The organism is Paraburkholderia sp. (genome assembly GCF_035501035.1).
Lineage (GTDB): Bacteria > Pseudomonadota > Gammaproteobacteria > Burkholderiales > Burkholderiaceae > Paraburkholderia.
This window is the reverse complement of sequence record NZ_DATJWR010000157.1, coordinates 1-45,866: the sequence shown is the minus strand read 5'-3', so window position 1 is coordinate 45,866 and position 45,866 is coordinate 1. Positions and strand designations below refer to the sequence as shown.

Here is a 45,866-nt window from a genome sequence, read left to right as displayed (position 1 = left end):
GATCGCGGCAAGCCGTGCCTTGCGCGTGGCGTCGACGATGCGTGCGGGATTCACGCCCGCGATCGCCGGCTCGCGCACCACATGGTCGGGGCAATAAAAGAGCTCTTCGAGCACGTAGGTGCCCGCGCCGAACGCCGCGGTGAAACGCCGGTGCAGGCCCTCGACCGTGCGCGCAAGCGCGATCGCCACGTTGCGCTCGGTCTGCAGATACGCCTTCACGAGGCCGCCCGGCGTTTCGCGCAGGAAGCCGGTTTTCTGCTCGACGATCATCACGCGGCCGGCCGGGCTGACGATCACGAAGTCGGCCTCGCCGAACACCGAGAAGCCCTCGGAAACGCGGGTCCAGTGCACGCCGTGATAGACGGTATAGCCGTTCGGCAGGCCGCGCGCGAGCGTCGCGAGCGTTTCGCGCTCGCGGGCGGCGGCGCCGGTGGCTTCGAGATGCTGCCAGTCGTCGGGGACAATGCGGGCCATGAGCGAATCTCGGGACGGGTTTGGGGGCGAGTCTTGCGTCGGGTCGCTTCCGCGCCGGCTGGCCGGATGCGGATAGAGGGCGCGATACCGCACGGATCAGGCATGGCTGCGGAACGCCTGGCGCCGCGCAGCGCCTATTCTACGAAAAGCGAGGCTTGCGCATAGTCGGCCGAAGGATACACGCCGGGTACGCCACGCATGTCGGCCCGCATGGAGTCCGCCGGCCGCCGCCGCACCCGGTGGGGCGGGGCGCACAAAGCAGCAGGACGCAGGCAGCGGGGTGCCGCCAGGAAAAGCCGCGTCGAATCGTGTATCGTGGCGGCGCAGCGCTTGAGCTGCGCCCTTTTTCCCCATTGCAAGGAGTACACGCCAGATGATCACGATCTGGGGACGCGCCAATTCGGTAAACGTCCAGAAAGTCCTGTGGTGTTGCGACGAGCTCGTGCTGCCGTTCCAGCGCATCGACGCCGGCGGCCAGTTCGGCCAGCTCAACGAGCCCTCGTTCCTCGCCATGAATCCGAACGGCAAGATCCCGACGCTCGTGGACGGCGACTTCGTGCTATGGGAGTCGAACGCGATCCTGCGCTATCTGGCGATGCAGTACGGTCCGTCGAGCCTGCTCTACCCGAGCGACCCGAAGGTGCGCGCCGCGATCGAGCGCTGGCTCGACTGGTCGATCGGCACGCTCGCGCCCACCGAGCGCCCGGTCTTTCTCACGCTCGTGCGCACGCCACCGGAAAAACGCGACACCGCGCAACTCGCTGCCGACCTCGATCAGGTGAGCAAACTCTGGACGCTGCTCGACCATCATCTGCAAGGCCGCTTCTTCCTCGAAAACGAACGCTTCTCGCTCGCCGACATCGTGCTTGGCTCATTCGCGCGGCGCTGGTTCGGGCTCGAGGGTGTGGAGCGCGAGCCGCTGCCGAATCTCGAACGCTGGTATCAGCGAATCGCGCAGCGCCAGGGCTTTCGCAAATACATCGATCTGCCGCTCACCTGAGCGGCAACTGAGCGGCAATTGAGCGCAAATGAGGCACAACTGCGGGGTAGCGCGCGCGGCCGGGCCGGCGGCGCGCCCCGTATAATCGCAGGCATGAAGACAGCAAAACCGTCCCCGGACGCTGCGGCCATGCACGGCGCGGCGCACGACCACGCGCACGATCACGGCCACGCGCATGCCCATTCGCATGAGGGCGCCGTGGGCGCGTCGCTCGAGTCCGCGCTCGCGATGGCCGACGCCTATTGCCGCGAACGCGGCGAAAAGCTCACGCCGATCCGCCGCAAGGTGCTGGAATTACTGCTCGCCTCCGGCCGCGCGACCAAGGCGTATTCGCTGCTCGACGAAATGCGCCAGATCCATCCGGGCTCCGCGCCGCCCACGGTCTACCGGGCGCTCGATTTCCTGCTTACGGCGGGGCTCGTTCACCGCATCGAATCGATCAACGCCTTTGCCGTTTGCCACGATCTCACGCAGTGCCAGCACGGCATTCTCGTCGTGTGCCAGCAGTGCGGAAACGTCACCGAACTGCACGAGCCCAAGCTGCGCCAGGCGCTCGTCGCGCAGATCGAAGCCGCGGGATATCGGCTCTCCGGTGACGGCATCGAACTCAAGGGCCTGTGCGCGCAATGCCAGGCTAGCCAGGCCAACCTGGCCAACCATCCTGGCGCGGCCGCGGCGCCCGAGGCCGCCGCGCATTCCTGATCGCTGATCGGCCAACTGGCCAACCCAGGGCTAATCAGAGGCCAACCCGGGATCAATCCGACGTTGCCGACCCGCCGCGCTGCGCGCGGCAATACGCTGGCCGCGCCGCATTTCGCGGCGTCTCGCCATCCAGACTGCTCCCGCCTTTCGCGGCGCTACGCCCGCCGCGTCATAGCGAATGGCGCGCGTCGATCGCGTCGCTCAGGAGCGCCACGAGTTCCTCGGGCCGGGCTGGTTTGGTCATGAAATGCTGGAAGCCTTCGCCGATGCTGCGCAAACGCCAGCTTTCGTCGGTGTGGCCGGTCAGCGCGACGGCGACGGTCGGTGCATGATCGCCGCGAATCTCATAGTCGCGCAGGCGCTGGATCAGGTAGAAGCCGTCCATGGCCGGCAGGTCGAGATCGCAAACCACGGCGTCGGGGTGCAGGTTCAGCGCCGCTTCGACGCCCGTTTCGGCGTCTTCGACCGCCACGACGTGCGCGCCCTCCGCTTCCAGCAGCGAAGTCAGTGACGCCCGGCTTTGCGGGTCGTCTTCGACGAGGACGATGGTCGTCCGGTCGAGCTTGTGTACTGCGTTCATTGTCTTTGCTTGAATGCCTTTCTGTCTGTCAGGCCGAGTGCGCGGCCAGGCTTGCTGCGGCGAGGCCTGTCCACGCAGATAACAGGTTCCAGGGTCCCGCCCGGCCGCCGCCACGCAAGGCTGCGAGCCCGGCGCGATGCCGGATGTTCGCCAACGCGGACCGTCCTGATAGAGCAATATTAATGCCCTCGGGTTCCCGTGCGCAGCGCAAGATATCCGCGTCACAAGACAGGCCGATGAATGCCGCGCTCACGCGTTGCCGCCCTGTTTCGAGAGAGCGCGACCGTTCGCCTTGCCGGTCTTCACATAGGCTTCGAGCGCGCGCTGGCGCGCCAGCTCATGCTCGACGATCGGCTGCGGATAATCCTTGCCGGGCCGCACGCCCGCCGCTTCCAGTTGCTGCGCGCTCGCCTTCCACGGCTGGTGCACGAGCGCATCGGGCAGCCCCGCGAGCTCCGGCACCCATTGCCGCACATAGGCGCCGCGCGGGTCGAACTTCTGGCCCTGCAGCACCGGATTGAAGATGCGGAAAAACGGCGCCGCATCCAGGCCCGAGCCCGCCACCCACTGCCAGTTGGCCGGATTGCTGGCCGGATCGGCGTCGACGAGCGTGTCCCAGAACCAGCGTTCGCCCGCGCGCCAGTCGATCAGCAGATGCTTGGTCAGGAACGACGCCGTCACCATGCGCACGCGATTGTGCATCCAGCCCGTGTGCCAGAGTTCGCGCATGCCGGCATCGACGAGCGGATACCCGGTGAGCCCGCGCTGCCACGCGCGCAGGGCCGCCGGGTCCTCGCGCCACGGCATGGCGTCGAAGGCGGGACGCAGGTTGTGCGTGGCCAGGTCGATGTAGTGGTAGCGCTGGTAGTGGCAGAATTCCCGCCAGCCCAGCTCGCTCGCGAACTTCTCCGCGCTGGCCGCGCGCCGCGCCGCGCCGGGTCCGCGCGCATGCTCCGCCGCCTTCAACGCGGCCCAGACCTGGCGCGGCGAAATCGCGCCCACGCTCAGATACGGCGAAAGGCGGCTCGTCGCGGCGTCGCCGGGCTCGTCGCGCTCGCCGGCGTAGGCTTCGAGGTCTGCGGCGAGGAATGCGCGCAGGCGCTCCAACGCCGACTCCTCGCCTGCCGGCCACGTGGCGCGCAGGCCGCCCGACCAGTCGGGCGCGCGCGGCGCGAGACCCAGCTCGTCGAGCTTCAATGCGCGCTGGGTAAGACTTGCTGGCAGCGTTTGAAAAATCATCCGCTCCGGCTCACCCATCGGCGGCGGCGGGTCGCCCAGACGCAGGCAGGCGCGCCACCACGCGCTGAAGACCTGAAACGGCTCACCCGCCTGGTTCAGGACAGTCCACGGCTCGTTGAGGAGCTGCCCGTTGAAGCTCTCCACGCTCACGCCGCGCGCGCGCAGCGCTGTCTTGAGTGCGCCGTCGCTTTCGCGCTGCGCCGCGCCATAGCGGCGGTTCCAGTACACCGCCTGAGCGCCCGTCTGCGTGACTAGCGCATCGAGCGTCGCCGATTCGTCGCCTTGCAGCAGCAGCAACTCGCCGCCACGCGCGGCGAGAGCCGCCTGCAGCGCACGCAGCGACTCATGACGCCACCAGCGAGCCGCACCGCCCTCTGGGCGCTCGCCCGAGGCGCGCGGATCGTGGATCCAGACGCAGATCAGCGGAAGGCCGGTGGCCGCCGCCTGCGCGAGCGCAGGCTGGTCGGCGAGCCGGAGATCGTCGCGAAACCAGACGATCGCGGGCGCGGCGCGGGAGGAAGCAGAAGAAGTAGAAGGACGCAGACCGGGCCTCGACCGGAAACGATTGTGCGGAGAACGGCGCATGGACCGTGCCGCGAAGGCTCGCAGCGTAACACGGCGGGCCCCGCGCACCAGCAAAAAATCCGCACTTGCTACGGGGTGTCGGCGCACGAAACAGCGCTCGCCTGCCGGCGTTTCACCGCAACGGCGCGCTGCGAGGCGACCGCTCATGGCCGCCGCAAGGCGCCGCGATCAACCCGCCGCGCGCACCGGCCCCACGCCCTGCGTGATCAGTGCGACTGCATGGCGCGCGATATCTTCCGCGGCAACGCGATGTTTCTGGGGATCGAAGCGCCACATCGGGCCAGCGGCGAGAGGCAGCAGCGTGAGGCCCATCAGCGACTGGAACAGCAGCGACGGCTCGAGCGCCGCATTGAGCCTTCCCTCGCGCTGCCAGCGCACGATCGCCGCGTGCGCCTTTTCCTGGTTCTCGCGGCCGAAGCGCTCGTACATGCGCTGACGCAGCACGCCCCCCTCGCTGATGACGTCGCGCACCCACAGCGGCGCAAACCACGGATACCGCTGCCCAATCTCGACGAAGCGCCGCGCCACCGCGGTGAGCGCGGCCACGGGATCGTCGCGATGCTGCTCGAAGATATCGCCAAGCGCCTCGCGCAGCGGCATGAAGCGCTCGTCGATCAGGACGTCGATCAGATGATCGCGCGTCTTGAAGTAGTAGTGGACCATGGCGGGCGTGACGCCCGCCTCGCGCGCGATCGCGGCGAGCGACGTGTCGACGATTCCCTGGCGCGCGAACAGCGCGAGCGCCGCCTCGATGAGGCGTGTGCGCTGCTCCGCGCCGCCCACGCCGCCGCTCGGCCGGCCGGGCCGGCGCGCGGGTGCCGTGGCGGCGATGTCCGTGCCCATGGGCGTTTGCTGCACTTTCATAGCGTTACCGTACCGTTGCTTTTCAAACTTTGACCAAATGGAATAATTGCCCTAATATTAATCTCCAAGTTAATTAATTTCAAGATCGATGCACACGATGGATTCCCGCACCGAACACGCTGCGCCCGCCACTGCCGGGGCGCAGCCCACTGCCCCGGCCGCCGCCATTGCGGGCGGTCATCCACCCATCCGGCTGCTGTTTCCGGCGCTTTTGCTGGTCATGCTGCTGGCCGCGCTCGACCAGACCATCGTTTCCACGGCGCTGCCGACCATCGTCGGCGAGCTGGGCGGGCTCGACCGGCTTTCGTGGGTCGTCACCGCCTACCTGCTCACCTCGACGATCGTCGTGCCGCTCTACGGCAAGTTCGGCGACCTCTACGGCCGCAAGATCGTCCTGCAGGCCGCCATCGTGATCTTCCTGGTCGGCTCGGCGCTTTGCGGCGTCGCGCAGAACATGGAGCAGCTCATCGCGCTGCGCGCGTTGCAGGGCATCGGCGGCGGCGGCCTCATGGTCGTGACAATGGCTGCCATCGGCGACGTGATTCCCCCCGCGCAACGCGGCAAGTACCAGGGCATGTTCGGCGGCGTGTTCGGGCTCGCGACCGTGATCGGGCCGCTGCTCGGCGGCTTTCTTGTCGAGCATCTGTCGTGGCGCTGGATCTTCTACATCAACCTTCCGCTGGGCGCGCTCGCGCTCGCCGTGATCGGCGCCGTGTTCAAGCCGCGCACCGCGCACGTCAAGCACGTGATCGACTACATGGGCGCGGGCTGGCTCGCCGCCGCCCTCACCTGCCTCATCCTCTTCACGAGCGAGGGCGGCTCGCTCCTGCCGTGGAATTCGCCGCAGCTGTGGCTCACGCTCGTGCTCGGCATGGTGGCCGTGGCGGGTTTCATCCACGAGGAAAAGCATGCCGTCGAGCCCATCATGCCGCTCGAACTCTTTCGCGATCGCACCTTCGTGCTGTCGAGCCTGATCGGCTTCATTGTGGGCGTATCGCTGTTCGGCTCGGTCACCTTTCTGCCGCTGTATCTGCAGGTCGTGAAGGGCTCCACCCCTTCGCAGGCCGGCATGCAGATGCTGCCGATGATGGGTGGAGTTTTGCTGATGTCGGTCGTCACGGGCCGCATCATCAGCAAGATCGGCAAGTACCGCATGTTCCCGATTGCGGGCACGGCGCTCGTGGCCGTGGCTATGATGCTGCTCGCGCGCCTCGAGATCGGCACGCCGATCCATCGCATGTATCTGTACATGGGCGTGCTCGGCTGCGGCCTCGGTATGGTCATGCAAGTGCTGATTCTCGCCGTGCAAAACGCGGTGGCGTTCCGCCACATGGGCGTGGCCACCTCGGGCGCGACGCTGTTCCGCTCCATAGGCGGCTCGGTGGGTGTCGCCGCGTTCGGCGCGGTGTTCTCGCACGGGCTGCACGCGCGGCTCGAAAAGGTGCTCACAGCGGACGTCGAACTGCCGCAGCCGCTCACGCCCGATGTGATCCACCATCTGCCGCCCAAGCTGCACGCGCAGTATCTCGATGCGTTCGCCGGCGCGCTGCACACGGTCTATCTTTCGGCCGCGTGCGTGGTGGTGCTCTCGTTCGCACTCTCCTGGTTCTTGCGCGATTTGCCGCTGCGCAAGCAGCACTGACCCGCCCCTTTCCTCTTCCCTCCCGCGCCGGTTTCGTGACCAGGGCTTATGCCTGTGGTCACGAACCGCGTCACGTTCGTGCCCCGATTGCGGCCCGGTTTTGTCCGGGTTTTGTCCCGGTTTTGTCCCGGTTTTGTCCGGGTTTTGTCCGGGTTTTGTCCGGGTTTTGTCCGGGTTCTGCCGCGGTTCTGCCCCGGTTCTGCCCCGATACCGCCCCGATACCGCCCCGATACCGGCCCTCATTTGGGCCGCCTCGCCATTCATACATTTTCACTACCGAGCATTACATTTAGCCAAAATCGCGGGGCCGCAGGCCCGCAGGGGTCTCGCGAACCCGTACGCGGCGGAGGTTACGGTCCTGCAGCAGACGCTCTCCACGGAAGAGCTGAAGGCGTGGGGCTGGCGCATTCCGTTCGTGATCGGCGCGGCCGCTGCGGTGATTTCGTTGTACCTGCGCAAGTCGCTCGATGAAACTTCGACGAGCGAATCGCGCCACAAGCGCGATGCGGGCACGATCCGCGGCGTGTGGCAGCACAAGGGCGCGTTCCTCACCGTGGTGGGTTTCACGGCGGGCGGCTCGCTGATCTTCTATACGTTCACGACGTACATGCAGAAGTACCTCGTCAACACGGCCGGCATGCACGCGAAAACCGCCAGCAGCGTGATGACCTGTGCGCTCTTCGTCTACATGCTGATGCAGCCGGTGTTCGGCGCGCTTTCCGGCAAGATCGGCCGCCGCACGTCGATGATCCTGTTCGGCTCGTTCGCCGTCATCGGCACGGTGCCGCTCATGCACGCGCTCAAGGACGTGTCGAGCCCGGTCGCCGCGTTCGCGCTCATCACCATCGCGCTTGCGATCGTCAGCTTCTACACGTCGATCAGCGGTCTCATCAAGGCCGAGATGTTCCCGCCCGAAGTGCGCGCGATGGGCGTGGGCCTCTCGTACGCGGTCGCCAACGCGATCTTCGGGGGCTCCGCCGAGTATGTCGCGCTGTGGTTCAAGTCGATCGACAGCGAAACCACGTTCTACTGGTACGTGACCGTAATCTGCGCGATCTCGCTGATCGTCTCGTACCGCATGCGCGACCCGTCGAAGGAAGGGTATCTGCGCCACGAGCCCTGACGCGCCGGCGCGGCCTGCCCGCCTCTTCGTTTCAAGTTTCACGTTTCAGGCAGGCTGCGCCACGCGCTCCATCGCGCGCTGCAACGTTTCGTAGACCTTCGGCCGGTTGCACTGCGAAACGTTGAAGCGCAAATACGCGCCCGCGTTATGCGACACGCTGAACACGTTGCCCGGCGCGAGCACCACCCCTTGCGCCAGCGCGTCGCGCGCGACCAGCGCGGCGTCGAGCCCGTCCGGCAATTGCGCCCATACGAACAGACCCGCCTGCGGGCGGGTCCAGGCACTCAGGCCGAGCGCCGAAAGCCTGCGCAGGGTCTCGCCCATTGCGTCGGCGAGCTTCGCGCGCAACCCGTCCAGGTGCCGTCGATAGGTACCGTCCACGAGCAGCCGGTGCACGAGCTCGGCCGCCATCTCCCCATTGCCGAACGCAACCGCGAGCTTCAGGTCGACGAGCGGTTCGATCCAGTCCGCGCGCGCCGCGATGAAACCGCAGCGCGCCGCCGCCGACATCGTCTTCGAAAAACTGCCGATCGTGACGACGCGCGCGAGCCCGTCGAAGGCCGCGAGGCGCGGCGCGGGCTCGATCTCGAAGTCCGCGAAGATGTCGTCCTCGACGATCAGCAGATCGTGCTCCTCGGCGAGCTTGAGCAGGCGATGCGCAACGGCAGGCGCGAGCGTGGCGCCGGTGGGGTTGTGTATGGCCGAGTTCGTCACGTAGAGCCGCGGACGCGTTTCGCCAAGCGTGCGCTCGAACGCGGCGAGGTCCGGTCCCGAGGGCGTGTACGGCACGCCGACCACGCGCACGCGGTGCGCGCGCAGCAAGGCCTGGAAGTTGAAGTAGCACGGATCGTCGACTAGCACGGTATCGCCCGGCTCCAGCAGCAGGCGGCATAGCAGGTCGAGCGCCTGCGTGCCGCCGTCGGTGAGCACGATCTGCTCGGGCGCGGCGGCCACGCCATGCTGGCCGAGCCGCCAGGCGAGCTGCTGGCGCAGCGCGGGCAGGCCGAGCGGCGAGGCGTAGTCGGTGAGCTGCGCGCGCGGGTCGCGCGCCATGGCGCGCAGCGCGCGCCGCACGGCGTCCTGCGGCAACCACGAGGCGGGCAGCCAGCCGCAACCGGGCCGAAGCGTGGCGGCCTCGGTCTGCAGCGACTGGCGCGTGAGCCACAGCGGATCGATCTCGCGGTCGAGCTGCGGCCCGAGCGCCGCGAGCGCGAGCGGCGGCGCGTGGCCAGCCACGTAGAAGCCCGCACCGCGCCGCGCGACGAGCACGCCCTCGGCCACGAGGCGCTCGTAGGCGTCCACCACCGTCGACTTCGATACGCCAAGCTGCTCACACATCGTGCGGATGGACGGCACGCGCGCACCCGCAGCCAGCGCCCGCGCCGCGATGCGCTCGCGCAGCGCTTCCATGACCTGCTCGACGCGCGTCATGGGCTGGGCTCCCGTCCTCGTACTGTCTTTCATCTGTACTGCTCCGTGTCCAATACAGTTTGAACAAATTGTACTGATCTGTAGCTTACCGCCAGCGAGCGCGGCGTGCATCATCGGCAACATGTCCGATGTTTCCTTTCCAGATCGCGAACAGCCCATGCGCAAGAAGCTCGATTCCACCACCGACGGCTGGCTCTGCGGCCTCGCCGGCGTGCTCATCTTCAGCGGCTCGCTGCCCGCCACGCGGCTCGCCGTGCTCGGCCTAGACCCCGTGTTCCTGACCGGCGCGCGCGCAACCATCGCCGGCGCAATCGGCGCAGTGCTGCTGCTCTCGCTGCGCGCCGCGCGGCCCACGCGCGCGGAGATCGGGCCGCTCGTCGTCGTCGCGCTCGGCGTGGTGGTGGGCTTTCCGCTTCTCACCGCGCTCGCGCTGCAGCACGTGAGTTCGGCGCATGCCATCGTGTTCATCGGCTTGCTACCGCTCGCCACGGCGGTGTTCGGCGTGCTGCGCGGCGGTGAGCGTCCGCAGCCCGCCTTCTGGCTCTTTTCCGCGGCAGGCAGCGCGGCCGTGGTGGCGTTCGCGCTGCGCCACGGCCTCGACGCCTCGCCGGTGGGCGACGCGCTGATGCTCGGCTCGATCGTCGTCTGCGGGCTCGGCTATGCGGAGGGCGCGCGGCTCTCGCGGCACCTCGGCGGCTGGCAGGTGATCTGCTGGGCGCTCGTGATCTCGCTGCCGGTCATGGCGCCGCTCGCCTGGTGGCTGCGGCCCGTTTCGTTCGCAGCCGTGGGCGCGGCCTCGTGGTGGGGGCTCGCGTATGTCTCGTCCTTCAGCATGCTGATCGGCTTCGTGTTCTGGTATCGCGGACTTGCGCTCGGCGGCATTGCGGGTGTCGGACAACTGCAGTTGCTCCAGCCGTTCTTCGGTTTCGTGCTCGCCGCCCTGCTGTTGCACGAGACCGTGCCGCCCGCGATGATCGCGGTCACCGCCGTCGTGATCGCATGCGTGGCCGGGGCGCGGCGGTTCGGGCGCGCGTCAGGCGCTGCTTCCGCCGGCAGTGGAGCGCGTACGCAGCGCGTCTGAGTCTGGGCGCGGCATTTTTGGCGCGCTTCAAAAGCACGCTCACGCAAGGCATAGTGAGGGATGCGAACCTCCATCACCATGCCCTGGCTGACTCGATGAACCCAGATTCCGCCACGCAAGCGCAGGCGCACGTGCGCGACGCCACTGCCGACGACTTTCCCGCCATCGCCGCGATCTACGCGCACCACGTGCTGCATGGCACGGCGTCGTTCGAGGAGGCGCCGCCGTCGCTCGACGAACTGCTGCGCCGCTACGCCGCCGTGCGCGAGCAGGGCCTGCCGTGGCTCGTCGCACAGGTCGACGGCCGCGTGGCGGGCTACTGCTACGCCACGCCGTACCGGCCGCGCCCGGCGTACCGCTACACCATCGAAGACTCGATCTACATCGACGAGGCCTTTCGCGGCCGCGGGCTCGGCCACGCGCTGCTCGGCGCGCTGATCGAGCGCTGCGAGGCGGGCCCGTGGCGGCAGATGATCGCCGTGGTCGCCGACCCGCGCGGCGGCTCGCTCAAGCTGCACGAGCGGCTCGGCTTCGAGCTGACCGGCACGTTGCGCGGCGTGGGCTTCAAGCACGGCGAGTGGCGCGACACGGCGCTCATGCAGCGCACGCTGGGGCCCGGCGCGCACACGCCGCCCGAGGGCTGACGCACCGCGCCGTGCGGGCGTTGGTGCGCGCACCGCGCGTACCGCAAGCGATACGCCGCTCGTACAATACGTCCTTTCGCAACGGAACCGGCCCGTGACGCCGCGCCGTCACGCCGATAGCGCGACGCCTCGACACCCCGGCGCTCCGAAGACAAGGACTCTTGGCCCATGCAATCCCTCCTCGTCCAGGTACACCCGTCCAACTGGAGCTTCCTGTGGGACGCGCTCACCGTCCTCGCGTCGCGCGCGTGCGCGGCCGCGGCGATCCTCTGGTTCGGCTGGTGGTTCTCGCGGCGCGTCGCCAACTGGATCGCACGGCGCGGCGGCCGCATCGACCCGACGCTGCGCCCGATCGTGCGCGATACGGCCGTGTGGGGCGTGCGGCTCGTCGCCGTGATCGGCGCGCTCTCGCAGCTCGGCATCCAGACCGCGAGCATCGTCGCGGTGCTCGGCGCGGCCGGTCTCGCCATCGGTCTCGCGCTGCAAGGCACGCTCCAGAACATCGCAGCCGGCATCATGCTGTTGCTGCTGCGGCCATTCAAGGTGGGCGACTATATCGACGGCGGCGCAGGCGGCAATGTCGCGGGCACCGTCGAGGCAGTCAATCTCTTCACGACGCGGCTCACCAAGCCCGACGGCATCTGCGAATACGTGCCGAACAGCGCGCTGTGGAGCAACTCGATTCGCAACTACAGCCGCAATCCCACGCGCCGGCTCGATCTCGAAGTCGAGGTGTCGGTGCGCGACGACGTGAACCGCGCCATCGAGGCGCTGCGCACGCTGGCCGCCGCCGATCCGCGCGTGCTAGCCGCACCCGCGCCGCAAGTGATGGTGAGCCGCTTCGATGACAGCACCGCCGTGCTCAACGTGCGCGTCTGGGCCAACATCGACACATACTGGGAGATGCGCTGGGACCTCTCGCGCAAGGTGCGCCAGGCGCTGAACGACGCGCAGTGCTCGCTGCCGCTGCGCGCGCGCGAGCTGCACATCGTGCAGACGCAAGAGGGCGGTCAGGCGCAGCAAACCCATCAAGCACGACAAACGCCGCAATGAAGGCGTTCGCGCGCCGCCTGCGCGGCCATGCTCGCCGGCTCGTGCCGCACGGCTATCTGGCCTTGCTGCTGGTCGTCGACGGCCTGATGCTGGTGCGCCCGGTCGCGCAGAAAGCGCTCCAGCATGCACGCGGCAACTGGTTCGAAGACTCGATCACGCTCATCAACGCGTTCGGCGTGCTGGCCCTTCCCCAGGCGGTGATCGCCACCGGCCTCGCCATGATGTCGATCGGCATTGCACTGCGCGCGCGCATGGCGTGGGTGCTCTCGCTGGTGCTGCTCGCCGGCGCGGCCAGCATCTGTCTGTGGGGGGACTATCGCAGCAACGCGCTCGCCGCCTTCACGCTCGCGCTCGCGTGCGCGCTCGTTTACTACTGGCGCCGCTTCGATCGCGTGAGCCTCGCCGCAGGCTCTTTATTCGCATTCCTGAGCATAGGCTCGTTGATCGTCTATGCAGTGTTCGGCGCGCTCTATCTCGGCACGGATTTTTCGCCGCCGATCACCAATCTCGTCACGGCGTTCTACTTCTCGATCGTCTCGATGTCCACGGTCGGCTACGGCGATATCGTGCCGCGCTCGGACACCGCGCGGCTTTTCACGGCCTCGATCATCGTGCTCGGCATTACCGTGTTCGCCACCTCGATCAGCGCCGTGATCGGCCCGGTGATCGGCGGTCATCTCAAACGCATCGTGAAGGGAGGCATCTCCAACGTGATCCGCAAGAACCACTACCTGATCGTCGGCGCGTCGCCGCTTGCGCATAGCGTGTACGCGGGGCTCGTCAAGCGCGGCTACCCGGTCACCGTGATCGTCGCGTCCAATTCGCCTCACATGTACCCCGCCGACGCCGATCTCGTGATCGGCGACGCGAGCGATACCGCCACGCTGCAAGATGCCGGCGCAAAGACAGCGCTCGCCGCGCTCGCGCTGCGCATGGACGACGCCGAAAACGCCTTCGTGATTCTCGCGCTCAAGGAGGTCGCGCCGAAGGTGCGCACCGTGGCGCTCGTGAATGACAGCCGCAATTTGCAGCGGCTGCGCCTGCTGCAGCCCGACATGGTGTTCTCGCCGCAACTGCTCGCGGGTGAGTTGCTCGCGCGCACGCTCAACAACGAAACCATCGACAACACGCTCATCGAGCAACTGTTGTTCGGCAAGGACGCGGGCGGCGCGGCCTGAGGTACTCGTGCGTTCGCCTGCTTGCGCTCAGTTGGCGCTCAGTCTTGGCGCTCACAGTCTTGGTGCTCAGCCTTGGTCCCCAGGCGGCGGAAGCCGTCGAAAAAGCGTGGGATAGTCGATCACGAGACCGTCCTCGTCCACGCGCAGATTCGCGGTGAAATCGCGGAAGATGCCCTCGTAGCGGTATTCGCGGTCGGGCTCGATGCACACGTAAGCCTGCTCGACGGGCTTCGGTTCGAGTTCGGGCGCGGCGATGTACGCGACGCAAATGGGCCGGCGCTCGCCGCGTTCGAGACGCAGGCGGCGGATCGGCAGCGTGTTCGTGAACGGCGTCGCGGCGATGTCGATGTCGATGCAGCCATCGAGCGCGTCGAGCGCGCGGCCCTCGCCGTCGCGCCAATGGCCCTCGCCGTCGCCGTGGAGCACGAGCGTGCGACCGCCCATCACGCGCAGCGCAGCCCAGGTCACGCGCCAGCGCGCATCGCATTCGATCGCGTAGCACAGGCCGTACGACTTGCCGTAGCGCTCGCCGACCACCACGCTTTCCACGCGGATCACGTCGCCGCTCGCACCCGACTTCGCATCGAACGCCAGATGCTCGATGCCCTCGCCCGTCTCGGATGCCCAACGCACTTCACGCATCGTTCGTCTCCTGTCCCATGCAAAGCTGTGGTCGTCGTGCGCGTATCGTAACGCAGCGTGAAAACCGGGTACGCCTGGACGCGTCATGACGCGCGTGACGTGGCACGGCAGACGCACGCCCATACACGCAAGCAGCGCCCACGCGCGCCAAATAGCGACTATCAACGCACGAGCATGCGCGAAGCCGCCGGCATCGCCTATGCTCGGCACTCCGACCGACCGCTCGTCCGCCGCACGCGCTCCTGCGCGGCGCGCCGGGGCGAGCTCGCCTCTACATGCTCGCCGCGCTTTTGCCATGCCCGCCCGTCCGTCCGCTGACTCCAGCGCCGCCATCACCGCTGATACCGCTGCCGATACCGCCGCATTCGGCGCGCTGTTGCGCAGCCTCGGTCAGATCGTGCTGCAAGCACATGCGGGAACGGGCGCGTGCTTGCTCGCCGCGCTCGCGCTCACCGATCTGCGCCTCGCCTTGGCGGCGTTGATCGGCACCACGTCGGCCAATGTCTGCGCGGTCGTGGCCGGCCATGCGCAGGCGACGGTGCGCGATGGCCTCGCGGGCTACAACGGCGCGCTCGCCGCGCTCGCGGCGTTCACCTTCATCGACGACGCGGCCACGGCGGCCGCCGTCGCGCTCATCGCGGCCGGCGCGAGCGCGTGGCTCGCCGAGCCGTTGAAGCGTCGCCTTTCCCGCGCGCGGCTCAGTCTGTATTCGGCGCCATGCCTCATCGCAACGTGGATCTGGCTGCCGATGCACCCAGGCGGCGCTCCCGCCGCCGTCGACGCCTGGTTCGACGTGGCCGCCCCCGGCCCGCATGGCGCACCGCTCGCGGCCCTCGCGCACTGCGCCGCGGGCGTCCTGAGCGGCCTCGCGCAAACCACGTTCGCCGGCGGCGCAGCCGCGGGCTTGTGCGTGCTCGCGGGCATCGCGTGGTCGTCGCGGCGCGCGGCGGCCTGCGCATTGGGCGGCGCGGCGCTCGCCAGCGCGCTCGAACTCGCGTGCGGCGCGACGCCGGACGCCTTCGGCGCGGGCCTCGCGGGCTTCAACGGCGCACTTGCGGCGCTCGCGGTCTGCACGCTCGGCACACGCGCCGCAATCTGTGCGACCATGCTCGCCACGGCCCTGCATCTCGCCGCCGCGCGCTGCGGGCTGCCGGCCATGAGCGCGCCGTTCGTGCTCGCCAGCTGGAGCACGCATGCGGCGGCGCGGCGCCTCGGTTTGCCATCCGTGCCGACTACACCGCGCGACACACCCAATACGCCCAATACGCCCAATACGCCCAATACGCCCATCATCCGTTGAAGGAATTGCCATGTCTTTCGCCCATCGCCCGACGAGCACCTGCGCCGAAACCGCGCCGCGCTCCGCCGCGGAGCAGCAACTGCGCGTCAACCTGGCCGCCGCCTACCGCCTCATCGCGCTCAACGGCTGGGACGACCTCATCTACACGCATGTCTCCGCCGCCGTGCCCGGCGAACCGGGCCGCTTTCTGATCAATCCATTCGGCCTCGGCTTCGAGGAGGTGCGCGCGTCGAACCTCGTCAAGATCGACACTGAAGGCCGCATCGTTGGCGAGAGCGAGCATCCCGTAAACGCCACCGGATTCGCACTGCATGCGGCCGTGCATCTCGCGCGGCCCGACGCCGTGTGCGTGATGCATCTGCACAACACGGCGGGCATTGCCGTATCGATCCAGCGCGACGGCCTGCTGCCCGCTTCGCAGCATGCGCTGCGCTTTTACGGCCAGCTCGCGTGGCACGACTACGAGGGCCTCGCCTTCACGCCCACAGAAGGCGCGCGCCTCACAACGAGCCTCGGCGCGCATCCGGCCATGCTCTTGCGCAATCACGGCACGCTCACGGCTGGGCGCACGGTCGCCGAGGCCTATGTGCTGATGGCGACGCTCATCAAGGCTTGCGAGATCCAGTTGCAGGCGCAGGCCGGGGGCGTCCCCCTCGTGCTGCCGCCGCCCGAAGTGGCCGCGCGCACGGCGGAGCAACTGCGCGACGGCGGTGCGATCGAAGGCGAGCTCGAATGGCCCGCACTGCTGCGCAAGCTCGACCGCCTTGACGCGTCATACCGCGACTGACTTTCTCCCCCTTCCCCCCACGTTTCGAGTCCGATCCTCGATCTCGACCCTAACCGCCACAAAGGAGACCCGCATGCCGACTTTCCACATCGAAATGTTCGAAGGCCGCACCGTCGAGCAAAAGCGCGCACTCGCCGCCGCGCTGACCGAGACCACCTGCAAGGTGCTCGGCGTCGAACCGCAATCCGTCGACATCCTCTTTCACGACGTGAAGCCCGAAAACTGGGCGACGGCCGGCAAGCTGTGGAGCGACCCGCGCTGACATCGTCATTTCATTCGCTCTCCTCTTTTTCCATGCTTGACCGCGCGTGCACCTGTTCGCACGGTCAAGCGAGCCTCAATTCCCCCACACGATTCTTCGCATCCCGTACCGGGGCAGATTGACGCACCTCATGCGGCTGCGCGGTGTATTGACGCAGTGAACCGCAGTTCGAGCCATCCTCGTGCGCAACGGGCGTCCAATCTAAATTGATTTTTATCAATGCTTTAGCGCACGCTATCGCGAGATATCGATTGACTGCTGCGACATGCTGGCGCACACCGCAGCGCAGCAAAACCGCCGCCGTTCCCCTACGCTTACGTCCGTCGCACCGCAACCTCGGCGCCCCCGCTGCAGCCCAGTGCGACGTTTTCCGGCACGCAAGCAACAGGCACGCACATGCACACGTCAATCTCCGCCTTCGACCTGGCCCGACTGCAGTTCGCCTTCACCGTCTCGTTCCATATCGTCTTCCCCGCGCTCTCCATCGGCCTCGCGAGCTTCATCGCCGTGCTCGAAGCCTGCTGGCTCAAAACCCGCAAGCCGTTCTACAAGGACCTGTGCCTGTTCTGGTCGAAGGTCTTCGCCGTGGCTTTCGGCATGGGCGTCGTTTCCGGCGTCGTCATGAGCTACCAGTTCGGCACGAACTGGTCGGGCTTTTCGTCGTTCGCGGGCCCTGTGACCGGTCCGTTGCTGATGTACGAGGTCATGACCGCGTTCTTTCTCGAAGCGGGCTTCCTCGGCATCATGCTGTTCGGCTGGAACCGCGTGAGCCCGCGCGCCCACTTCGGCGCAACGCTGATGGTCGCCATCGGCACGCTCATCTCCACGTTCTGGATCCTCGCCTCGAATAGCTGGATGCAGACGCCGCAAGGCTTCAAAATCGTGAACGGCCAGGTCGTGCCGACCGACTGGTTCAAGATCATCTTCAACCCGTCGTTCCCGTACCGCCTCGCGCACATGGCGATCGCCGCGTTCATCGTGGCCGCGCTCGTGGTGGCCGCGACCGGTGCGTGGCATCTGCTCAAGGGCCGGCGCGATCCCGCCATCAAGAAGATGTTTTCGATGGCGCTGGTCCTCCTGCTCGTGCTCGCGCCCGTGCAGGCCATGGTGGGCGACCAGCACGGCCTGAACACGCTCAAATATCAGCCCGCCAAGATCGCCGCGATGGAAGGCCTCTGGGACACCGAGCCAGGCGGCACCGCGCTCAATCTCTTCGGCATTCCCGACATGCAGGCCGAAACCACGCGCTACGCGGTGAAGGTACCCCACCTTGGCAGCCTGATCCTCACGCATAGCTGGGACGGCGAGATCAAGGGCCTCAAGTCGTTCCCGCCCGACGAGCGGCCCAACTCGACGCTCGTGTTCTGGAGCTTCCGCATCATGGTTGGCTTAGGTCTGCTGATGATCTTGCTCGGCGTGATGGGCTGGGTGCTGCGCCGCCGCGGCACGCTCTACGAATCGCGCGGTTTCCAGCGCTTCGTGCTCGCGATGGGGCCGACCGGCTTCATCACGCTGCTCGCGGGCTGGGTCACGACCGAAGCCGGCCGCCAGCCCTGGGTGGTCTACGGCGTGATGCGCACCGCGCAGGCCGTGTCGCCGCTCACGGCGCAACAAGTGGGTATTTCGCTGATGGCGTTCGTGGTCGTCTACTTCCTCGTTTTCGGCACGGGCATTTACTACCTGCTCAAGCTCATGCGCAATGGCCCGGCGCTGCCCGGCCAGACGCCGCACGAACCACATGAACCCCGTGAGCCGCACGTCGCGCGCCCGGCGCTCGCCGCGAACCAGACGGCACGGCGCCCCATGTCCGCCGCCGATCAGCTGATCGACGCCTGACGCTTCCCGCATCCAACGTTACGAGGCTAGCAAGCAAATGGACGTTACCGTCATCTGGGCCGCGATCATCGCGCTCGGCGTTCTTCTCTACGTGGTGCTGGATGGCTTCGATCTCGGCATCGGCATCGTGTTTCCGCTCTTCCCCGACGAGGAGGAGCGCAACCTCATGATGAACACGGTCGCCCCTGTCTGGGACGGCAACGAAACCTGGCTCGTGCTTGGCGGCGCGGGACTCTTTGCCGTGTTTCCGGTCGTCTACTCGACCGTGCTCTCGGCGCTCTACCTGCCGCTCGTGTTCATGCTCGCATGCCTGATCTTCCGCGGTGTGTCGTTCGAGATTCGCGCCAAGGCCAACCGCACGAAGCATCTTTGGGATCTCGCGTTCATCGGCGGCTCGACGGGCGCGGCATTCTTCCAGGGCATCGCGCTGGGCGCCTTCCTGCAAGGCATTCCCATGGACGAGGGGCGCTTCGCGGGCGACGCCTTCGGCTGGCTCACGCCGTTCAGCCTGCTCTCGGGCTTCGGGCTCGTCGCGACCTATGCGCTACTCGGCTGCTGCTGGCTCGTGGCGAAGACCGAAGGCGATCTGCAGCGGCGCCTGCACAAGCTCGTGTGGCCGCTCACGGTCATGCTGCTCGGCTTCATCGCGCTCGTGAGCCTGTGGACGCCACTGCAAGACCCCGCCGTCGCCGAGCGCTGGTTCCGCTCGGGCATCTTCTGGCATCTCGCGCCCGTGCCGCTGCTCGTGCTCGCCTGCGCCGCGTGGATGCGCTGGGCCGTACACGCCCGCCATCACAAGACGCCGTTCATCGCGGCGCTCGGACTCGTGCTGCTCGGCTATGCGGGCCTGCTCGTGAGCCTGTGGCCCTATGCGATCCCCCAGGGCCTCACGCTCTGGGAAGCGGCCGCGCCGCGCGAGAGCCAGATGTTCACGCTTGCAGGCGCCGCATTCATTCTGCCCATCATCCTCGCGTACACGGCGCTCGGTTACTGGGTCTTCAGAGGCAAGGTGCGTCATGGCGACTCCCATCACTACCACTGAATCACGCGATGACGGCGCGCGCCGCTTGCGCCTCAAGCTGCCCGGCTGGCTCTGGTTCGTACTCCTCTGGTGTGCGGGCGTGGGCGCGGCGATCTCGCTCGGCTTCGCGTTCAAGGTCTTCATGAACCTCACGCTCTTTGCCGTGAAGTGAGCGGCACCAGCGCACCCGCCCCCCGCTTTAGCCGCGCCGCGTTAGACTGCAGGCTGTCTGTCAACCGTGTGAACAACGACATGCAACAGATGACCTTCATGGAATGCGTCAAGCGCACGTGGTCGAGCGCCTGGCAAGCCGCCACGCAAATGCCCCTGCTCGTGGCCGGCACGTTCGCGCTTTACGCGGCGCTCGGCTGGTTCGGGCTCGCGGGCCGTCCCGTGCCAGTCGAAGGCGTTACGCCTTCCGCGGCCCTCGTGGCGACCGGCAATCTCGCCTCGATCCTGAACGCGCTCATCTACCTCTGGTTCACGCTCAAGGTCTCGCGCTTCGTGCTGCTCGGCGAGCAGGCCACGCCGCTCATGCCAGGCGCGGCGAAGCCGCTCCTGCGCACCTTCATCGTCAGCGTCGTCATGACGGCTTCGCTCGTCGCGCTCGGCCTCGCGCTGTGGTTCGTGCTGCGGCCTCAACACCAAGGCGGCTCAGCGTTCCTGACGCTGGTGGTCATCGCGATCTGGATGTTCGTGGCCACGCGCCTCTCACTGCTCTATCCCGCCGTCGCGATTGGCGGCCGCATCGCCCTCGGCGCTGCATGGCGCGATACGCGCGGTCACTTCTGGAGCATGTTCGGCGTCGTTGTCGTCACGGCACTGCCGATTCCCGTGTGCGGCACCGCCATCATGATCGCATTGGGACGAGCCGGCATCACGCCCGAAATCGCACAGAGGCCCGGCTGGCTCACCGCGCTCGCCGTAGGCCAAAGCGTCGGCACCGTCTTATTCGCGCTCGTCAGCACCACGGCGCTCGCGTGGCTCTATCGCCGCTACGCAAACGCTTTGCCGGCGCCCGAGGCGCGCTAGCCGGCCGCTCTACCAGATGCCCGGCACGAAGCGATAGCGCACGCGCTCGAGATACGCGCGGTAGCCGGGCAGATTCTCCGCGAGCGTCTGCTCCTCGCGCACCGCGCGGTAGCCGAGCGCCACGACCATGAACGGCACGCACGCGAGCCCCCACCATGAGCCGAGCATGAGCGGCGTGCCGATGAGAAACAACAGCGCGAACCCGTACATCGGATGGCGCACGTAGGCATACGGACCGCTGTCGCTCACCGTATGCCCGCGCTCGCGCTGGATCTTCACTACGGGCGCGGCGTAGCGGTTCGCCGCGAAAACGCCGCGCGTCGCATAGATGTCGATAAAGATCGCGATGGCGCCCAGCACGCTGAGCCAGAGCGGCACATTCGACCAGCGCATGCGCACGGCGTCGATGCCCATCAGGCACAGCCATGCGCAAAAGCCCACCGACACGCACAGCATGAACACCCGGTCCCACGGTTGCTGCTCGCGTTGCGCGAACGGCGCGAGGCGCTCGGCGAGCAGGCCCGGATCCTCACGCGCGAGCCATAGGCCGATCCACACGCCGCACGCGGCCCACTCCAGCAACCAGAACCAGCCGGCCGTCCACGCCAGGGTGCCCGCCGAACCGAATAGCAACGCACCCATCAGCGCGAACCAGATCACGACCTGCACGAACAGTTTCGTCATCAGGGGCTTCGTCGTTGGCGGATGAGTCATGGGGGCCTCCTCGCACGCGCCTCGTGCAACGCTTCGCGCCGTGCGCGCCTAGCCTTTCGCGCCACGCGCCATCATGCGCTCGTAAAGCGCGCCGGCGTCGATGCGCTGCGTCGCTTCCGCGCGCGCGAGGTCGATGCCGAAGTGCTCGCGCAGGCACTGCGCGAGTTCCTCTCCATTTGCGATCGTACGCTCCTCCGTAATGCGTCCCTGCGCATCGCGCCCGGTAAAGCGCTCGTTGAACAGGATCGCGCGGCCGCCTTCGCGCGCAATGCACGCGATGAGGCTGGAAGTGAAGAACGAATCGGGGGACGCCGACGTGAACCAGTTCGCCACTTCGTAATCGACCCATTCGGCCGCTGTGGATTCGAAGCGATACACATCGATCCACTTCTCGCCATCGAACAGCTCCAGCTTGCGCTCGTCCGCCGGTAACGTCACGATCCGCGCGGGTTCATGTGGCGTCTGCTGTTGCCCTTCCGTCGAGAGCGACAGCGGCGCACATAGGGTCGCGCCGCCGAAGCCGACATCCGCGAGCCACTGATCGCCCTCTGCCTCCACGCGCAGCAGCATGTGAGTGCGCGCCGTGCGCGCGCCGGGCTCCCGACCATACAGCACGCGAGCGGCGAGCGGCGTGACGGCAAAGCCCAGTTGCATGAGCACGTGCGCGAACAAGGTGTTGTGCTCGAAACAGTAGCCGCCGCGGCGTTGCGTCACGAGCTTGGCGGCAACGTCCGGCAGCTTGATCGAAACGCGCTGGCCGGCGAACGGATCAAGGTTCTCGAAAGGGATCGCAAGAGGATGGAGCCGGTGCAGTTCGCGCAGCACGGCAAGCGTCGCCGCGCGCGGCCCGTCGTAACCGATGCGGGCGAAGTACGGATCGAGATCCAGTTCGTAGCGTGTCGTGATGTCAGTCATGAGGCCACTCTTTTCGGACGGCTTGATCGGTAAGCGTTCGTTCACGAGCACGATGATAAGCGACTCCATTCGTCCGATTGAATCGCCAAAAACTGACGATCTGTAATGTTCAACCCGGTGTTAGACAGTATTCCGTAAGAATACCGATGACGCGGCGTAAATCAGTTGAGAATCATTCTCGTTTTTGTTGACGATAGCATTCTTGATTAGTACGATGACGCCGTCAGTGGACGACGGGTGTTCAGTGGCTTGCGAATCACGAATCCGAACGCGACCAATCTCGCAATCGAACAACCTATAAGTAAGGAATACGATGGAATCGACCCGATCAGTCCGTGTGGCCCCGCTGGCCTGTTCGCGCCGCGCAGCCACCGGTCGTTCGGCACGTAGGCGCGCACCGGCGCTGCATACGTTCGCTGCGCTTGCCGCCAGCGTGACGTTTGCCTGCAGCGCGGCGCATGCGCAGAGCAACGCAAACCCCGACGCCGCCCCCGAAGCCCCGGAAGCCGACCTCGCCATCGCAGCGCAGCCGTCCAACTTCTGGACCGGTTTCTGGACGCGGCAGAACATGCTGGGCGACATGGGCGGCCTGCGGCCGTGGCTCGGCAAGTACGGCGTGACGTTCCAGCTCACGGAAACGAGCGAGTACCTCGCGAACCTGCGCGGCGGCCTCAAGACCGGCGGCGCGTACGACGGCCTGACGACCGCAACGGTCCAGGTCGATACGAGCAAGGCGCTCGGCATTCCCGGCGGCCTGTTCAATGTGAGCGCCCTGCAGATTCACGGCACCAACCTGAGCACGTCGAACCTCGGCACGCTGAACACCGCGAGCGGCATCGAAGCCACGCCTACCACGCGCCTGTGGGAACTCTGGTATCAGCAGTCGTTCCTCGACAAGCGCGTCGATGTGAAGATCGGTCAGCAGAGCCTCGACCAGGAATTCATCGTGAGCCAGTACGGCGCGCTCTTCATCAACACGATGTTCGGCTGGCCCGCGCTGCCTTCGTACGACATGCCCTCGGGCGGCCCCGCCTATCCGCTCGCCGGCCTCGGCGTGCGCGTGCGCGGCCAGATCACGCCGTCGCTCACCGCGCTAGGCGGTGTGTTCGCCGGCGACCCGCTCGGCAACGATCCCACTAACCTTAGTGGTACGAACTTCAATCTGCACAACGGCACGCTGTGGATTGGCGAGCTTCAGTACGCCATCAACCAGCCTTCCGAAGGCGAGCTCGTGAGCGCGGACAATCACGGCCTGCCGGGCACGTACAAGCTCGGCTTCTGGTACAACAACAATCCGTTCGCCGACCAGCGCTTCGACAACACCGGCCTGTCGCTCGCGAATCCGCTGTCGAGCGGCATTCCCGCGCAGCATCAGGGCAACTACAGCATCTACGCAGTCGCCGACCAGATGATCTGGCGCCCCGATCCGGACGAGGCGCGCAGCATCGGCGTATTCGCGCGCGTGATGGGCGCCCCCGGCGACCGCAATCTCGTGAGCCTCGCGGCGAACCTGGGCATCGTGATGAAGGCGCCGTTCAAGGGCCGCGACAACGACAGCGTGGGCCTCGCGGCCACGTACATCAAGGTCGGCAACAACGTGCATGACCTCGACCTCGATTCGCGCATGTTCCTCGGTGGTCCTTACGGTGTTCGCACGCAGGAAACGACGCTCGAAGCGACCTATCAGTATCAGGTCACGCCGTGGTGGCTGCTTCAGGCCGACGCGCAGTACACGTTCAACGCGGGCGCGGGCCAGAACCCGCAGGATCCGGCAGCGCCGCTACGCAATACGTTCGTGATCGGCTTGCGGACGAACATCACGTTCTGAGTCAGTGCGCCTCCCATTGCCAACGTTCCTGTCCCATGTCTAACCTCAAGTCCTCGCGTTTTCTCTCCGGCATGAGCGCCGCGCCGCACGTGCGGCAATCCCGCGAGGCACGGAGATCCAGTATGAAACACGCCACGCGCACGCTCCTGCAGTACACGGTGCACGCTGCCAGGTCCGCGCTCGCGCTTGCCGCCGCGGCTACGCTCGCAAGCGCCCCGCTCGTCGCCCACGCGGACCCGCAGGGCCTGCTCGAGAACGTCAAGCACCACACCACGCTCATCAACACCGTGCCCGACAACGGCGATCAGAACCCGTACGCGATCTTCGTCGCGCCGGTCTCCGCTGGCACCGTGAAAGCAGGCGACGTGCTGGTGGACAACTTCAACAACGCCGCCAACCTGCAGGGCACCGGCAGCACGATCATCGACTATCACCCGGACACGAAGCAGATGACGCTGTTCGCTTCGATCCCGCGTGACCTCAAGGAATGCCCCGGCGGCGTGGGCCTCTCGATCGCGATGACGATGCTCAAGTCGGGCTGGGTGATCGTGGGCAGCACGCCGAGCAACGACGGCACGACGAACACCAAGGGCGCAGGCTGCCTGATCGTGCTCGACAGCAACGGCAAGATCGCGAAGACCATCAGCAGCCCTAACATCAACGACCCGTGGGGCAACATGGCCGTGATCGACAACGGCGACCACGCCACGCTGTTCGTCAGCAACGCGGGCTTCGGCGTGGGCGGCGCGGACGGCGACCCGCCCGTCTTCAAGCAGGCCACCGTGCTGCGCCTCGATCTCGACATCCCGAACGGCCAGACGCCGGTCGTGAAGAGCGAGACGGTGGTGGCGAGCGGCTTCGGCGCGCAGGCCGACAAGGGCGTTTTCCTCGTCGGCCCGACCGGCCTCGCGCTTTCGGCGGACAACAAGCTGCTCTACGTGTCCGACGCGATCGGCAACCGCATCAACGTGATCGAAGACCCGACGACGCGCGACACGAGCGCCGGCGTTGGCCGCCAGCTCACCGCCGACGGCCTGCTGCACCGCCCGCTCGCCATGATCGCGACGCCCCAGGGTCACTTGCTCGTGACGAACGCCTTGAACGGCCAGGTCGTCGAGATCGACCCGGTCGCGGCCAAACAGCTTTACGCGCGCTGGATCGACACGGACCGCGCGCAAACCCCTCCGGGCAACGGCGACCTCTTCGGCATCGCGCTGACCCCGGCTGGCGACGGCTTCTACTACGTAGAAGACGACGTGAACACCCTCGTGCTCGCAAAATAACCATGTCCTCAGACGATACCCGCAATCCTCCCTCACGCCCGGCGCGGCGCGGCTTCCTGAAAGCCGGCGCCGCGCTGGGCGCGAGCCTCGGCGCCGCGGCCGGCGCAGGTCTTGCCGCAAGCGGCCAGGCCCAGGCCGCCGAGGCGAAGCACCATGCCATGGCCGCCGACCCGATGCTCGCCGTCGAGCCGTTCTACGGCGAGCACCAGGGCGGCATCGTGACGCCGCAGCAGGCGCACACGTATGTCGCGGCGTTCGACCTCACGACGACTTCGCGCGCCGACGTCATCAACCTGCTGCGCAAGTGGACCGAGTCCGCGGCGCAGATGACCCAGGGCCGCCCCGCCGCCTCGCTCGACGGCACCGGCGACGACCATCCCGCAGCCGATTCCGGCGACGTGCTCGGCCTCGGGCCGGCCGGTCTCACGGTGACGTTCGGCTTCGGCCCCGGCCTCTTCACCTCGCAGGACAAGGATCGCTATGGTCTCGCGAGCAAGCGTCCCGCCGCGCTCGTCGATCTGCCGCGCTTCAACGGCGACCAGTTGATCGCCCAGAAGACGGGCGGCGACCTCTTCGTCCAGGCTTGTGCCAACGACGCCCAGGTGGCCTTCCACGCGGTGCGCCAGCTCGCGCGACAAGGTTACGGAATCCTCACGATGCGCTGGGGCCAGGCGGGCTTTCTTTCCGGCCCGCGCGGCAAGACGGCGCGTAACCTGATGGGCTTCAAGGACGGCACCAACAACCCGCCCACCACGGACCCGAAGGCGATGAACGAGTTCGTCTGGGCCACGGCCGCGGACGCGCCATGGATGCAGGGCGGCACCTATACGGTGGTACGCCGCATTCGCATCACGCTCCAGCACTGGGACCAGATGGAGCTCGGCTTCCAGGAGCAGGTGTTCGGGCGTCACAAGTACAGCGGCGCCCCCATCGGGCAGAAGAACGAGTTCGATCCAGTCGATCTCGACGCGCAGGACAAGGACGGCAACCCGCTGATTCCCGAGAACTCGCACGTGCGCCTCTCGAACCGCGCGTCGAACAACGGCGCGCAGATCCTGCGCCGCTCGTACTCGTACAACGACAGCACAGACTTCTACATCGAGCGCTGGCCGCCGTGGCGCCAGGAGACCGAATATGACGCGGGCCTCATTTTCGTCGCACACCAGGGCGACCCGCGCACGGGATTCATTCCGATCAACGAGCGCCTCGCGAAGTTCGACATGATGAACCAGTTCACGACGCACATCGGCAGCGCGATCTTCGCGTGCCCGCCGGGTGCGAAGCCGGGCTCGTTCATCGGCGCGGAGCTGTTCAACGCCTGAAATCAATCGATAACTACGGATAACGAACGATCATGAAGCTTTTCCCGATGCGTGCCCCGCTGCGGGCCGCCGCCCTCTCGCTGGCGCTCGCGGGCGCGCTGCCGTTCGGCGCGCACGCCGCCTCGATCACGCTCTACAACGCGCAGCACGAGCAGGTCGTGAACCAGCTCGCGAAGGACTTCGAACAGCAGACCGGCATCGACGTGAAGATCCGCAGCGGCGAAGGCCCCGCGCTCGCGGCGCAGCTCGTCGCCGAAGGCGAGAAGACGCCCGCCGACGTCTACTTCACGGAGAACTCGCCCGAGCTGATGCTGCTCGAGGAAAAAGGCCTGCTCGCCCCGGTGCAACAGGCCACGCTCGCCACCGTGCCCGCGCGCTACAACTCGCCGCAGGGACAATGGGTGGGCGTGACCGCGCGCGAGAACGTGCTTGCCTATAACACGACCAAGGTGCAGCCCGCGCAACTGCCGAAGTCGATTTTCGACCTGGCCAAACCCGAGTGGAAGGGCAAGGTCGGCATCGCGCCGAGCGACGCCGACTTCCTGCCGCTCGTCGATGCCGTGCTCGCCATGAAGGGCGAAGCCGCGACGCTCGAATGGCTCAAGGGCCTGAAAACCAACTCGCAGATCTTCGACGACGACGAAGGCGTGGTGGCCGCCGTGAATCGCGGCGCGGTCGCCGCAGGCATCATCAACAACTACTACTGGGACCGCCTGCACGCCGAGATCGGCGACAAGCAAACGCGCAGTGCCGTCGCGCATTTCGCCGATGGTGACGTGGGCGCGCTCGTGAACGTCTCGGGCGCGGCGGTGATGAAGTCGGCGCACAATGTGGACGGCGCGCAGAAGTTCCTCGCGTACCTCGTGAGCGAGCGCGCACAGAAGCTGATGGCGCAGGACCACATCAGCTTCGAGTACCCGCTTCGCCCCGGCGTGGCGAGTGACCCCATCAACAAGCCGTTCGACCAGCTGAAGCCGCCCGCGCTGACCATCCAGCAGCTCGGCGACGACAGCCAGGCGGGCCGTCTGTTGCGTCAGGCGGGCCTGTTGTAAAAACCATGGAGTCCGAAGCAAGATCGTGAGCGAAGCAGTCACCACGGCGCAAGCCATGCCGGAGTCAGGCCCCATGGACGCCCCGGCCGCCCTGTCCCCGCCCACGCGGCGGCGTACGCCGCGCGCGTTGTTCGCGGCCGCCGCGCTCGGCCCGCTGCTGGTGCTGCTGCCGCTCGCGCTCACGTTCTGGCGCGCGCTGTCGTTCGGGCTCGCCGACGCCGCCGAGCTGATCTTCCGTCCGCTTGCCGGCGAGCTGCTCGTCAACACGCTCTCGATCACGGTCTCGGCCACGCTCGCTTGCGCCGTGCTCGGCACTGCCGTGGCGTGGCTCGTCGAGCGCACCGACGTGCCGGGGCGCCGCGCCTGGGCACTGCTCGCCGCGGCGCCGCTCGCCATGCCGGCCTTCGTCACGAGTTACGCATGGGTCTCGCTGAGCCTCGATCTGCAGGACTTTCTCGGCGCGTTCATCGTCATCACGACCGCCTACTTCCCGCTCGTCTATCTGCCGGTGGCCGCCGCGCTGCGCGGCCTCGACCCGGCGCTCGAAGAATCGGCACGCGCGCTCGGCTGCAACCGCTGGGCCGTGTTCCTGCGCGTCGTGCTGCCGCAATTGCGGCCCGCCTTGCTCGGCTCGATGCTGCTCGTCGCGCTCGGCGTGCTGTCCGAATTCGGCGCGTTCACGCTGCTGCGTTTTCGCACCTTCACCACCGAAATCTACGCGGAGTACCGCACGAGCTTCGATGGCGGCGGCGCCTCGCTGCTCGCCTGCGTGCTGATCCTGCTGTGCCTCGTGTGCCTCGTACTCGAGTTTCGCGTACGCGGCCGCGCGCGCTATGAGCGCGTGGATCGCGGCACCCGGCGCGCGAGCGTGCGCCACGCGCTCGGGCGCTGGCGCTGGCCCGTCGCGGCGGGCTTCGTCGCGCTCAACGTCGCCACGCTCGGCGTGCCGCTCGCGATGATCGGCTACTGGCTTACGCAGCCCGGCGCGGCCGCGATCACGCCCGCCGACGTTTCGCCCGAGTTGCTCGTCTCGACCACGTTCGCCTCGCTGCGGCTCGGCCTCACCGCCGCGTTCTTCACCACGCTGCTCGCGCTACCGCTCGCGTATCTGCTCGCTCGCTATCCAAGCCGCGCCGCCACGTTCCTCGAACGCACGACGTTCATCGCGCAGGGCGTGCCGAGCCTCGTCATCGCGCTCGCAATCGTCTCGCTCGCGGTGCGCGCGCTCGAACCGCTCTATCAGGGCACCACGCTGCTGATTACGGCCTACGCGATCCTCTTTCTGCCGCTCGCGCTCGTGAGCGTGCGCGCGGCGCTCATGCAGGCACAGCAGCGCCTCGAAGAAACGGCGCGCGCGCTCGGGCTCGGCTGGTTCGCGACGCTGCGCCGCGTGGTGCTGCCACTCGCCGGTCCCGGGCTCGGCGCGGCCGCCTCGATGGTGTTCATCTCGGTGGTCACCGAACTCAACGCCACGCTGCTGCTCTCGCCGATCGGCACGCATACGCTGGCCACCCAGGTCTGGACCGATACCGCCACGCTCGCCTTCGCGGCCGCCGCGCCCTATGCGGCGCTGCTCACCGCGCTTTCGCTCGCGGCCTCGGGCCTGCTGTTCGCGTTCGCGGGCCGCTCGGCGCTCGCGGGCCACGCGCCGGCCGGTACGCCGCCCGACGCCAACTGAGCCACTTCTCGCCCCGCCCATGAGCACACTACGCATTTCCGGCCTGCAAAAGGCCTTCGACGGCCATCCGGTCCTGCACGGCATCGATCTTGCCGTGCGCTCGGGTTCGCTCGTCGCGCTGCTGGGCCCTTCGGGCAGCGGCAAGACCACGCTGCTGCGCGTGCTGTGCGGCTTCGAGCGCGCCGACGCCGGCACGGTCGAAATCGACGGCCGCCGCGTGGCTGGCGATGGCCTCCATCTGCCCACCGAGCGCCGCCACATTGGCTACGTGCCGCAGGAAGGGGCGCTGTTCCCGCATCTGAGCGTGGCCGAGAACATCGTCTTCGGCCTGCCGCGCGCGCAACGGCGAGCCCACCACCGCGTGGCCGAATTGCTCGAACTCGTCGGTCTTCCGGAGTCCTATGCAACACGCGCCCCGCAGCAGCTATCGGGCGGCCAGCAGCAGCGCGTGGCGCTCGCCCGCGCGCTCGCGCCCTCGCCCGGCCTCGTGATGCTCGACGAACCGTTCTCCTCGCTCGACGCGGCATTGCGCGTCGAAACGCGCGAAGCCGTGGCGCGCGCGCTCGCGGCAGCCGGCGCGACCGCCGTGCTCGTCACGCACGACCAGGCCGAGGCGCTCTCGCTCGGCCACGAAGTCGCGGTGCTGTGGCGCGGCAGGCTCTTGCAGAGCGCACCGCCGCAAACGCTGTATCGGCGCCCGGCCACGCGCGAACTGGCGGCGTTCATCGGCGAAGCGGTGCTGTTGCCCGGCACGGTGGAAAACGGACGCGCGCATTGCGTGCTGGGCGCGCTGCCGATTCAGCAAGGCCTCAATCCCGCCGATGGCGCCGTGGACGTGATGCTGCGCCCGGAGCAGATCGACGTGCTGCCCGAGACCGCGCAACGCGACGGCGCGCTCGACGCCATCGTGCGCGAGATCACCTTTCAGGGTCAGGACGCCGCGCTCACGTTGCAGTTGATCGATGCGAGCGCAACGGTCCGCGCCCGCGTGCCCGGCTATCGGACGCCGCGCACCGGCGAGCGCGTGCGCCTCGCGGTGGGCGGCGAAGTGAGCGTCTACCCGCGCTGACGCGGCAGCGAGAGGTCCTGCACCATCTGCTGCGCGAGGTAATCGCAAGTCGGCCGGTTCGACTTGACGCTGCGCGCGACCACGATGTCGAGCGGCTCGATCTTCGGCAGCCCCTGCGCCTCGCCGAGAATCGCGAAACGCGGCGGCACGCTGCTGCGTGTGAGCGCGACGACCGCAATGCCCGCCTCCACCGTCGCGACGAGCCCCATGAGGCTCGCGCTGCTGTACGCGGCGCGATAGCGGATGCGCGCCGCATCGAGCGCGGCCACCGTGTGCGCGCGAGCCACGCAGCCATGCTCGTAGAGCCCCACCGGCAACGGCGACATCGAGAGCGCCGACGAATTTTCAGCCGACCCCACCCACACCATGTCCTCGCTGCGCACGAAGTCGCCACGCAGCTTGTTGTCGCGCGTAACGAACGCGAGGTCGATCTTGTTGTCCGCGAGCATCGGTCCTAGCGCAATACTCTGCGCGCACACGATCTCGATCTCCACATGCGGATAGCGCGTCGAAAAGCGCCGCAACACCGGCGAAAGCAGCGACGCCATGTAGTCGTCGGGCGCGCCGAGCACCACGCGACCCGTCACTTCGGGCCGCACCATCGCCGCCCAAGCCTCTTCCTGCAGATCGAGCGCACGCCGCGCGTATTCGAGCAGCGTATTGCCCGGCCGCGTGAGCGCGAGATTGCGCGTGTCGCGCGAGAACAGCGTCGTGCCGAGCATCTGCTCGAGCCGCTTGATCTGCATGCTCACGGCCGCCTGCGAGCGATGCACGGCGACCGCGGCCTTCGTGAAGCTGCCCGCATCGGCGACGGCGGCGAAGGTGCGCAGCAGATCGATGTCGAACTCGGGGCTCATGATTCATAAGCAGCATTGATGGAATTCTTCAATTTAATTCGTTTGTCGACACCCTGCAACTGACGAATACTGAACGCGTTTTCAACCTCCTTTCGAATTCCCGCTCCGGCCATGCAATTCGATCATCACGGCAGCCGCCAGCAAGGCGTCCTCATGCTCGCGAGCGGCGGCCTCCTGATGGGCACGTTAGGCGTGTTCGTCGAAGAGGCGCACCTGGGCGCGCTCACGCTCGTATTCTTCCGCTGCCTCTTCGGCATGCTCGCGCTCGCCGCGTATTGCGCCTGGCAGGGCTGGCTCTCGCCACGCCAGTTCACGCGACGCACGCTCTCGCTCGCGCTTATTTCGGGCGTGCTGATGGTCACGCAATGGGTGGCGTTTTTCGATGCGATCCATCGCACGAGCATCGCCGTCGCGACGGTCGTGTTCCATGTGCAGCCATTCTGGGTCGTGCTGATCGGCGCGGCGCTCTTTCACGAGCAACTCGGCGCGGACCGCCTGGGCTGGATCGGCATTGCCTTCGTCGGCCTCGTGCTCGCCTCGGGCGTGCTCGGAGAAACGCATCTCTCCGACCCCACGAGCTATCTGATCGGCATTGCCGAGTCGTTGGGCGGGTCGGTGCTCTATGCGGGCGTCACGCTGATCGCCAAGAGCCTGCGCGGGCTTCGCCCACACCTGCTGACGCTCACGCAATGCGCGGTGGGCACGCTTTGCCTGCCGTTGATCGCGCCACTCTTCGCGCCGCTCGAACTCGCACATATTTCGGCTACGCAGTGGGGCTGGCTCGTCGGCATGGGCGTGCTGCACACGGGGCTTTCTTACGTGCTGATCTACGGCGCGTTGCCGATGTTGACCACGCCCGTGATCGCCGTGCTGCTCTTCGTGTACCCGCTCACGGCAATCGCAGTCGATGCCATCGTCTACAACCGCGCGTTGAGCATGGCTCAGTTCGCGGGCATGGCGCTGATCGTTACAGCGAGCCTCGGCGTGAATCTGGGCTGGCGCCTGTTGCCGCCGAGGCTCGTGAAAGCGCGGCGCTCGTGAATGCGCCGCGAAAGAAGATTCACGTAGGCAGCGCTTCGCCCTTGGTCTCCGGCGCAAACGGAATGATGAGGAGTCCGAGCACAAACGCCAGCGCGGTGAGCGCAACCGGCGTACCCAGCGTGTGCATATGCAGCACCGCCGCGCCGAGCAGGAAGTTCACGCCCGCGCCCACGAAGCGGCCGAACGACGTGCAGAATGCGAACGCCGTGGCGCGCACGCGCGTGCCGAACTGCTCGGGCAACCAGAGGCTGAAGAGCGCGAAGTTGCCGCCGAAGAACCCCAGCACGAAAAGCAGCGCGATGAACGGCACGAGCCCGTTCTCGAGGTAGTACGCCCAGCCGAAGCTCGCCGCGATCGTCACGGCCATGCCCGCGAAATAGACGGCGAGCGTCCACTTGCGGCCGATGCGCTCGGCCATCGGCGGCAGCGCGAGGCAGCCCAGGATCGTGCCGATGGAGAGAATGCCCGTGGCGATCGACGCCGTGCGGATCGCCTCGGCCTTGTTCGCGCCGGCTTTCGTTGCGAGCTGGATCACCGCGGAAGGCTCATAAACGGCGCCCGCCCAAAGGCCGATGATGGCAATGGTCAGGAGCGCGCAGGCGACCACGGTGCGCACGCGGTAGACGTTGCCGAATATTTCGCGCAACGGGTGCCCGTGGTGCACGTGGCTCGCTTCCGACTTGCGCCACTTGTCCGGCTCCTCCACGCGCGTGAGCACGAGGATGGCCACCACCACCGGCACGGCGCCCGTGAGGAACATGGCGCGCCAGCCGAAGTGCACGCCTATCGTGTAGTTGAGCGCCGCCGCGATGAAAAACCCTGCGTAATAGCCCGTCTGCAGATAGCCCGCGCCCATCTTGCGGCGATCCTCGGGCCACGATTCCGCTACGTAGGTGCCCGCGAGCGCCCACTCGCCGCCAATGCCCACGCCCGCGAGAAAGCGGTAGATGGCGAGTGCCCACACGCTCTGCGCGGTAGCGGAAAGGCCCGTGAAGATCGCAAACATGAAAATGGTGCCGGCCAGCACGCGCGTGCGGCCGAAGCGGTCCGCAAGCGGCCCCCAGATGAACGACAGACCCCAGCCCACGAGGAAGAGCGCGAACAGGATCGAACCCGCAAGGCCGATGTTCGCCGCGCTCGCCTCATAGCCCGAGCGCGGCAGCAGCTCGGTGAGCGCGGGCGTGAGCACGAGCGCATAGATGAACGAGTCCATGCCGTCTAGCGTCCAGCCGGCCCAGGCTCCCCAGAAACCGGCAATCTGCGACCGGCTGAGCGGTGTCTTGCTGTGAGCCCGCGGCGCGGTCTCGGTGATCGAATTCATCAAGCTCTCTCCTTTGGTGTCTCGCCCGCGCTCGCCAGTGCGAACGCGCGCCACGATACGCGCAAGATGCAGACCGCTCCCGTGCCGGCCCTTTTCAGAAACTCCCTGCAAGCCCCGTTCTTCTCGCCCGTCTATAGTGGTTCTTGTGTTTGTCTCTTGCGGGTTTTCGAGGCTTTCGCCCCGGTCTTTTTATATATAATATTTGATCTCATGAGCAACGCAACGAATGGTTTTCCCCTGGAAGGCAACGGCGACTTGAGTGCGGCGGGCTTGCCCGCCGCCGCCACGCCTCGCACCAGCACCTCACGCATGATCGCCGACGCCCTGCGTAGCGCGATCGTCGAGGGCAAGCTCGCGCCTGACGCGCCGCTGCGCCAGGACGCGATCGCGCGGCATTTTTCGGTCAGCGCAATTCCCGTACGCGAGGCGTTGCGCCAGCTCGCGAGCGAAGGCTGGGCGAAGATCGAGGTGAACAAGGGCGCGAGCGTGGCGTCGCTTTCGGCAGACGAAGCGCGCGAGATCTACGAGATCCGCTCCGCGCTCGAAAGCCTCGCGCTCGGCCTCGCCATTCCGAACCACACGACCGCGTCGCTGCGCGAAGTAAGCGCGCTCGCCGCTTCGGCCAAGCGCGAGCGCGATCCGTCGCTTTACGTCGCGCGCAACGAGGCCTTCCATATGAACCTCTACGCGCCCGCCGGCCGCCCGCAGCTCATGGAAATGCTGAGCGCGCTGCACCGCCGCGGCGAGCGCTATCTGCGCCTGAAATTCGGCTTTCCCGAATACAAGGGCGAATCCGATGCTGAGCACACCGAAATTCTCGCCGCCGTGAAGCGCGGCGACGTGCCCACCGCGCAAAAGCTCGTGGCCGCGCACCTGCTCGGCACGGGCGAGCTGATCTACCGTTTTCTGACCGAGCGCGCCGCGCTGCCCGCCGCGACGCCCGCCGCCGCTGCCCGCACGAAAGCGCGGGCCTCTTCCCGCTCACGGAGCCGAACCGCCGATGAAGCCTCAAGCTGATACGCCTACCTCGCCCGACCTCGCGCCGCGCTCATGGACCACGCGCCGCGACGAAAAGGCCCGCCGCCTCGCCGCCATTTCGGGCTGGCTCGAAGACGGCGTGCTGCCCACCGCGCGCATGACCGAAGCGCTCGAACTGCTGATCCGCCCAGGCGACCGCGTCGCGCTCGAAGGCGACAACCAGAAGCAGGCCGACTTCCTCTCGCGCTCGCTGGCAAAAGCCGATCCCGCGAAACTCAACAACGTTCATCTGCTGATTTCGAGCATCAGCCGCCCCGAGCACCTCACGCTATTCGAGCGCGGCATCGCGCATCGCGTGGATTTCGCGTTCGCGGGCGCGCAGAGCCTGCGCGTCGCGCAACTGCTCGAAGACGGCCAGCTCGAAGTGGGGGCGATCCACACTTATGTCGAGCTTTACGCGCGCATGTTCGTCGACCTGATTCCGCAGGTCGCGCTGCTGTGCGCCGAGAAAGCCGACCGCCACGGCAATCTCTACACCGGCCCCAACACCGAAGACACGCCGACCATCGCCGAGGCCGCCGCATTCAGCCAGGGCATCGTCATCGTTCAGGTGAACGAAATTGTCGACGAACTGCCGCGCGTGGACATTCCCGGTTCGTGGGTCGACGTGATCGTGCAGGCCGACCGGCCGTTCGCGGTCGAACCGCTCTTCACGCGCGATCCGCGCCATATCGGCGACCTGCAGGTGCTCACCGCGATGATGGTGATCAAGGGCATCTACGGGCCCTATGGCATCGCGTCGCTCAATCATGGCATTGGCTTTGATACCGCCGCTATCGAGCTGTTGCTGCCCACCTATGGCGAATCGCTCGGGCTCAAGGGCAAGATCTGCCGGAACTGGACGCTCAATCCGCATCCCACGCTGATTCCCGCCATCGAATCGGGCTGGGTGGAAAGCGTGCACTGCTTCGGCAGCGAAGTGGGCATGGAAGCGTACATCGCGGCACGCCCCGATGTGTTCTTCACCGGCAGCGACGGCAGCCTGCGCTCGAACCGCGTGCTGTGCCAGCTCGCAGGGCAATATGGCGTCGACCTCTTCATCGGCGCGACGCTGCAGATCGACGCCGATGCGAATTCGTCCACCGTCACGCGCGGGCGGCTCGCGGGCTTCGGCGGCGCGCCGAACATGGGACACGATCCGCGCGGCCGGCGCCACGCGAGCGAAGCGTGGCTCAAGCTGCTCAAGGACACGGGCCCGGTTTCGCGCGGCCACAAGCTCGTGGTGCAGCTCGCCGAGACCTGGAAAAAGGGCGGCGAGCCGACCTTCGTCGACGAGCTCGACGCGATCGCCGTCGGCGAGAAGAGCGGCATGCCGATTGCGCCCGTGATGATCTACGGCGACGACGTGAGCCATGTCGTGACCGAGGAGGGCATTGCGCACCTGCATCGCGCCGAAGGCATCGACGAACGCCGCGCGGCGCTCGCGGCCGTGGCGGGCGTGACGCCCATCGGCCTGCGCGCGCAGCAGCAGAAAACCGACGAATTGCGACGCCGCGGCATCGTGCAGTTTCCCGAGGATCTCGGCATCCTGCGCGGCGAGGCCAAGCGCTCGCTGCTCGCGGCGCGCAGCATCGACGATCTGGTGACGTGGTCAGGCGGTCTCTACACGCCGCCCGCGCGCTTTCGCAGCTGGTAAGCACAATGCGCACGTTTGCCCTTACGCTCGCGGCCGAAGGTTCGGCGGGCCTGTCGCGGTCCAGCAACTTCGCACGCGAGGCGGAGCTTGCGCCGCAGCTCGCGCGGTTCGCCCGCGACGCGCTGATCGAAGAGGCGCGCCTCACGCCCAAACCGGCACTCGTGGATGCGCGTGGTAGTGGCGCGCACAACGATCTCGATCTCGCGACGATGCTGCGCTCGGCGCATGCGCTCGAACCCACGTTCGAGGCGCTCGCACGCGCCTCGCGCGGGGCCGCGCCCGGCACGGCGCTGCGCACCGATCTCGCGCGCATCGGCCGCGCGGGCGAAGCGGCGATGATGCGCGCGACCCAGGGCAGCAACGCCCATCGCGGCGCGATCTGGATCGTCGGCCTGCTAGTGGCAGGCGCGGCGATCGTGCATACGCCCGGCATCGGCGACAGCGCCCATGCCCACGCGGCGTACATTTGCGAAACGGCCGCATGTATCGCGCGCTTCGACGACCTGCTCGCGCAGCCCGCGCAAAGCAACGGCGAGCGCGTGCGGCAGCGCTACAACGTCGGCGGCGCGCGGCACGAGGCACAGGAAGGCTTTCCGCACGTCGTGCGCGTGGGCCTGCCCGCGCTGCACGCGGCGCGCGCGCATGGCCTTGGCGAAGCGCACGCGCGCGTGGACACGCTGCTCGCGATCATGGCCTCGCTCGACGACACCTGCGTGTTGCATCGCGCGGGACTCGCGGGGCGCGAGGCCGCGCAAGCGGGCGCGCAACGCGTGCGCGCGGCGGGCGGCATCGCCACGCAGGCAGGCCGCGCCGCATTCGACGCGCTAGAGCACGCGCTCCTCAGACTCAACGCATCGCCGGGCGGCGCGGCCGATCTGCTCGCCGCGACGCTCTTCATCGACAGACTGCTTCAGCACCGCATTGGCGGGAGGACGGTTTCATGGAACAACTGACATTCGACTACCCGGCGCAACGCGCCGTGACGGCACGCGCCCACGTGGGCGTGGTGGGCTCGGGCGACCTCGAAGTGCTGTTGCAGCCCGCCAGCGACATGACCGCGCGCGTGGTCGTGCAAACGAGCGTGGACGGCTACGGCCACATCTGGAAGAGCGTGCTCGACCGCTTCTTCACGCGCTACGACGGCGCGGCGCTCATCGAGATCAACGACTTCGGCGCCACGCCCGGCGTGGTGGCGCTGCGGCTCGCGGAGGCCGTCGAAGCCGCGCAGAATGGCACGCAGGGGGCACAGTCATGAGTAGCCCTAACCATGCCGCTCCCGGCGCGCTGCTGCGCGAGAGCTTCATCGAACTGAGCGCGCGCGAACGCGCGGCCGCCGTGCTCGACGCGGGCACGTTCCGCGAGCTGCTCGGCCCGTTCGACCGCCTCGAATCGCCGTGGCTGCCGTTGCAGGGCATCGTGTGCCAGGCCGATGACGGCGCGGTGATCGCGCGCGGCACGATCGACGGCCAGCCCGCCGTCGTGGCCGCGATCGAATCCGCGTTCCAGGGCGGCAGTATTGGCGAAGTGTCGGGCAGCAAGATCGCCGCGTCACTCGAACTCGCGCTCGCCGACTGCGAGCGCGGCAAGATCGTGCGGCCCGTCATCCTCTTCGAAACCGGCGGCGTGCGCCTGCAGGAAGCGAACCTCGGCCTCGCCGTGATCGCGGAAATCCAGGCGGCCATCGTCGCGCTGCGGGCTCACGTACCCGTGGTCGGCGTGATCGCGGGCATGGTGGGCTGCTTTGGCGGCATGTCGCTCGCGGCGGCCCTCTGCTCGACGCTCGTGATGACGAAGCAAGGCCGCCTCGGCATGAACGGGCCCGAGGTGATCGAGCAGGAAGCCGGCATAGAGGAACTCGATTCGAGCGACCGGCGCGCCGTGTGGCAGTTGATCGGCGGCGAGCAGCGTACGCGGACCGGCTTCGCCGATGCGCTCGTCGAAGACGCCGTGGACGACGTGCGCGCGGCCGTTCGCGCTTCGTTCGCGCAAGGCGTACCGCATACCCATCGAACGGAAGCCGTCGAGGCCACGCTCGCGAAACTCGCGCAGATCGACCCCGCCAGCGTCACCCCTGAAACGATGCGCGCGGTGTTCGCCGCGACGCCCCTGAACCTGCGCGGAGAACAAGCATGAACGACACGACGACGAGCCGCGGCGCACGCTGGCTGCGCGCCCTCTCGGGTGCGGACACTCGAGGCACGTGCGTGCAATACGCCGATGCACCGCTCGATGGCGAGACCGCGCGCTTCGTCACGGTCGCACCCGATCCCGCGAACCGATTTCCCCGCGCGCGCGACAACGTGGTGGGCCTGGAACAGGGCTGGCGTCTCGCACAAGCCGTGCGCGAAGCGATCGCCGAAGACGCGGCGAGCGGCAAGCAGCGCCGCCCGATCATCGCGATTGTCGACGTGAAGAGCCAGGCCTACGGCTATCGCGAAGAGATGCTCGGCATCCATCTCGCCTGCGCTTCGGCCGTGGACGCCTATGCGAGCGCGCGGCTCGCCGGGCATCCCGTCGTGGCGCTGATCGTCGGGCCTGCCATGTCGGGCGCGTTCCTCGCGCATGGCTACCAGGCCAACCGCATCGTCGCGCTCGATGCACCGGGCACGATGGTCCACGCCATGGGCAAGGAAGCTGCGGCGCGCGTCACGCGGCGCAGCGTGGAAGACCTCGATGCGCTCGGCGAGACGATCGTGCCGATGTCGTATTCCATGGCCTCGTTCGCAAAGCTCGGCCTGCTCGACGAACTGATCGAAGGCATCGATGCAGACGCGCCCAGCGACGCGCAGATCGCCCGTGTGCGCAACGTGCTGGCACAGAAAGCGCGTGAGGCGCGCGACGACAGGAGCGGTCTCGCGCATCGCCTGCAGGGCGAATCGGCACGGCGCACGCGCGCGGCGTCGATCGAGGTGCGCAAGCGTCTCGCGCAACAGTGGGACGCTAGCTGATGCGCGTCTGCGCCGCGCCGCCGTTCGCCGAAGATGCGCCACGCGTGGACGACGCGCGCCTGCGCGCGCACGACCTGCTGCGCGTCGCGCGTCTCACGCTGTCGGGCGACGAACCGGAATGGGTGCACGACGCGCTCGCTCGCGCGCCATGGGTGGTCGTGCGCCGCGCGCGCGCGGCGACTGGCTTCGTTGCCGCAGGCGTGCGTGGCAATGCGCGTTCGCAACGCTTCGGCACCTGGCTCAATATTGAGGATATCGAAATATCCAGAAGTCCTGAGGATCTACTCGATATCGATCCGCAGCAGGACCGAGCCGCATTGCCAGCCCTCGCTGCACTCGCGACCCTGCGCGAAACCGCCTCGCCGCTTCACGACTTCGTCTGGGGCCCCACGGGCAGCGCCGGGTTCGAACTCGCAACTGGCGTCCCGACCCTCACGGAGTCGAGTGATCTCGACATCCTGATTCGTGTGCCGCAACGCGTGGACCGCGCGACCGTCGACTCGCTCGCTCGAACGCTCGCGCAAGCCGCCAGCCGCGCGGGCACACGCATCGACGCGCAGCTCGAAACGCCTTCAGGCGGCGTTGCGCTCGCCGAGCTCGCTGCGCACAGGCCGCACGTGCTCGCGCGCGCGAGCAGCGGCGCGCAGTTCGTCGCCGACCCGTGGCGCGCGCCATGACGCTCGCCCTGCTCTTTCCGGGCCAGGGCGCGCAGAGTCCCGGCTTCCTGCACCAGCTGCCGCAACACGACGCGGTGCGGGCGACACTTGACGAGGCCTCGGCCGCGCTCGGGCTCGACGTCCTCTCGCTCGACGGCGCGGAGGCCTTGCGCTCCACGGTCGCTGTTCAGATAGGCCTCACGGTAGCGGGCGTGGCCATGGCGCGTGCACTGGCGCACGAAGGTCTCGTGCCGCAGTTCAGCGCCGGCCTTTCGGTGGGGGCCTATGCAGCGGCTGTGAGTTGCGAGGCGCTCGCGTTTGGAGACGCGCTGCGCATGGTGCGCAAACGCGCCGAATTAATGGAGCGCGCATGGCCCTCGGGCTATGGCCTCACGGCCGTTGCTGGACTGAGCGAGACACAAGTGGAGACGCTCGCGAAAACTTGCGCGCGTGAGCCCGGCGAGCGCGTCTATGTCGCGAACGTCAACGCGCCCCGGCAGATCGTCGTGGCCGGCGCAGACGCCGCGCTGGAGGCCTTCGGGGCCCGTGCGCTCGTTGCAGGCGCGCACAAGGTGCAACGGCTCGCCGTTTCTGTCCCTTCGCACTGCGAACTATTGGCCGATGCTGCGGAAACGCTCACCACCTGGGCGCGGGATATCCCGTTTCAAACGCCACGCGGCGTCTACGTCGACAATCGCGGCGGCCGTCCGCTCTACAGCGCCGATGCGATCCGCGCCGACCTCGCTACCAACATGCGCTACACGGTACGTTGGTATGACGCGCTGACGGTCATGATCGAATCGGGCGCGAGCGTGCTGGTCGAGGCGCCGCCAGGCCAGGTGCTCACCGACATCGCGCGCGGGCAGTATCCCGAGGTCGCGGCGCTGGCCGCATCGAACTTGCCACTGGAGCGACTCGTGGCGATCATCCGGCGGCGGCTCGGCGAAGACGCCTGAAGCCGGATGCAAATGCCTATTCGGCGTTTATGCGCATAAAGGCTTATTTGATTTTTAAGACAAAAGCAGTGCCCGCTCATGAACGCCGACGAATAATCGGCGAAAACGCACACATCTCCATCGATCAAGCAGCCTATTTCCGAAAACCCGGTATCACCACACGAAACGTGAGATTCACCCGCTCGCCGTTCACAGCAGGCTCCTTCGGCACGCGATGCCGCCATTGCGCCTGGGTTTTGCCTTGCATTACGAGCAGGCTGCCGCTCGTCAGGCGGAACGAGCGCACCACGCCGCTGGCGTTGTGGCGCAGGTCGAAGCGCCGTGTCGCGCCGAGGCTCAGCGAGGCGATCACCGGCTCTAGCCCCAGTTCGGGCTCGTGGTCCGCGTGCCAGCCCATGCTGTCCGTGCCGCTGCGGTAGCGGTTGAGTAGCACGCTGTTGAAGCGCACGCCGCAGAGCGTCGAGATCGCGTCGCGCAATCCAGCCACGGTGGCCGTCCACAGTTGCGGCTCATTGCGAATTCCCGAATAGATATAGACCGCGCCCGGATCGCCCTGCCAGGCCGTGAGGCGCGGCTGGTCCACCCAACCGCCGGGCGTGCGGATGCGCTCCTGCCGCCACCCGGCTTCGGCAACGACGCGCGCGAGTGCGTCGGCGGCCGCTTCCGGCGCAAGCCACGACGGATGCCAGGCCACGTCGGGCTGAGGCGTGTCGTCGAAAAGATCGAACATCGCGAGTATTTCAATCGAGCGGGGAAAGTACGCAGTTTCGCACGGCGCAGCCCCAGCTGCCGCGCCCCGCCGCTTTCATCGGATAGTCGCGCGAATCAGGTGAGCAGCGCGATATAGAACACGAGCGCGCCAATCAACGCGCCGCAAAAGCAGAAGCCTTCGGGGGGATCGTCGGTGGTGCGGGAGCGCAGCCAGGCGCCCACCACGCCGAACAGGCCCGCGATACCGAGCGCGACGAACACCATCACGACGTCGAATAACGCGCTGCGGCCAATCTCGATGATGTCCACACGCTTGATGGCGATATACAGCACCACGGCCATGATCGAGAGCCCGACCATGGGCAGCATGACGTGGCTGCCCTCGTACCCGACATGACGGCCATGCAATCCGTGCCCGACTGGCCTGATGCTTTTCATGATCCGCCTCCCCCAGAGCGCCCGAAACCGCGCGGACCTTGCTTCGAGCATAGTCCATCGCCGAAGCCGGTTCAATGGATGTTTAATTGCGCGTGCGCGGCGCCACATGAACAGTGTGCGACCAGCGGGATCGCGCTGGCAATCCAGGGAAATGCCGCAGTGCCACAGCTCAGTGCAACGGCCGGCGATGGTCGATTCATACACGCATGCATGTATGTTCACGCGCTTCTCAAGGCGTACTGAATATTGCATCGCAGCATGCCCCGTTGGCCCTCGCCGCCTTGAGCCGGCACGAAGTCTGCGCTGCCGGTAGAATGCAACGCAGCCAGCCTGCATTGACCGTCTGCAGCGTTTCGACGTGTGGCCTTTGCCGCCGCGCACCGTGCCCGCGTGTCAGACCACTCCCTTCCGCTTGCGCCGCCATGCCCCGACTCTCGTTTCTGGTTCGCTTCATCGCCATCGGCGTGCTGCTGCATGTCTATGTCGGCTTCCGCCTGATTCCCGATCTCCCGGTGCCCACCGCCGGCAAATGGCTCGCCGTGCTCTGGCTCGTGCTTTCGGTGCTGCTCATCCCGCCCGGCATGCTCGCGCGCCGCTTCAAGCGCCAGCCGCTCGGCGACCGGCTCGCGTGGATCGGGATGCTCGCCATGGGCTTTTTCTCGTCGCTGCTCATGCTGACGATCGCGCGTGACATCGTGCTCGCCTCGGCCATGACCGTCGAGGCGCTGTGGCCTCGCGCCATCGATCTCGCGGGCTGGCGCACCTTCAGCGCCGCCGTGGTGATCGCGCTCGCGTTCCTCTCCTCCGCGTTCGGCTTCTTCAATGCGCGCCGCCGCGCGCGCGTGCGCAACGTCGAAGTGCCGATTCGCGGGCTGCCCGCTGGGCTCGACGGCTTCACCATCGTGCAACTGAGCGATATCCACGTAGGGCCGACGATCAAGCACGGCTACGTCGATGCGATCGTGCGCGCCGTGAACCAGCTCGAGGCCGACGTGGTCGCGATCACGGGCGACGTGGTGGACGGCAGCGTCGCGCATCTGGCCGATCACACCGCGCCGCTCGGCAAGCTCAGTGCGCAGCATGGCGTGTATCTCGTGACGGGCAATCATGAGTACTACTCAGGAGCAGACGCGTGGATCGCCGAATTCCGCCGCATCGGCCTCACGGTGCTGATGAACCAGCACGTGGTGATCGAGCGTGACGGCGCGCGGCTCGTGCTGGCCGGCGTGACCGATTACACGGGCGGCCACTTCGATCCCGCGCACCGCAGCGACCCTGCACAGGCGCTGCGCGGCGCACCCGACGACGTCGATACGCGCGTGCTGCTCGCGCACCAGCCGCGCACGGCCCACGCGGCCGCCGAAGCCGGCTACACGCTGCAGCTCTCCGGCCACACGCATGGCGGCCAGATCTTCCCGTGGAATTTCCTCGTGCGCCTGCAGCAACCGTTCACGGCGGGCCTCGCGAAGCTCGGCGGCCTATGGGTCTATACGAGCCGCGGCACGGGCTACTGGGGGCCGCCCAAGCGGCTCGGCGCGCCTTCGGAAATCACGCGCGTGCGGCTGGTGGGCGCGCACTGAAGGCGACGCGCGACGGGCCGCGCGACCTTGCCGGTATCATGAGGCGATGCCGCCGTTCATGCTTCGTTCTTCAGACGGCGGCCCTACCAGGAACTCATCGCTCATGGAAGGCAACAAGCAACTTCACCAGACGGCGTTCTACCTGCTGCTGCTCACGGTATCCGTCGCGCTGTGCTTCATCCTCGCGCCGTTCTTCAGCACGGTGCTCTGGGGCGCCATTCTCGCGCTGATCTTCCAGCCCGTGCAGCGCCGGCTCGTCGCGCGGCTCGGGCGGCGGCGCAATCTCGCCGCGCTCATCACGCTCACGATCTGCGTCGTGATCGTGATCTTCCCGCTCACGCTGGTCGCGGGCACGCTCGTCCAGCAGGTCGCATCGGCCTACCAGCAGGTGCGCAGCGGCAGTCTCGACATCGGCGCGTCCTTCAGCCAGATCGTGCATGCCATGCCGCAGTCGATCCAGAATCTGCTCGCGCGCTACGACCTCATGGATCTGCCGGGGCTGCAGCAACGCCTTTCCGCGGGCGCCGCGCAAATCAGCCAGTTCGTCGCCACGCGCGCACTGAGCGTCGGGCAGAACACGCTGCAGTTCCTGGTGAGCTTCGGTGTGATGCTCTATCTGTTCTTCTTCCTCGTACGCGACGGCCGCGAGATCTCGCGCCTCGTGCGCGACGCCATCCCGCTCGACGAGCAGCACAAGCTGCATCTCATACGCAAGTTCACGACGGTCATACGCGCGACGGTGAAGGGCAACGTGGCCGTGGCGCTCGTGCAAGGCACGCTCGGCGGCATTGCGCTGTGGGTGCTCGGCATTCAGGGCGCGCTGCTGTGGGGCTTCGTGATGATGCTGCTCTCGCTCCTGCCCGCCGTGGGCGCGGCGCTCGTGTGGGGGCCTATCGCGGTGTACTTCATCTCGACGGGGGCGCTGGCCAAAGGCATCGGCCTCGCCCTTTTCGGCTCGCTCGTGATCGGTACCATCGACAACGTGCTGCGCCCGGTGCTCGTGGGCAAGGACACGCGCCTGCCCGACTGGGTCGTGCTGATCTCGACGCTCGGCGGCATCTCGCTCATCGGCATCAACGGCTTCGTGATCGGCCCGCTCATCGCGGCGCTCTTCATCAGCTGCTGGGACTTGCTGCGACGCGATCAGCACACGGTAGAGCACGAGAGCACGCCCATCGAAGACGAGCCCGTGTGAGCGCTTCTTTGCGGGCGCTAGCGGCCACCGCGTCAGGGCGAACTCGGTACGAACTCAGGGCGAAACGTGCAGCGGCACCCCGGCGCGGCCCTGGCGCGCGAAACCGGGGACGGGGGCCGCGAGCGCCTCGCCGCCATCCACGGCCACCGAGAAGCCGAACGTGTTGACGCCGTCCGCGCTGCGGACGAACACCGCGCCGCCGTGCATCTCCGCCACGGCCTTGACGATCGAAAGCCCGAGCCCGTGATTCTCGTGGCTGTTCGAGCGCGCCTCCTGAATGCGGTAGAAGCGGTCAAAGATATGCTCGCGCACGACAGGATCGAGCGGCTCGCCGGGGTTCGACACGGCAATCTCGACGTGGCCGTCCTGCGGCGCGACGGTGGCCCGCAGCATCGCGCCCGGCGGGGAATGCTGGATCGCGTTGACGAACAGATTGCTCACCGCGCGACCGAACAACGAGGTATTCACCCACGCACGCGCGTCGCCCTGCACTTGCACGTGCAGTTGCGCTTCCTCCAGCGGCATCTCGAGAAAATCGAGCATGCGCTCGATTTCCCCGCGCAGCGACACTTCAGTGAGCTCGGTAGCGCGTTCGCCTCGATCGCTACGCGAGAGGAACAGCATGTCGTTGACGATCACGCGCAATCGTTCGAATTCCTCAAGATTGGATTGCATGGTCTGCTGCAGCTGCTCGACCGAACGGTCGCGCGTGAGCGCCACCTGAGTCTGGCCGATCAGGATGCTCACCGGTGTGCGCAACTCGTGCGCCACGTCGGCATTGAACGATTCGAGACGCTCGTAGGCCTTTTCGAGGCGCTCCAGCGCGCCGTTGAACGACGTGGTGAGTTCGTGCAGCTCCTCGGGCAGTTCGTCCGTATGCAGACGCTGACGCCGGTTCGAGGGGCTCAGTTGCGCCGCCTCGCGCGAGAGGCGCGTGAGCGGGGCGAGCCCGAAGCGCGTGACCGCGCGGCTCAAGAGCGCGACTGCGATGGTGGAAAGCGCGATCAGCACGCCGAGCGCGATGCCGAAGCGCCGCAGCATGCCTTCGGTACGCACGCAATCGCTGCCGACCACGAGCTTCACCTCGGGCCGGTCGCCGCTCGCGGGCACCGTATAGGTCGTCATGATGATGTCGTAGTCGCAGCCGGGCGG

44 protein-coding genes and 1 pseudogene are annotated in these 45,866 nt (G+C 67.3%); 32 read left to right on the top strand and 13 right to left on the bottom strand.

What is annotated here, in order from left to right; all coding sequences use genetic code 11:
• The coding region (locus VMJ11_RS11155; RefSeq protein ID WP_325619476.1) for an NERD domain-containing protein at positions 1 to 474 on the bottom strand (474 nt) is incomplete at its 3' end.
• Positions 475 to 847: 373 nt separating this feature from the next.
• Here VMJ11_RS11155 and VMJ11_RS11150 point away from each other — a divergent pair.
• Together VMJ11_RS11150 and VMJ11_RS11145 are read left to right on the top strand one after the other, a co-directional pair.
• Positions 848 to 1,474, top strand: a complete 627-nt coding sequence (locus tag VMJ11_RS11150; protein WP_325619475.1) for a glutathione S-transferase family protein — start codon at positions 848 to 850, stop codon at positions 1,472 to 1,474.
• 93 nt (positions 1,475 to 1,567) lie between these two features.
• A complete protein-coding gene (locus VMJ11_RS11145; RefSeq protein ID WP_325619474.1) occupies positions 1,568 to 2,176 on the top strand; it encodes a Fur family transcriptional regulator in 609 nt (202 codons plus the stop codon).
• Positions 2,177 to 2,345: 169 nt separating this feature from the next.
• Here VMJ11_RS11145 and VMJ11_RS11140 read toward each other — a convergent pair whose 3' ends face one another.
• The 3 genes from VMJ11_RS11140 to VMJ11_RS11130 form a co-directional block, all read right to left on the bottom strand.
• Positions 2,346 to 2,756, bottom strand: a complete 411-nt coding sequence (locus VMJ11_RS11140; protein WP_325619473.1) for a response regulator — start codon at positions 2,754 to 2,756, stop codon at positions 2,346 to 2,348.
• Positions 2,757 to 3,005: 249 nt separating this feature from the next.
• A complete protein-coding gene (locus VMJ11_RS11135) occupies positions 3,006 to 4,580 on the bottom strand; it encodes a deoxyribodipyrimidine photo-lyase (protein ID WP_325619472.1) in 1,575 nt (524 codons plus the stop codon).
• A gap of 168 nt (positions 4,581 to 4,748) precedes the next feature.
• Positions 4,749 to 5,444 carry a TetR/AcrR family transcriptional regulator gene (locus tag VMJ11_RS11130; RefSeq protein WP_325619471.1) on the bottom strand — a complete coding sequence of 232 codons (696 nt, stop codon included), beginning with the start codon at positions 5,442 to 5,444 and terminating at the stop codon, positions 4,749 to 4,751.
• 97 nt (positions 5,445 to 5,541) lie between these two features.
• On the opposite strand from VMJ11_RS11130, the gene VMJ11_RS11125 reads away from it, so the two are divergent.
• Both VMJ11_RS11125 and VMJ11_RS11120 read left to right on the top strand, forming a co-directional pair.
• Complete coding sequence (locus tag VMJ11_RS11125; RefSeq protein WP_325619470.1) at positions 5,542 to 7,086, top strand: MDR family MFS transporter; 1,545 nt, start codon at positions 5,542 to 5,544, stop codon at positions 7,084 to 7,086.
• A gap of 355 nt (positions 7,087 to 7,441) precedes the next feature.
• Positions 7,442 to 8,209 (top strand): annotated as a pseudogene (locus tag VMJ11_RS11120) (MFS transporter); the annotation flags it as partial.
• A 45-nt stretch (positions 8,210 to 8,254) separates the two neighbouring features.
• Here VMJ11_RS11120 and VMJ11_RS11115 read toward each other — a convergent pair.
• Positions 8,255 to 9,673 (bottom strand): PLP-dependent aminotransferase family protein, encoded by a 1,419-nt coding sequence (locus VMJ11_RS11115; protein WP_325619469.1) that lies wholly within the window; start codon positions 9,671 to 9,673, stop codon positions 8,255 to 8,257.
• A gap of 124 nt (positions 9,674 to 9,797) precedes the next feature.
• Here VMJ11_RS11115 and VMJ11_RS11110 point away from each other — a divergent pair, with 124 nt between their 5' ends.
• The 4 genes from VMJ11_RS11110 to kch all read left to right on the top strand — a co-directional run bounded on the left by VMJ11_RS11110 (position 9,798) and on the right by kch (position 13,596).
• Positions 9,798 to 10,721 carry a DMT family transporter gene (locus VMJ11_RS11110; protein WP_325619468.1) on the top strand — a complete coding sequence of 308 codons (924 nt, stop codon included), beginning with the start codon at positions 9,798 to 9,800 and terminating at the stop codon, positions 10,719 to 10,721.
• Between the two features lie 95 nt (positions 10,722 to 10,816).
• Positions 10,817 to 11,365 (top strand): GNAT family N-acetyltransferase, encoded by a 549-nt coding sequence (locus VMJ11_RS11105; protein ID WP_325619467.1) that lies wholly within the window; start codon positions 10,817 to 10,819, stop codon positions 11,363 to 11,365.
• Positions 11,366 to 11,533: 168 nt separating this feature from the next.
• On the top strand, positions 11,534 to 12,418 hold the full coding sequence (locus tag VMJ11_RS11100) for a mechanosensitive ion channel family protein (protein WP_325619466.1): 885 nt from the start codon (positions 11,534 to 11,536) through the stop codon (positions 12,416 to 12,418).
• Positions 12,415 to 13,596, top strand: a complete 1,182-nt coding sequence (kch, locus tag VMJ11_RS11095) for a voltage-gated potassium channel protein (RefSeq protein WP_325619465.1) — start codon at positions 12,415 to 12,417, stop codon at positions 13,594 to 13,596. Before VMJ11_RS11100 ends, kch begins: the two co-directional genes overlap by 4 nt.
• 66 nt (positions 13,597 to 13,662) lie before the next feature.
• Here kch and VMJ11_RS11090 read toward each other — a convergent pair whose 3' ends face one another.
• Positions 13,663 to 14,238 carry a putative glycolipid-binding domain-containing protein gene (locus VMJ11_RS11090; RefSeq protein ID WP_325619464.1) on the bottom strand — a complete coding sequence of 192 codons (576 nt, stop codon included), beginning with the start codon at positions 14,236 to 14,238 and terminating at the stop codon, positions 13,663 to 13,665.
• A 295-nt stretch (positions 14,239 to 14,533) separates the two neighbouring features.
• Between VMJ11_RS11090 and VMJ11_RS11085 the strand changes: the two genes are divergently transcribed.
• From VMJ11_RS11085 to VMJ11_RS11055, 7 genes are all read left to right on the top strand, one after another.
• Positions 14,534 to 15,538 carry an urea transporter gene (locus VMJ11_RS11085; protein WP_325619463.1) on the top strand — a complete coding sequence of 335 codons (1,005 nt, stop codon included), beginning with the start codon at positions 14,534 to 14,536 and terminating at the stop codon, positions 15,536 to 15,538.
• Between the two features lie 10 nt (positions 15,539 to 15,548).
• Entirely contained in the window at positions 15,549 to 16,325 is a 777-nt protein-coding gene (locus VMJ11_RS11080) for a class II aldolase/adducin family protein (protein ID WP_325619462.1), read from the top strand.
• A 40-nt stretch (positions 16,326 to 16,365) separates the two neighbouring features.
• Entirely contained in the window at positions 16,366 to 16,587 is a 222-nt protein-coding gene (locus tag VMJ11_RS11075) for a 4-oxalocrotonate tautomerase (RefSeq protein WP_325619479.1), read from the top strand.
• Between the two features lie 396 nt (positions 16,588 to 16,983).
• A complete protein-coding gene (locus VMJ11_RS11070; protein ID WP_325619461.1) occupies positions 16,984 to 18,423 on the top strand; it encodes a cytochrome ubiquinol oxidase subunit I in 1,440 nt (479 codons plus the stop codon).
• 37 nt (positions 18,424 to 18,460) lie between these two features.
• On the top strand, positions 18,461 to 19,465 hold the full coding sequence (cydB, locus tag VMJ11_RS11065) for a cytochrome d ubiquinol oxidase subunit II (protein WP_325619460.1): 1,005 nt from the start codon (positions 18,461 to 18,463) through the stop codon (positions 19,463 to 19,465).
• Complete coding sequence (locus VMJ11_RS11060; protein WP_325619459.1) at positions 19,440 to 19,616, top strand: hypothetical protein; 177 nt, start codon at positions 19,440 to 19,442, stop codon at positions 19,614 to 19,616. The genes cydB and VMJ11_RS11060 overlap by 26 nt, the downstream gene beginning before the upstream one ends.
• 80 nt (positions 19,617 to 19,696) lie before the next feature.
• Complete coding sequence (locus VMJ11_RS11055) at positions 19,697 to 20,476, top strand: hypothetical protein (RefSeq protein ID WP_325619458.1); 780 nt, start codon at positions 19,697 to 19,699, stop codon at positions 20,474 to 20,476.
• A gap of 9 nt (positions 20,477 to 20,485) precedes the next feature.
• Here VMJ11_RS11055 and VMJ11_RS11050 read toward each other — a convergent pair whose 3' ends face one another.
• Positions 20,486 to 21,163, bottom strand: coding sequence for an isoprenylcysteine carboxylmethyltransferase family protein (locus VMJ11_RS11050; RefSeq protein WP_325619478.1), 678 nt, complete (start codon positions 21,161 to 21,163; stop codon positions 20,486 to 20,488).
• A gap of 75 nt (positions 21,164 to 21,238) precedes the next feature.
• A complete protein-coding gene (locus VMJ11_RS11045; protein WP_325619457.1) occupies positions 21,239 to 22,105 on the bottom strand; it encodes an arylamine N-acetyltransferase in 867 nt (288 codons plus the stop codon).
• 313 nt (positions 22,106 to 22,418) lie between these two features.
• Between VMJ11_RS11045 and VMJ11_RS11040 the strand changes: the two genes are divergently transcribed.
• The 6 genes from VMJ11_RS11040 to VMJ11_RS11015 all read left to right on the top strand — a co-directional run bounded on the left by VMJ11_RS11040 (position 22,419) and on the right by VMJ11_RS11015 (position 30,337).
• Positions 22,419 to 23,933: a carbohydrate porin gene (locus VMJ11_RS11040; RefSeq protein ID WP_325619456.1), complete on the top strand. Its 1,515-nt coding sequence runs from the start codon at positions 22,419 to 22,421 to the stop codon at positions 23,931 to 23,933.
• Positions 23,934 to 24,055: 122 nt separating this feature from the next.
• On the top strand, positions 24,056 to 25,216 hold the full coding sequence (locus VMJ11_RS11035) for a hypothetical protein (RefSeq protein ID WP_325619455.1): 1,161 nt from the start codon (positions 24,056 to 24,058) through the stop codon (positions 25,214 to 25,216).
• Between the two features lie 2 nt (positions 25,217 to 25,218).
• The gene (gene efeB, locus VMJ11_RS11030) at positions 25,219 to 26,538 is read left to right on the top strand and encodes an iron uptake transporter deferrochelatase/peroxidase subunit (protein ID WP_325619454.1); all 1,320 of its coding nucleotides are present in this window, start codon (positions 25,219 to 25,221) and stop codon (positions 26,536 to 26,538) included.
• 32 nt (positions 26,539 to 26,570) lie between these two features.
• Positions 26,571 to 27,590 (top strand): iron ABC transporter substrate-binding protein, encoded by a 1,020-nt coding sequence (locus VMJ11_RS11025; RefSeq protein WP_325619453.1) that lies wholly within the window; start codon positions 26,571 to 26,573, stop codon positions 27,588 to 27,590.
• A gap of 73 nt (positions 27,591 to 27,663) precedes the next feature.
• Positions 27,664 to 29,268, top strand: a complete 1,605-nt coding sequence (locus VMJ11_RS11020) for an ABC transporter permease (protein ID WP_414694364.1) — start codon at positions 27,664 to 27,666, stop codon at positions 29,266 to 29,268.
• Positions 29,269 to 29,287: 19 nt separating this feature from the next.
• Positions 29,288 to 30,337 carry an ABC transporter ATP-binding protein gene (locus VMJ11_RS11015; RefSeq protein ID WP_325619452.1) on the top strand — a complete coding sequence of 350 codons (1,050 nt, stop codon included), beginning with the start codon at positions 29,288 to 29,290 and terminating at the stop codon, positions 30,335 to 30,337.
• Here VMJ11_RS11015 and VMJ11_RS11010 read toward each other — a convergent pair.
• Entirely contained in the window at positions 30,325 to 31,194 is an 870-nt protein-coding gene (locus tag VMJ11_RS11010) for a LysR family transcriptional regulator (RefSeq protein WP_325619451.1), read from the bottom strand. The two genes, VMJ11_RS11015 and VMJ11_RS11010, sit on opposite strands and share 13 nt — an antisense overlap.
• A gap of 111 nt (positions 31,195 to 31,305) precedes the next feature.
• Here VMJ11_RS11010 and VMJ11_RS11005 point away from each other — a divergent pair, with 111 nt between their 5' ends.
• Positions 31,306 to 32,235: a DMT family transporter gene (locus VMJ11_RS11005; protein WP_325619450.1), complete on the top strand. Its 930-nt coding sequence runs from the start codon at positions 31,306 to 31,308 to the stop codon at positions 32,233 to 32,235.
• Positions 32,236 to 32,254: 19 nt separating this feature from the next.
• On the opposite strand, the gene VMJ11_RS11000 is transcribed toward VMJ11_RS11005, so the two are convergent.
• Positions 32,255 to 33,556: an MFS transporter gene (locus tag VMJ11_RS11000; protein ID WP_325619449.1), complete on the bottom strand. Its 1,302-nt coding sequence runs from the start codon at positions 33,554 to 33,556 to the stop codon at positions 32,255 to 32,257.
• 210 nt (positions 33,557 to 33,766) lie between these two features.
• Here VMJ11_RS11000 and VMJ11_RS10995 point away from each other — a divergent pair, with 210 nt between their 5' ends.
• The 8 genes from VMJ11_RS10995 to mdcH are packed head-to-tail and all read left to right on the top strand — an operon-like array spanning position 33,767 to position 40,790.
• Positions 33,767 to 34,573 carry a GntR family transcriptional regulator gene (locus tag VMJ11_RS10995; RefSeq protein ID WP_325619448.1) on the top strand — a complete coding sequence of 269 codons (807 nt, stop codon included), beginning with the start codon at positions 33,767 to 33,769 and terminating at the stop codon, positions 34,571 to 34,573.
• Positions 34,557 to 36,230: a malonate decarboxylase subunit alpha gene (gene mdcA / locus VMJ11_RS10990; protein WP_325619447.1), complete on the top strand. Its 1,674-nt coding sequence runs from the start codon at positions 34,557 to 34,559 to the stop codon at positions 36,228 to 36,230. Before VMJ11_RS10995 ends, mdcA begins: the two co-directional genes overlap by 17 nt.
• 5 nt (positions 36,231 to 36,235) lie before the next feature.
• A complete protein-coding gene (locus VMJ11_RS10985; protein WP_325619446.1) occupies positions 36,236 to 37,183 on the top strand; it encodes a triphosphoribosyl-dephospho-CoA synthase in 948 nt (315 codons plus the stop codon).
• On the top strand, positions 37,171 to 37,485 hold the full coding sequence (locus VMJ11_RS10980; protein ID WP_325619445.1) for a malonate decarboxylase subunit delta: 315 nt from the start codon (positions 37,171 to 37,173) through the stop codon (positions 37,483 to 37,485). Before VMJ11_RS10985 ends, VMJ11_RS10980 begins: the two co-directional genes overlap by 13 nt.
• Positions 37,482 to 38,363 carry a biotin-independent malonate decarboxylase subunit beta gene (locus VMJ11_RS10975; RefSeq protein ID WP_325619444.1) on the top strand — a complete coding sequence of 294 codons (882 nt, stop codon included), beginning with the start codon at positions 37,482 to 37,484 and terminating at the stop codon, positions 38,361 to 38,363. The genes VMJ11_RS10980 and VMJ11_RS10975 overlap by 4 nt, the downstream gene beginning before the upstream one ends.
• Positions 38,360 to 39,178 (top strand): biotin-independent malonate decarboxylase subunit gamma, encoded by an 819-nt coding sequence (gene mdcE, locus VMJ11_RS10970; protein WP_325619443.1) that lies wholly within the window; start codon positions 38,360 to 38,362, stop codon positions 39,176 to 39,178. Before VMJ11_RS10975 ends, mdcE begins: the two co-directional genes overlap by 4 nt.
• A complete protein-coding gene (locus VMJ11_RS10965; protein ID WP_325619442.1) occupies positions 39,178 to 39,855 on the top strand; it encodes a malonate decarboxylase holo-ACP synthase in 678 nt (225 codons plus the stop codon). The genes mdcE and VMJ11_RS10965 overlap by 1 nt, the downstream gene beginning before the upstream one ends.
• Positions 39,852 to 40,790 carry a malonate decarboxylase subunit epsilon gene (gene mdcH / locus VMJ11_RS10960; protein ID WP_325619441.1) on the top strand — a complete coding sequence of 313 codons (939 nt, stop codon included), beginning with the start codon at positions 39,852 to 39,854 and terminating at the stop codon, positions 40,788 to 40,790. Before VMJ11_RS10965 ends, mdcH begins: the two co-directional genes overlap by 4 nt.
• Before the next feature lie 133 nt (positions 40,791 to 40,923).
• On the opposite strand, the gene VMJ11_RS10955 is transcribed toward mdcH, so the two are convergent.
• Positions 40,924 to 41,520 (bottom strand): alpha-ketoglutarate-dependent dioxygenase AlkB family protein, encoded by a 597-nt coding sequence (locus VMJ11_RS10955; protein ID WP_325619440.1) that lies wholly within the window; start codon positions 41,518 to 41,520, stop codon positions 40,924 to 40,926.
• Between the two features lie 95 nt (positions 41,521 to 41,615).
• Complete coding sequence (locus VMJ11_RS10950; RefSeq protein ID WP_325619439.1) at positions 41,616 to 41,939, bottom strand: hypothetical protein; 324 nt, start codon at positions 41,937 to 41,939, stop codon at positions 41,616 to 41,618.
• A gap of 422 nt (positions 41,940 to 42,361) precedes the next feature.
• Here VMJ11_RS10950 and VMJ11_RS10945 point away from each other — a divergent pair, with 422 nt between their 5' ends.
• On the top strand, positions 42,362 to 43,519 hold the full coding sequence (locus tag VMJ11_RS10945) for a metallophosphoesterase (protein ID WP_325619438.1): 1,158 nt from the start codon (positions 42,362 to 42,364) through the stop codon (positions 43,517 to 43,519).
• A 103-nt stretch (positions 43,520 to 43,622) separates the two neighbouring features.
• A complete protein-coding gene (locus VMJ11_RS10940) occupies positions 43,623 to 44,714 on the top strand; it encodes an AI-2E family transporter (protein ID WP_325619437.1) in 1,092 nt (363 codons plus the stop codon).
• 54 nt (positions 44,715 to 44,768) lie between these two features.
• Here the strand turns inward: VMJ11_RS10940 and VMJ11_RS10935 are convergent.
• On the bottom strand, positions 44,769 to 45,866 hold a 1,098-nt coding region (locus VMJ11_RS10935; protein WP_325619436.1), incomplete at its 5' end, for a heavy metal sensor histidine kinase.

Coding starts and splice junctions, on each gene's coding strand:
- VMJ11_RS11150 (WP_325619475.1), top strand. CDS start 848: ATGATCACGATCTGGGGACGCGCCAATTCGGTAAACGTCCAGAAAGTC.
- VMJ11_RS11145 (WP_325619474.1), top strand. CDS start 1,568: ATGAAGACAGCAAAACCGTCCCCGGACGCTGCGGCCATGCACGGCGCG.
- VMJ11_RS11140 (WP_325619473.1), bottom strand. CDS start 2,756: ATGAACGCAGTACACAAGCTCGACCGGACGACCATCGTCCTCGTCGAA.
- VMJ11_RS11135 (WP_325619472.1), bottom strand. CDS start 4,580: ATGCGCCGTTCTCCGCACAATCGTTTCCGGTCGAGGCCCGGTCTGCGT.
- VMJ11_RS11130 (WP_325619471.1), bottom strand. CDS start 5,444: ATGAAAGTGCAGCAAACGCCCATGGGCACGGACATCGCCGCCACGGCA.
- VMJ11_RS11125 (WP_325619470.1), top strand. CDS start 5,542: ATGGATTCCCGCACCGAACACGCTGCGCCCGCCACTGCCGGGGCGCAG.
- VMJ11_RS11115 (WP_325619469.1), bottom strand. CDS start 9,673: ATGAAAGACAGTACGAGGACGGGAGCCCAGCCCATGACGCGCGTCGAG.
- VMJ11_RS11110 (WP_325619468.1), top strand. CDS start 9,798: ATGCGCAAGAAGCTCGATTCCACCACCGACGGCTGGCTCTGCGGCCTC.
- VMJ11_RS11105 (WP_325619467.1), top strand. CDS start 10,817: ATGAACCCAGATTCCGCCACGCAAGCGCAGGCGCACGTGCGCGACGCC.
- VMJ11_RS11100 (WP_325619466.1), top strand. CDS start 11,534: ATGCAATCCCTCCTCGTCCAGGTACACCCGTCCAACTGGAGCTTCCTG.
- kch (WP_325619465.1), top strand. CDS start 12,415: ATGAAGGCGTTCGCGCGCCGCCTGCGCGGCCATGCTCGCCGGCTCGTG.
- VMJ11_RS11090 (WP_325619464.1), bottom strand. CDS start 14,238: ATGCGTGAAGTGCGTTGGGCATCCGAGACGGGCGAGGGCATCGAGCAT.
- VMJ11_RS11085 (WP_325619463.1), top strand. CDS start 14,534: ATGCCCGCCCGTCCGTCCGCTGACTCCAGCGCCGCCATCACCGCTGAT.
- VMJ11_RS11080 (WP_325619462.1), top strand. CDS start 15,549: ATGTCTTTCGCCCATCGCCCGACGAGCACCTGCGCCGAAACCGCGCCG.
- VMJ11_RS11070 (WP_325619461.1), top strand. CDS start 16,984: ATGCACACGTCAATCTCCGCCTTCGACCTGGCCCGACTGCAGTTCGCC.
- cydB (WP_325619460.1), top strand. CDS start 18,461: ATGGACGTTACCGTCATCTGGGCCGCGATCATCGCGCTCGGCGTTCTT.
- VMJ11_RS11060 (WP_325619459.1), top strand. CDS start 19,440: ATGGCGACTCCCATCACTACCACTGAATCACGCGATGACGGCGCGCGC.
- VMJ11_RS11055 (WP_325619458.1), top strand. CDS start 19,697: ATGCAACAGATGACCTTCATGGAATGCGTCAAGCGCACGTGGTCGAGC.
- VMJ11_RS11045 (WP_325619457.1), bottom strand. CDS start 22,105: ATGACTGACATCACGACACGCTACGAACTGGATCTCGATCCGTACTTC.
- VMJ11_RS11040 (WP_325619456.1), top strand. CDS start 22,419: ATGGAATCGACCCGATCAGTCCGTGTGGCCCCGCTGGCCTGTTCGCGC.
- VMJ11_RS11035 (WP_325619455.1), top strand. CDS start 24,056: ATGAAACACGCCACGCGCACGCTCCTGCAGTACACGGTGCACGCTGCC.
- efeB (WP_325619454.1), top strand. CDS start 25,219: ATGTCCTCAGACGATACCCGCAATCCTCCCTCACGCCCGGCGCGGCGC.
- VMJ11_RS11025 (WP_325619453.1), top strand. CDS start 26,571: ATGAAGCTTTTCCCGATGCGTGCCCCGCTGCGGGCCGCCGCCCTCTCG.
- VMJ11_RS11020 (WP_414694364.1), top strand. CDS start 27,664: ATGGACGCCCCGGCCGCCCTGTCCCCGCCCACGCGGCGGCGTACGCCG.
- VMJ11_RS11015 (WP_325619452.1), top strand. CDS start 29,288: ATGAGCACACTACGCATTTCCGGCCTGCAAAAGGCCTTCGACGGCCAT.
- VMJ11_RS11010 (WP_325619451.1), bottom strand. CDS start 31,194: ATGAGCCCCGAGTTCGACATCGATCTGCTGCGCACCTTCGCCGCCGTC.
- VMJ11_RS11005 (WP_325619450.1), top strand. CDS start 31,306: ATGCAATTCGATCATCACGGCAGCCGCCAGCAAGGCGTCCTCATGCTC.
- VMJ11_RS11000 (WP_325619449.1), bottom strand. CDS start 33,556: ATGAATTCGATCACCGAGACCGCGCCGCGGGCTCACAGCAAGACACCG.
- VMJ11_RS10995 (WP_325619448.1), top strand. CDS start 33,767: ATGAGCAACGCAACGAATGGTTTTCCCCTGGAAGGCAACGGCGACTTG.
- mdcA (WP_325619447.1), top strand. CDS start 34,557: ATGAAGCCTCAAGCTGATACGCCTACCTCGCCCGACCTCGCGCCGCGC.
- VMJ11_RS10985 (WP_325619446.1), top strand. CDS start 36,236: ATGCGCACGTTTGCCCTTACGCTCGCGGCCGAAGGTTCGGCGGGCCTG.
- VMJ11_RS10980 (WP_325619445.1), top strand. CDS start 37,171: ATGGAACAACTGACATTCGACTACCCGGCGCAACGCGCCGTGACGGCA.
- VMJ11_RS10975 (WP_325619444.1), top strand. CDS start 37,482: ATGAGTAGCCCTAACCATGCCGCTCCCGGCGCGCTGCTGCGCGAGAGC.
- mdcE (WP_325619443.1), top strand. CDS start 38,360: ATGAACGACACGACGACGAGCCGCGGCGCACGCTGGCTGCGCGCCCTC.
- VMJ11_RS10965 (WP_325619442.1), top strand. CDS start 39,178: ATGCGCGTCTGCGCCGCGCCGCCGTTCGCCGAAGATGCGCCACGCGTG.
- mdcH (WP_325619441.1), top strand. CDS start 39,852: ATGACGCTCGCCCTGCTCTTTCCGGGCCAGGGCGCGCAGAGTCCCGGC.
- VMJ11_RS10955 (WP_325619440.1), bottom strand. CDS start 41,520: ATGTTCGATCTTTTCGACGACACGCCTCAGCCCGACGTGGCCTGGCAT.
- VMJ11_RS10950 (WP_325619439.1), bottom strand. CDS start 41,939: ATGAAAAGCATCAGGCCAGTCGGGCACGGATTGCATGGCCGTCATGTC.
- VMJ11_RS10945 (WP_325619438.1), top strand. CDS start 42,362: ATGCCCCGACTCTCGTTTCTGGTTCGCTTCATCGCCATCGGCGTGCTG.
- VMJ11_RS10940 (WP_325619437.1), top strand. CDS start 43,623: ATGGAAGGCAACAAGCAACTTCACCAGACGGCGTTCTACCTGCTGCTG.